Consider the following 57,671-nt stretch of genomic DNA (forward strand, 5'->3'; position numbering starts at 1 on the left):
AGCGATTTCTTGGCACTATAAAGAAAATTTCGGTTCAACTGGCCTTTGCCCTCCAGATTGAAAATCTGCTCTATATATTCCGGGTCGCAGACGAACAGAATTTTTCTGCCGAACAGCCGTCCCAACACCAGCTCGCCGTATTGCTTATGAATTCCGGCCAGCGTCGCCAGCGGCCGCCAGATCAACTGCATCATCGGTAAAAGCACCGAATGTTCCGGTGGCGATGGTTTTTTTTGTCGGTGTGTTGATGTCGCGTTTTCCATGGCATTGAATCAGTATTGAATGGGGGCTCAAGCGATGCCTCTATACTATCGATACGGCTTTGTGAAGTTTCGATATCCGTTCGTCTTGAGCGCAGCCGAAGCGCTCAACACAAACGGTTAAAACAGTTATGGGCCGGAGCTATAAGATATGATAACGGCGGGATCGGTAAGTATACGTCGATGTTTCAGGCGCCTTGCAACAAGCCAAACGTTACAGTAGAACCTTCAAACCCAGCACAGAAACCACTCTGCCGGAACAAAACTGGGGCAATGACCATAGCTACCGCATTCCATTTGCCTTTTCCGCTAATGGCCGCCCCTAACTTCGGCAACTGGCGACCAAAAGTGGCGTGTGGTTCTGCGACTTGCGTCTTGCCGATAATCTCAGCCATGCACTCGATGGTTGGTACACGCCGGACGGATTGAAAGAACTGATCAAACGCGACGAAGTTAAGGCCCACGAAAAACTGGCCAATACGCCGTTCAACTATGGTTTTGAATTACGCTACTACCAACAAGATGCCATTCTCGCCACCGAACAGACCATCGCTGGCGGTCAACGCGAAATGCTGCTCGCTATGGCGACCGGCACTGGCAAGACCAAAACCTGCATTGCCTTGATCTATCGCTTACTCAAGGCGCAGCGATTCAAGCGCATTCTGTTTTTGGTCGATCGCTCAGCGTTGGGAGAACAAGCCGCCAATGCCTTCAAAGACACCCGCATGGAAAATCTGCAAACCTTTGCAGACACCTTCGGCATCAAAGAATTGGAAGAGCAAACCCCGGATAGCGATACCGCTGTACATATCGCCACGATTCAGGGCATGGTGCAACGCTTGTTGTTCGCTGCCGAAAACGCCACATCGCCAGCAGTTGATCAATACGATTGCATCGTGGTCGATGAATGCCATCGCGGCTATTTGCTGGACCGCGAGCTGTCCGATACCGAAATGACCTTCCGTGGTTATGACGATTACATTTCCAAATATCGCCGGGTATTGGATTACTTCGATGCTTACAAAATCGGCCTGACCGCCACGCCGGCTTTGCACACCTCACAAATCTTCGGTGCGCCGATTTATACCTACAGCTATCGGGAAGCCGTGATCGACGGTTATCTGGTGGATTACGAACCACCGATTCAAATTCATACCGAGCTTTCTACCAACGGCATTGCCTGGAAAGTGGGCGAAGAACTCAAAGTCTACGATCCACGCCGCAACCAGATTGACTTATGCAAAGCCCCTGACGAAATCAAAGTCGATGTCGAAGACTTCAATCGCAAGGTCATTACTGAATCGTTTAATCGTGTGGTCTGTGAATATCTGGCCAAAGAACTCGACCCCGCCTCACGCCAGAAAACCTTGATCTTCTGCGTCAACGATGCCCACGCCGATCTGGTGGTCGATTTATTGAAAAAGGCCTTCGCCGCTGAATACGGTAGCGTCGAGGATGACGCCGTGATCAAAATCACCGGCGCCGCCGACAAACCCTTGCAACAAATCCGCCGTTATAAAAACGAGCGCCTGCCCAATGTCGCGGTCACGGTCGATTTACTGACGACAGGGGTCGATGTCCCGGAAATCTGCAATCTGGTGTTCCTGCGTCGGGTCAACAGCCGTATCTTGTTCGATCAAATGTTGGGCCGTGCCACGCGGCTTTGCGATGCCATTGGCAAAGAAGCCTTCCGTGTCTTCGATGCTGTGCAAATCTTCGATGCCATCCAAAACATGACTGCGATGCGGCCGGTGGTAGTCGATCCCAAAATCAGCTTCAGCCAATTGGCTGAAGAACTGGTGTCGGTCAGCGATGATGACGCTCGCAGTTTGGTACGCGATCAGTTCATTGCCAAGCTGCAACGCAAAAAACGCCATCTGTCGGAGCAATCGGCGCAAGACTTTGAAACCCGCTCCGGCATGACGCCCGATGCGTTCATCAAAAAACTGCGAGCCATGCCATTAACCGACGTTGCCACCTGGTTTACCCAAAATCCCGATCTGGGCGAAATTCTGGATCGCAAAAGCACAGGCTCCGCACCGCCGATCTTCGTCTCCGATCATGAAGACCAGCTCAAAAAGGTCGAGCGCGGCTACGGTAAAGCCCAAAAGCCGGAAGATTATCTGAATGAATTTCGAGCCTTTATCCAAAGCCACAGCAACGACATTCCGGCCTTGACCACGGTCTTGACCCGTCCGCGCGAGCTCACCCGCAAACAACTGCGCGAACTGCTACTGGAACTGGATAAAGCCGGTTTCAGCGAAACCCATCTGGATACCGCTTGGCGGGAAATGACTAATCAAGACATTGCCGCTCGTATCGTCGGCTACATTCGCCAAGCGGCGATTGGCGATGCCTTGTTACCGTATAGCGAACGTGTCGATCATGCTCTGCAAACCATCCTAGCCCAAAAAGCCTGGAGTACCCCGCAACGCGACTGGCTAAAGCGCATCGCCGCCCAAACCAAAGCCAATCTATTGGTCGATAGAGAAGCACTGGACGATCCCGATCTGGTGTTCAAACGCGAAGGTGGCGGTTTCAATCGACTCGATAAGCTATTCAACGGTGAATTGCAGCACGTTTTAGAAGCATTCAACGACTCGCTCTGGCAATCGGGCGCGGCTTGAAAAATCCTAGTCAAAAGCATAAAGTAAGGTTTCCTTACTTCAAGATTCGGTGATTGCCATGCTCGCCAAAATGACATCAAAAAACCAACTCACACTGCCGAAAAGCATTACCGCCGCCGTTGGTGCCCCAGAATACTTTGACGTGGAAACCCGCAACGGCCAGATCATCCTCACCCCGGTGCGTATTCAACGTGGCGATGCCGTGCGCGCTAAACTGGCAGAATTGAATCTTCAGGAATCCGACATCAATGATGCGCTTGCTTGGGCGAGACAGAAGGAATCATGAGCAAGCCTTCAGACGCGCCGCGCGTCGTCATCGACACCAATCTGGTGCTGTCGGCCCTGGTGTTTGCTCAAGGCCGTGTCACGCCATTACGACGGGCCTGGCAAAACCAGCAGATTCAGCCTTTGGTCTCCAAAACCACGGCAGCGGAATTGATTCGGGTATTGCAATATCCCAAATTCAAACTCAGTGCCGACGATCAGCAAGAACTGCTCGCCGATTACTTGCCGTATTGCCAAACCATCGTCATTCCGGAACCGCCACCGGTCACACCGGAATGCCGCGACAAGTTTGACGTGCCATTCCTGCAGTTGGCATTAGCAGGCGAGGCCCACGTCTTGATTACCGGCGACCAGGATTTACTCTGCCTGGCAACCAGCTTTACTTGCCCGATTCTCACCGCAGAACAATTTTTACAGACCCTTACTTCATGACAACCAACGACATCGTCGGCAAACTCTGGAACCTGTGCAACATCCTCAAGGATGACGGCGTCACCTACCACCAATACGTCACCGAGCTGACCTATCTGCTGTTTCTGAAAATGGCGATGGAAACCGGCAGCGAAGAGCAATTGCCGAAAGGCTATCGCTGGTCTGACCTAGAAAGCCGAGCGGCTCCAGACCGCTAAAATCCTGCTGATTCACTTGGGCACCCACGGTTCCAGCCTGGTTCAAGAGATATTCGCCAATGCCAGCAGCTTCATCAAAAAACCGGCCACCTTGTCCTCACTGGTCGCGGAAATCGACAAACTGGATTGGTACAGCGTACATCGCGAAGATTTGGGCGACTTGTACGAAGGCTTGCTGGAGAAAAACGCCAACGAGAAAAAGTCCGGTGCTGGTCAATACTTCACCCCCCGCGCTTTGATCAACAGCATGGTGCGGGTCATGCAACCCACGCTCACCGACATTATTCAAGACCCGGCTGCCGGCACCGGCGGCTTCCTGATTGCCGCCAATCATTATTTACGCACTCACAACGACTTTGACGCACTGACCGACAGCCAGCAACGCAAATACCGCAACAGCACCTTTTTCGGCATGGAGCACGTGCAGGATACCCACCGTCTGGCCTTGATGAACCTGATGCTGCACGGCATCGACGGTGGCATTCGTTACGGCGACACCCTCAGCCCGGAAGGCCAAGCCTTGCCCAAAGCCTCGCTGATCCTGACCAATCCACCGTTCGGTACCAAAAAAGGCGGTGGCTTGCCCAGCCGCGACGACTTTACTTATCCCACCAGCAACAAACAGTTCTGCTTTCTGCAGCATATCTATCGCGGCTTGCAACCGGGTGGCCGCGCGGCGGTGGTATTGCCCGATAACGTGCTGTTTGAATCCAACGTCGGTACCGAGATTCGCCGCGACCTGCTGGACAAATGCAACCTACACACCATCCTGCGCCTGCCCACCGGCATCTTTTACGCTCAGGGCGTCAAAACCAATGTGCTGTTCTTCAGTCGTGGCGACAACGACAAAGGTAATACTCAGGAAACCTGGATTTACGACCTGCGCGCCAACATGCCGCAATTCGGCAAACGCACCCAATTGACCGAACAGCATTTTGCCGAATTCGAAGCGGCGTTTGGCAACGACCCATCCGGCAGTTCCGCCAGTTTAGCCAATCGCATCGATCAGGGCGAAACCGGCCGTTTCCGCAAATTTACCCGCGAACAAATCGCCGAACGCGGCGACAGTCTGGACATCAGCTGGCTGAAAGACGACAACGCCACCGAAGCCCAAGACTTGCCGGAACCGGTGGAACTAGCTCAGGAGGCGATGAGCGAGCTGGATGCAGCGATGGAAGAGTTGCGGGGGATTTTGGAGCAGTTGGGTATGGAGGAAGCGCTTTGATCCTGCCGTATGAACAAGGTCTGAAAACCAACGCCCGCAAACTGCGCGGCGACATGACCGATGCCGAACAAAAGCTCTGGCAACGCCTGCGCCGCAAGCAAATCAACGGCTGGCAGTTTTACCGGCAAAAGCCGCTCGGCTCTTACATTGTCGATTTTTACTGTGCGGCGGCTGGTTTGGTGGTTGAACTTGATGGCAGTCAGCACTTTGAGGCTGAGCACCAAGCAGCCGATCAACAGCGCGACGTCTATTTACAAAGCTTGGGCTTGCGGGTGCTGCGGTTCGATAACCGGCAGGTGTTGTTGGAAACGGAGGCGGTGTTGGAGGTAATTAGACAAATCCCCCCCGGCCCCCCTTTTTCAAAGGGGGGGTTAACCCCGGCCCAGTCACTTCAGTTCCTCCCTTTGAAAATGGGAGCGTAGTCCCCGACACCGCCGTCCAAAATCCCTCCATGGAAAAAAGGAGCATTACCCCCGACGCAGCCACCCAAAATCTCACTTTTGAAAGAGGAAGAGATACCCCTGACAAATCCAACTCGATCTCCCCTTTTGAAAATGGGAGAGATGCCCCCGGCCAGCCCAACCCAGTTCCCCCCTTTGAAAAAGGGGGGCCAGGGGGGATTCATCCAAATAATACCGACAACGGCAAGGAGCCAACATGAGCAGGCTGCCGGAAACGTGGACAACCTGCGAAATAGGCGATATCGCCAAAGTCGTTGCTGGCGGAACGCCGCCTTCTAAAGACCACACAAATTTTTGCGGTTCGGATACTGGTTTGCCGTGGATCACACCCGCTGACCTAAGTGGTTATCGAAATCAGTACATTTCCCACGGCGCAAGAAATCTAACAGAGAAGGGCTTCTTAAATTGCTCTACTGTCAAAATGCCAGCTGGTAGCGTTCTTTTCTCAAGTCGAGCTCCAATTGGATATTTGGCAATCGCAGAAAATGAAATTTCAACGAACCAAGGCTTTAAAAGTTTCGTTTTGCCTGAGGGGGGTAAACAACCACTACATTTATCACTATCTACGTTTTATCAAGCCGATTGCCGAAGCAATGGCAACAGGAACAACTTTCAAGGAAATTTCGGGCAGCGTTGCGGCCAAGCTTCCGCTTATTCTTGCGCCAGCAAACGAACAAAAACGCATCGCCGACAAACTCGATGCGGTGCTGGCTCAGGTAGATGCCTGCCGCGACCGCCTCGACCGCATTCCCGCCATCATCAAGCGTTTTCGGCAATCGGTTTTGGTTGATGCCGTAACAGGTAAGCTGACCGCAGAATTTAGAAAAAGCTCTGAATATTCGGATACTGATTTAGGCTGGGAACTACCCGATTGCTGGGATTTATTAACAATAAGTGACGTTGCAGAAGTCAAGGGTGGAAAACGTCTTCCGAAAGGGAAATTACTAGTATCTAGGAATACCGGTTTCCCATATATCCGCGCCGGTCAATTAAAGGATGGCACTGTTATTCCAGATGAACAGCTCTATTTGGAGGCAGATGTTCAATCACAAATCGCGCGATACATCGTTAAGTGTGGTGATGTTTATATAACGATTGTTGGTGCCTGCATCGGTGACGCAGGCGTCATTCCTCCAAGTTATGATGGGGCAAATTTGACCGAGAATGCGGCAAAACTTTGTGATTTCAAAAAAGTAGTTTCCAGTCAATTTCTGGCTTTTTGGTTACGAAGCCAGCTACTACAGGATATTATTCAAAAGGAAATAAAATCCGGAGCCCAAGGCAAATTGGCATTGATGCGGATTAAAACGCTCCCGCTTCCGTATCCTCCATTTAATGAACAAACCGAAATCGTACGCCGCGTAGAATCCCTGTTCGCCTACGCCGACCGTCTGGAAGCCCGCTACCACGCCGCCCGTGCCCAAGTCGAAAAACTCATCCCGGCCCTGTTAGCCAAAGCCTTTCGCGGCGAACTGGTCCCGCAAGACCCCAACGACGAACCGGCCATTGAATTATTGGCTCGCATTGTTGCCACTAAAGCCGATGCGCCACCTAAAAAGCGTGCTGGAAAGCAGTTGAGTAACAATTCATAAGCGAGAATCGTGCGAACTTTATGCGTATCTATCGGTGGATTGAATGTTTGAGAGCTTATTAATGCTGGATCAGATTGAAGCTTTTTTCTCGCTCCGCGATCGATACCGAATGCCCGCTCGGGGAAACAAAACCCCGAATCCATTGCTAGCCGCTTTGTCTTGTTATTTGAGAGAAGTGGCCCCATCTGTTTGAACAGCAAATCCGGAATTTAAAGTGAAATCCCTGCCGTGGTTTAGGCGACCAACTTGAGGGTTGGCAACCCATCGTTATACGCCTGATGCGGCGTTTTGCTTTTCAGACTGGAATGTGGTCGTTCGTAGCTGTACCACTCAATAATCCAGGATTGAGGCGCGGGTTTGACCAACGGAATCGTAAGCATGCAGGTAAACCCGATCGTACTTGACGGATCGCCATAGCCGCTCGACAAAGACATTATCCCGCCAGGCGCCGCGACCGTCCATGCTTAACTGGCAGCCCTGGCCTTTCACGGCATCGACAAACGCCTTGGCGGTAAACTGGCTGCCTTGGTCGGTGTTGACGATGTCCGGCCTGCCGTAGCGTTTGAAAGCCTGCTCCAACACATCAACCGCATGACAAGCTTCCAGGGTGATCGCGACCTTGGTGGCCAGGACTTTGCGAGTGGCCCAGTCAACGACCGCCGTTAAATAAGCGAAGCCTTTGGCCAGCGGAATGTAGGTCGTATCCAGCGCCCAGACTTGATTGGCACGGTTGATGGTCATGCCGCGCAGCAAGTAGGGATGAATTTCGTGACCTGGCATCTTCTTACTGGTATTGGGCTTGCAGTACACCGCTTCGATGCCCATTTTCGTCATCAAGGTTTTCACCCGCTTGCGGCCAATGGGGATGCCTTGCAGATTGAGCTGATCCCGTCACTGGCGTGCGCCCATACCCGAGGGCACAAGTGAACGGGTGCTTCAGGTGCAGTTCGTCGAGTCGGCGCATGATGTCTAAATCGCGCTCCGAAACCGGCTTGGGCAGGTAGTACACACTGCCGCGACTGATGCCTAATAGCTTGGCCTGCCGACCAATCGGTAGTTTGGATTGACGGTCTATCATCGCTTTGCGCCTTGTGCCCCTTGGGTATCAGCAATCCCGCCTTGTTGAGCGCGCCCTCTACCCAAAGGGCACAAGTAAAAAATCGTTCTCCAATGTCAGTTGGCCGATTTTCGCGTGTAGGGCTTGAAGATCGATGGGGGTGATTCGGGCTGCCGAGGTTTCCCAAACACCTCGGCAGACTGCTCGCTTAGCTGTTTCTTCCAATCGACAATCTGGTTTTGATGAATCTCGAATTCCTGGGTCAATTGGGCCAAGGTTTTATCGCCAGCCAAGGTCGCCAGCACAACTTTGGCCTTGAAGGCCGGTGAATGTTTTCTTCTCGGTTTTTTGGACATCTTCAGCTCCATTGCTTTGTCCTTACGGACGATCAAAAGTAGCAGGGTTTTTCACTTAACCAAGTGTTCAATTTTTCGGCACCACCTCTCCCCCCAACCATCTACCTGCTGCCAGCATTTAATTCCACATAAAAAGTGGCTAAACCTTACGCTGTTTGGGCTAGCTGCTATGTTTAGTTGTATCGGATTTAGAGAATCCAAATGCGGGTTATGCGTTAGCTAACGGATACGGGGCGACGGTATGTCGTTCAAGTTCCCTAAATCGTGCAAATCACTATTACCGATCTTCCTGCCATGAATGACATTCTAAAGTTTCTGACCGACAATAATTTTATGCCGCATGGCTATTGCCTGAGCTGGTCGCCGGGTTTGTTGTGGACCTTTGTGATCAGCGATGGCTTGATATTTCTGTCTTACTTTTTGCTGCCGGTTGCCTTGGGTTATTTCGCGCGGCATCGGCAGGATTTTCCGTATGTCCGGGTGTTGTGGCTGTTTGTGGTGTTTATTCTGGCCTGCGGTACGACTCACCTGATGGATGTCGTGGTGATTTGGGAACCACTTTACGGACTAGATGCTTTTGCCAAAGTGGTGACGGCGATAGTCTCGGTGATAACGGTGGGGGTGCTGATACCGCTGATTCCCAAAGCGCTGCAATTGCCCAGCCCGGCGCAGTTACGCGAGGCCAACGCCCAGTTGCAGCAGGAAGTCGCCGAACGTGAGCGGGTCGAGCAGGCCCTGAAAGCGGCGAACGTATTGCTTGAGCAGGGCTTGGTGGCGGAACGTACCCAGTTGGCGGCGCTGGTCAATTCTTCCGACGATGCGATTATCGGCAAAAATTTGGACGGAATCGTTACCAGTTGGAACCCCGCGGCCGAACGTATCTTCGGTTACAGCGCTGTTGAAATTATTGGTCAGCCGATCACGCTGCTGTTTCCCGCCGAACTGGTGATCACGGAAGCCGAATTGCTCCAGCGGATTTTAAACGGCGAGCGGATCAGCAATTACGAAACGCAGCGGGTGCGTAAAGACGGCAGCCGGATCGAGGTCGCTTCGACGATTTCGGCGATCAAAGATGGCGACGGCAAGGTCATCGGCGCGTCGAAGATCGTCCGCGACATCACTGAGCGTAAGCGTATCAAGGCGGCGCTGCGGGAAAGCGAAGCTAATTTCCGTAAATTGTTCGATGTGGCACCGGTGCCGATGGCGCTGGTCGCCGCCGACGGTACGATGCTGGCTTTGAACCAGTCTATTGCCCGGACTTTTGGTTATACCTTGTCCGACATCCCAACCGTCGAGGATTGGTGGCAGCATGCGTATCCCGATCCGGTTTACCGGCAAACGGTTTTCGACACTTGGCAGAATTTGCAGCAGCGCGCGGCCGAGCAGCAGGCACCGATAGAATCTCACGAATATCAAGTGACCTGTAAAAACGGCGACGTGCGCACCGCCATCATCTCCGGGGTGACGATAGGCGACAATTTACTGGCAACGTTGATGGACATCACCGAGCGTAAGCGTGCGGAGGAGACGCTGCGTAAATTATCCCTGGTAGTCGAGCAAAGCCCGGAGAGCATCGTTATTACCGACCTGGATGCGCGCATCGAATACGTCAACGAAGCCGTGATCCAGACCACCGGCTACACGCGCTCCGAGCTGTTGGGCCAAAAAGCCAGTCTGTTTAAATCGGGCAAGACCAAGCCGGAGTATTTTGCGGTGCTTTGGGATAATTTGACGCACGGCCGGTCCTGGCAGGGCGAGTTTATCAATAAGCGCAAGGATGGCCGCGAGTTTGTGGAATCGGCTATCGTGGCGCCGATTCGCCAGCAAGACGGGCGGATTAGCCATTACATGGCGATCAAGGACGACATCAGCGAGAAGAAGCAGATGCTTCTAGAGTTGGAGAGCTATCGCGAGCATCTGGAAGAATTGGTGGTTGAGCGCACCGAACAATTGGCCGATGCGATGCAAGCGGCGGAAGTGGCCAATGTGTCGAAAAGTGCATTTTTGGCGAATATGAGCCACGAAATCCGCACGCCGATGAACGCGATTATTGGTTTGACGCATTTGCTGCAAAACACCACGCTGGATGCCAAGCAACGTGAACAGCTGGCGAAAATTTCGGTCGCTGCCCAGCATTTGCTGGGCATCATCAACGACATTCTGGATTTCTCCAAGATCGAAGCCGGCAAATTGGTGTTGGACATCGGCGATTTCGATCTTGACCAGGTTTTCAAAAGTTTGAACGACCTGATTTGCGACCGCGCCGCCGAGAAAGGTTTGGAAGTGATTAACCGTATCGACCCGGCGCTACCGGCGGTGTTGCGGGGCGATGCGCTGCGGCTGGGACAAATTTTGCTCAATTTTGCCAGTAATGCCGTCAAGTTTACCGACGCCGGACACATCGTGTTTCGGGCTAAATTGCTAGCCAAAAATCCGGTGGGGATTGTGGCTCGATTCGAAATCAGCGACACCGGCATCGGCATGAATGCCGAGCAATGCAGCCGTTTGTTTCAAGCCTTCGAACAAGCCGATTCCACCACGTCGCGGCGTTTCGGCGGCACAGGTTTAGGCCTAGCCATCAGTAAGCGTCTGATCGAAATGATGGGCGGCACGGTGGGTGTGCAGAGCAACTTGGGGCAGGGCAGTACGTTTTGGCTGGAATTGCCGTTCGAGTATGCCGTGGGTTCTGCGCTGCAATTACCTAAGCCGGATATTCGTAAAGGTTTAAAAGTATTGGTGGTAGACGATGTGGCAGAGGCCCGCGAAGCCATCGCCCACATGCTGACGCGGTTCGAGGCGCGGGTGAGCGTCGCCGATTCCGGTTTGGCGGCCGTGCAACAGGTTGTCGATGCCCGGCAAGCCGATGCACCGTTCGATCTGGTGCTGATGGACTGGATGATGCCGGGGGTGGACGGCATTCAAACCGCGCGCCGGATGGGCGAAATACTCGGCGAGGCCTTACCGAAAATTGTCTTGGTGACCGCCTATAGTTACGACGGCAGCGCCGAGGACTTGCACAGCGTCGGGATTGTGGGGCATCTTGCCAAACCGGTGACGCTGTCGGCCTTACACGATACGATTGCCGGCGTGCTGTCGGGATGGCGGCAAAAAGCGCCCGCGGATGCGCGGCATCCGGATTTATCCCGCCTAAAAGGCCGACGGGTGTTATTGGCCGAAGACAATCTGATCAATCAGGAAGTGGCGTTGGAGTTGTTGCAAGACGCCGGTTTGGTAGTCGATTTGGCCGAAAACGGCCGGATCGCTTGCGATATGGCCGCCAAACAGGCCTACGACCTGATTCTGCTGGACGTGCAAATGCCGGAGATGGATGGTATGGCCGCCAGTTTGGCGATCAGGCGTATGCCGGGGCGGGAAAAGACGCCGATATTGGCCATGACCGCCAATGCCTTCGACGAAGATCGGCGCGCCTGTCTGAGCGCTGGGATGAATGACCATATTCCCAAACCGGTGAATCCGGAGGTGCTGTACGACGTGATGTTACGCTGGATGCCGCCTTTGCCGCCCAGCCAGACCGCCCGCGTTCATAAAACCCCGGATGAGCAAAACGACGGCAACGCAGCGCTGCTCGAGCGTTTGGCGAACATTCCGGGCCTGGATTTGCAGGCCGGTTTACACAATCTGCAAAACAAACTGCCGTTTTATTTGCGCCAGTTACGCCATTTCGCGCAGCGGCATGCGGCCGAAGCCGACAATATCCGGCATTTATTGGCGGTGGGCGATGGGGAGTCCGCACAAAGAGCCGCGCATTCCTTAAAAAGCAGTGCCGCAACCTTGGGAATAACCCACATCCGGGAGACCGCCGAGGGTATTGAGATCACGTTAAAACAGCGCGCGGCCTTAGCGGCCGAGTCCTTGCAAATTCCGCTCAAACAATTGACGGAGCAACTCGCCTGGTTTATTGCGCAGATTCTCGATGTGTTGCCTGCTGAACCTGCGCTTCAAGACATTTCGCCACCCATCTATTCCGAGGAAGCGCTACGTGCGGTGGTCGAAGGCCTGCGGATATTACTGGAGGAGGGCAATATTCAATCGCAAGTTTATGTACAAAACCATCGGGAGCAATTACGGCAAGCTTTTGGCGACGAGGGTGTCGCATCGTTGCTGCGGCATGTCGAGGTGTTTGCTTTCGATCAAGCCTTGGACGTTTTGCAGCGCGATCCGCATCTTTAGCCGGCTGAGACGGGTTTACCCATTTTTACAATTTACCTGCGCCGCTTGATACCGCTGTCGGCGATAATGCCGCTCTCGAACCTGTCGCCGATTTTTTGCCGGAGTTGCAAAGTCATGTCCCAAGCTAATAAGTTTTTTATGAATCCGGCCCTGTTTATCACGGGTATGCCGTTCCGGCCGGATGCGTCCAAGCCCAGGCGGCGTCCTTCGATAAACTCCGTACCTTCAAGGGCATTAAGGCTAACGGGATTTGAGGGCTGGATTAGCCATAAAGCGTACCGATTGCTGTTGGCCTGTGCGCTCATGCTGTTAGCGGCTTGTTCCTCCAGGCCGCCGCTGCCCAGTCAGGAAGATCAGCAAGAAAAATTGAGTGAAATATTGAGCAATGGCGGCTACAAAACCGCGCGGAATTTTCCGGTGGATGTTACGCACGATGTCTGGATTTATCAGCAAACGGAACTGGAAGTAGAGCTGGTCGGGCCGAGTGCGCCGGGAAGCTATCCGTTGATTATTTATCTGCCCAGCTTGGGCGAAGATGCTAAAGCCGGGCGTTTGTGGCGGGAAACCTGGGCCAAGGCCGGCTACCTGGTGTTTAGCATGCAGCCGGTGCCGGTCAGCCAAGCCTTGAAGGCCTTGGAGGCGGAGCGGCGCTTCGATGACCCGGAGGAGATTCCGGACGACGAAAATGCGGAGCTGGCTGATGAAAATATGGCGTTGCGACCCGAGCCGGCTGATGGCGGTTGGTTTGGTGAAAAGCCGCGTCGGCAATCGCGGACGGCTAGGGAAAGCGAATTGCGTTATGTCGGTCATCAATACTTTGGCATGGAGAATCTGAAAACCCGCTTGGCGCAACTATTTTGGGCCTATGCGCAACTGCAAACGCGCGCCGGCTTAAGGCAACCTTTGTATGCGTCTGGCGATTTCAGCAAGGTGATACTGGCGGGCTACGACCTGGGTGCGCAAACCGTGACGGCAGCCTTGGGCGAGAATTTTGGTAGCGGTTTGCCGCGCGGGGAGCAACTCAAGCCGGTGGCGGCGATGGTGTTGAGTCCGTCGGTGGATTTGGCGGAAGGCAACGTGCGCAGCCGGTTTCAGGCTTTGCGTCTGCCGATGCTGACGATTACCGGCAGCGAAGATAACGATCCTTACGCCATCAGTTCCGCCGCCGTGCGTACGGCGGTTTGGGAACAGGCTCCGGCCGGCGGCAAATATCTATTGTTATTGCGCGGCGCAGGGCATCGTTTGCTGTCAGGTAATGAGTTGGGCGGGCGGTTTGGCTTGAGCGGGGTGCGGCGCGGCGACTTCGGCATGGATTCCGGCGGCGGTCCGGGCGGACACAGTGGCGGCGGGCGGCGCGGCATGAGTGGTGGTGCAGGCGGCTTATTCGGCAAAACGGAGCGCCGCGATCCTAACTTGGGTTATAAACAAGTGGCGGCCATCGCCAGCGTGTCCAGCGCATTTTTGGATATGCTGATTAAAAAAGACGAGTTTGCCCAAGCCTGGCTGAATGAAAAAGCCGGCAAATGGCTGGATAGGGCGGGTACATTACAAACGCGATAGCCGGCAAAACCTAGGCGTATCTCCTGTTGGCCTTGCCAGTGGACGCGGGCGAAAGCTTGCCCGACCGCTGTGTTTTGCGGGCTAGAGCCCGGTTCACTGTGGCAGTTACCGCGGGCGAATTAAGTCAGGCCAACCACTGGTTGCGTAATTGCTCACGATGAATATACAGCCATTGGATGGCAAGGATGGGGATGCCGGATTCGATCTTGCCGTCTTCCAGCATTTGAAATGCCTCGTCGAATTTGACGGCTGTGACGCGGATGTCTTCATCTTCCTCGGCCAGGCCGTGAATGCCTCCCACTTTGCTGCTATCGACTCGGCCGCAGAACAGGGTAATCCACTCCGATGAGCCGCCGGGCGTGGTGAAGAATTGTTTTATTTCGATGAGTTCTTCTATCTCGCAGCCGGCTTCCTCGCGGGCTTCGCGATAAGCGACTTCTTCAGCGGTTTCACCTTCTTCAATGGCGCCGGCCACAATTTCCAGCTGCCACGCCCGTTCCGGTTGCAGGACCGCGCCGACGCGGAATTGCTCTATCAACACCACTTCGTCGCGGTTCGGATCATACAGCAGCACGGCCACGCAATTGCCGCGGCGGAACAATTCCCGCTTTAAAGGGGGGCTCCAACCGCCGTTGAACAGCGTGTGTTTCAGGATGTATTGTTCTAGCCGGAAAAAGCCTTCATAAACAACCTGCGTATCCAGTATTTGAAATTGTTTGTCGTTCATCGGCCGTAGGTTACCCGGTAGATGACCCCCAGGCTGTCGTCGCTGATCAACAAGCTGCCGTCCGGCATTTGAATAATGTCGTTCGGCCGCCCTAGTACCTGACCTTCCGCTGTCAGCCAACCGCTGATGAAGGGTAGTTCGTTATAGGCTTGGCCTTCGCGGAATTTGACCACATTCACCTGGTAACCTTGCGGTACGGTGCGATTCCAAGAGCCATGTTGGGCGACGAACAACTGCCGGAAATAAGTGTCTGGAAATTGTTTGCCGGTATAAAAACGCATGCCGAGCGGGGCGATGTGGGCTTTATATTTCCAGGCCGGGGCCTTGAATTTATAGCATTGCTTGTCGCCTATATATTCCGGGTCTGGAATGGTCCCGGCATGGCAATACGGGAAGCCGAAATGCTCGCCTTTTTGATTCCATTCGTTCAATTCGTCGGGCGGTAAGTCGTCGCCTAAATAATCGCGGCCGTTATCATTGAAAAACAGATGGCCGCTGCGGGTTTCCCAATCGAACCCTACCGTGTTGCGAATGCCGCGCGCCAGGATTTCCATATCGCTGCCATCCGGGTCCATGCGAATCAGCGAGCCGTAAATCGGTTTGTCCGGGTCGCAGACGTTACAAGGCGCGCCGACGGCGGTGTATAACTTGCCGTCGGGTCCGAAGCGCAAATATTTCCAGCCATGGTGGCGGTCGGAGGGAAACTGGTCGAATACTGTGACCGCTTTGGGCGGGCTGGCCAAACGCTGGCCAACCTCGTCGAAACGAATGATGCGGTGAATTTCAGCGACATATAACGTGCCGTCTTTGTAAGCCACGCCATTGGGTAGATTGAGCTGTTGAATGATCAGATATTTTTGTTCGGCAACACCGTCGCCATCCTTATCCTGTACCGCATAGACGCTGCCTTGCCGGGAACCGACATAGACCACGCCATTGTCGCCCAGCGCCATTTGCCGGGCGTTGGGAACGTCGTCGGCGAATATTCTGATATTAAAACCCGGCGGCAGACGTAATTGTTTTAGCACGGCCTCTTGTTCGGGGGTGGCTGCCAGACATAGCTGTGTAGCGGCAAACAGCATCAATAGCGACTTTATAATTCTCATTTTTATGTCCCTCAAGTAAACTTTGGCAGATGTTAACACTCTATAGCCTTGAATTTAATCTTTGGGCTCCCCAGATTAAACCCACTTTATAACAACACAGGAAAGTTACGCCATGATGAGAATAGTGCTGTTTTTGGCCACTAACGTGGCCATTATGATTGCGATCAGCATCATATTTAGTGTATTTGGCTTACAAGGCGCACTCGATGCTCAGGGCGTCAACTTGAACATCGAAGGCCTGCTGGCTATGTCCGCAGTGATTGGGATGACCGGTTCGATTGTTTCCTTGTTCATGTCTAAATGGTCTGCGAAAAGCGCGATGGGCGTGCATGTCATCGAGCAGCCGCAAAATCAAACCGAGCAATGGTTGATCAGCGTGGTTGAACGCCAAGCCCGGCAAGCCGGTATCGGAATGCCGGAAGTGGGGATTTTCGATGCCCCGGAAGCCAACGCCTTCGCTACTGGCGCCAGCAGAGACAACGCCTTGGTGGCCGTCAGCACCGGTTTGCTGCGCAGCATGAGTGCCGATGAAGTGGAGGCGGTGGTCGGTCACGAGATCAGTCACGTTGCCAATGGTGACATGATTACCATGGCCTTGATGCAAGGGGTGGTGAATACCTTTGTCTACTTCTTCGCAACCATCATTGGCTATGTGGTGGATCGCGTGGTGTTCAAAACCGAACGTGGTTACGGTCCGGCCTACTATGTGACGCAAATGGTGGCGCAAATTGCCTTGTCGATTTTGGCGTCCATGCTGGTGATGTGGTTCTCGCGTTACCGCGAATTTCGCGCCGACGCCGGTGGTGCCAACTTGGCCGGCCGGCAAAAAATGATAGGTGCGTTGCGCGCCTTGCAGCGTGCGCATGAGCCCGCCGAATTGCCTGGCGAATTGGCGGCATTTGGCATCAATGGCGGTGGCGTGCAACGTTTGTTTATGAGCCACCCTCCTTTGGAAGAGCGCATCGCCGCTTTGCAAAACATGCGTTAGAACGCTCCCTTGCCGCGCCGGGTAAACCGGCGCGGCTTTTTTATGGCTAATCAATTCATTCGCTTCAAACTTGATTTAAGTTACGACCAATATCTGGCCGTATATCAAGGCGTCGCCAAAACCGTGGTGACGATTGCCGATGACGGCCGGCGCATCGTCTTTCCCGCGGGCAATATTCAGCGGTATCTAAGCAAAACCGGCATTCAGGGCCATTTTGAAATGGAGTTGGGGGCGGGCAATAAGTTTGTCGGCATCAAAAAGCTGGCGTGACGGCTTAAATCTTAGCCGTGTTTGCGTTAATCGTTGATGTCGTCGCGGCGGACTGGCGGGACCCGGAGACAACCGAGTGCGCTGGATTTCGGCAATCCATGCCAATGACGGCGTTGACGATCCTTCAATGGCTAACGCAAACATTGCTTAAATCTTTCCGCTATCCCCCCTCAAGTTAAGCATCATCCAAGTTCGCGCCGGCCAACATGCGTCCGGTTTGGTACAGCACCCGCTCGACCTGGCGCTCCGAGATCTGTAATTCGGCGGCAATGTGCTGATGGCGCTTGCCGTCTAGCCGACGCAAGCACCAGATTTGCCGATTGAGCGCGGGTAAGCCGCGCAGCCAACTTTCGGCCGCCAACCATTGCTGCTCGCCTTGCACCATCCGCTCAGGTAAAGGACAGGGACATTGCCAGTCCTGGTCCAGCGCCCCGCCGTCCCGCGCCTGTTGCCGGGCTTGGCTGCGCAGATAATCCAGAGCCAGATTGCCCGCCACCCGGTACAGAAATGCCCGGCAATTGGCGATGGCATCCTGCCCAGCATACTCGGCAATATGCAAAAAGGTATCTTGCAGCAAGTCGGCTGCCGCCTCCCGGCAATTGACCTGGCGCAGCAGAAATTGCTGCAGCTCGGCTTGGTGGCGTAAATATGCGGCGGTTAAGGGTGGGTAATGATCGTTCAACATTGGGCATGCCTAATTTTGCCGCATTTATAGCTGTACGTTGACGCTCGTGAGCACCGAGCGACTCTATTCGGTAGGTTAGCAAGCCACCGGCAACCTAACAGTGATTCAAAAATGATCCCTTCCTGATGGGCGATCAGTAGGGTGGATAAGCCGTGCGCATCCACCAAACTTTCCAGATGCGCTTCGCTTATCCAGGGCGTAAGTTGGGGTGAGGTAACGAACCCCAACACGACAACTACTGTCCTCAACGGTACACGGTCAGTATTCTAATTTTACAGACCCCATAACTGTGATTGGCTCACCCGGTAAATTCCAAGCACGATTTGCATAATAAGGTGCTCCGGTAAAATAATATCTTTTATCAAAAATATTATTTACATTAAGCTGCGTAGTTAGTTTTGTTGGGCCAATATTCGTTGTATAACCTGCAAAGGTATCTACCCTCACATATCCTGGTAATTTATAGCTATTTGCATTATCTCCTTCACGAGTTCCAGCAAGATAGCTACCAATACCCACACTTAAGCCTTTTAACGATGATTGTTGAAAAGCATATTTTAACCAAGCGCTTCCAGAATGTTCCGCAACATTAGGCAAACGCTTTCCAATATTATTTCCGGGCGCCCCACCGTCGGCTGTAATGCGTGCATCCGTGAAAGCATAACTGGCAATAAGGCTAAGTCCGTCTGATAAACGACCTGCGATGTCAACCTCAATTCCTTGACTACGAGCCGCACCAATTGTGTCGTAAATTCCGCCATCACTAACAAGTGTCAGTACATTCTTTTTATCAATATGGAAATAAGCAGTACTTGTTGTTAAGTTTCCATCAAACCATTCTGTTTTAAACCCAGCCTCATACTGTTCGGTAGTTTCTGGCTTTAATGGTTGTCCATTTCCAGACCTTCCATTATTTGTTCCAAATCCTTCTGTCCTATTACCGAATACAGATAGCCATGTCCATGGGCGATACAGAACACCTACACGCGGGCTAAAGAATCCCTCATTTTGCTTTGCCAATGCAATGATATTAAAGCTCGGTACGTAGCCATTGTAGTTGCCATTTATATCCTCTGAATTTGTATATGAATTAGATGATCCTGAGGCAAGATGTGCCCAATCATAACGACCACCTCCTAATATTTGTAATTTGTCATCAAATAAGGAAATTTGATCTTGGAAATAAAGGCCATACCAAGATGTTTGACTAACGAAGAAATTGTTTGGATGATTGATTCGCTGATTTTCATAAGCGTTGAAATCTAAATTTGGATAATTTGGGCTATAAAGATTAACTCGGGAGAATGCAAAGCTTCCTCCGCCAAAATCTCCTGGCATTTTATACGGGCTATCGAAAGGCGCATTTGTAGCGCTGAATCCAAAAAAACCACCCGATCTTGTTTCATCAGAATAATAATCACCTCCCAATAAAACGTTATGATTTACTTCGCCTGTTTTAAATTTACCGTTCAAATTAAAATAGGTAAGGTAGGTTTCTTGTGAGTCATCAGTAAATTGAGACCCCCGCCTTACCTGCATCGGATCAGTGCCTTGCTCTAATAAAGGCTGAAAAACTGCCACTAAGACTTTACGGTAATGCAAATTAGCCCAGTTGCCGACAAAGCCATTTTGTATCTTCCAGTTATCATTAAATGAATGAGACCAATTAAAATCTAATAAAGTGCTGTCACTTGGGTCTTCGTTAAATTTAAATCCTGGTTGCCCATAATTGGTATTAATTGGAACATTAGCTACCCTATTGCCAATTGCAGGAATACCTGTGTCATAAGGTAGTTTTCGATCCGTGTATTCAAGGCTTAAATTGAATTCGGTTTTGTCACTGGCTTGCCAATGCAATGCCGGTGCGACAAAAATCTGATTTTGACTAACAAAGTCACGAAAAGAATTCCTATCGGTATAGCCAAAATCCATACGATAGGTTAGTGACTTGTCACCAGTCAGGGGGCCAGTTGCCTCCGCAACAGTGCGGTAAAAATCATAAGAACCGAATTGCTGTTGCAATGAATAGTGAGCTTCATCCCGTGGCTTTTTAGTTACAACATTAACCATACCGCCGGGCTCAACCCTACCGTACAACATCGCCGCAGAACCTTTCAAAACCTCAACTTGTTCTACGTTGGCCATATCAGTATTGAAGTTTGAAATTCTTTGCCCGTTTCTAAATCTTGTATAACGTGTACCAAAGCCGCGAATCACGAAATCTTGCCCATTGGCTTCACCGTTCCACACACGCTGAACACCACTTACATTTTTGGTGGCGTCTTCAAGTATTGTCGCCTGTTGGTCACTTAATACTTGCTGAGGAACAACTTGGACGCTTACGGGAGTATCCATCAAGGGCTTATCGGTCTTTGTTGCAGTAATGGAATTTCCGACTAAATAGCTTTCAGTCGAATCATAAACCGCCTTCCCAGCAACCGTCACCGCCGGCAAAGTCGTCGTCGCATTGCTTCCTGTTTCTGCGGCCTTAACTGCCACCGCATCCTCCGCCGTAAAGGTATAGGTCAAGCCCGTGCCGGTCAGTAATTTCTGCAAGGCTTCCCGTGCGGTAAAGTCACCTTGAATGCCGCTGGTTTGCTTGCCTTTCAGCGCATCACCATCGCTGAATATTTGGATGTGGGTTTCCGCTGCCAGTGCTTTTAATGCATCACTCATGCTTTGCGGGGCAATGCTCAGGTGATGGGTTTGCTGTTCGGCAAGCGCTGTGCCGGTTGCAGACAGGATTGCCAGTGCCAGCAGGCTGCGACGCGGTTTCCATGTGAATTTTTTCATTCTTGATCCTCTGATTGCTGAAAGGTCTGTGCCGTTTATTCCGGCTCACTAAGTAAGACAGCTCAGCTTCGAAAATCTGGTCAGCTTGGCTTAGGAGTTTTGAAAAAATTTTGTTTGGTATTTGTAGTCAATGCGTGATTAATGGTTCGGCTTAGGAACGCCAACCAACGCAAGTCTTTCATCGTTACCAACAGTTTTATTTGCGTTGACCAATGAAGCCAGGCAACGGTTTATGGCTACACATGTTTTGATGGTTGTTTAGCGTTTTGACACACCATTTTATAAAGCTCATACTCATAACTGGTATCACTGGACAGGAGAGATAGATGCATACTTGGCAATTACAAGAGGCGAAGAGCCGATTCAGCGAGGTGGTGGAGCTCAGCCTGAAAGAAGGCCCACAACTGGTGACTCGACGCGGTGAAGAGGCTGTTGTCATCTTGGCCGTTGACGATTATCGGCGCTTAAGCGGTCAATTGCCGCGTTTGAAGGACTGCCTGCTCAATGCGCCACGCGGTGAGGCCTTAGTGTTGGAACGATCCACAGAAGTGATTCGGGATCTGGCTTTGTGAAATATATGTTGGATACTTGTGCGCTCTCTGAGCTAGTCAAGAGTAAGCCCGATGCCAAAGTCCTACAGTGGTTTGAAGCTAGCAAAGCGCACGAGCTTTGCATCAGTGCGATGACTTTGGCTGAATTGCAGCGTGGTGTGAACCGGTTGCCAGAATCAAAGCGCCGATCTGAGCTTACGCTATGGCTACAAGAGTTGGAGATCGGTTTTGAAGATCGAATTCTGGTATTTGACACTAGGGTTGCAAAGGTGTGGGCGCAAATGACGGTTGAGGCAGAGGCACAAGGGAAATCTCTAGCTGCCTTTGACTCGATCATTGCCGCGACTGCCCGAATGCATGGCTGTCGATTGGTTACTCGTAATGTTCGAGACTTCAGCAACGCAGGTATTGAAGCGCTTAATCCTTGGCTGTAAACATGATGGGCTAATCAGCCTCTTGGGACAAAGGGCTGGTTTGTATGCCTGTCAACCTCGGTTCGCAGAAACCACAATCTTGCCGCCTTGCAACTGCTGAGTTTTGATCGGCAGTGCCGCCTGCAGAGTATTCAGTATTTTTGGCAGGTTGTCGATTTCGAAGGTGGCCGATACCCGAATTTGTTTAAGTGCTTCGCCGCTGTATTGGAAGCTTATTTTGTGATAACGCTGGACTTGGCTTAAGACCGTTTCCAAAGGCGCCATCTCAAATACCAGCCGGCCACTGCGCCAGGCAATGATGTTGGTGGCATTGGTGGCAATCGGCGCATTGACTTGGCCTTGGTCGTCGTAGCTAATTTGCTGGCCTGCTAGCAATGCAGGGGTTTCGTCATTTTTCGGCGCGCTGTTCAGGTGCAGCCAAAATGCTGATCGGCTGATGACATGATCCAGCCAGCGAGCTCCGGTTATTTTGCTGTCCGGAATGATCTGTACTTGACCTTCGGCGACGGTGACTTGCGTTGTGTTGTTGGCCGAATAGACATTAAAGCGCGTACCAATATCATGAATGCGGCCATTGCCGGCTATCACATCGAAAGGACGGTCTATTTCATGGGCCACACTCACGTAAACCTCGCCTTTTTCCAGACCAATCACCCGGCGGTTGCCGGTCATTTTCACCGACAGTTGGGTATCGGTATTCAGGGTGATTTGCGAACCATCGGCCAAATCAATCGACTTGCGTTCGCCGACTGCGGTGGCATAGTAATCGGTTAGCCGATAGTCATTTAAACCAAAAGTCGTGGTCAAAACCAGCAATCCCATCAATCCGGTTGTTTGCGCTTTGCGGATGCGTTGTTTACGCTGGATGCGCTTTGCCCGAGTTTCCTGTGCCGCTTGCCGAGCCGGAAAAGTGGCTGGTTTTAGTTGATCCAGCTGTTGCCAAAGCTGGAGCGCGCGCTCGTATTCAAAGCGGTTGCTGTCATTTTCTGCCAGCCAAGCTTGTAGCTGCTGTTCTGCAGCCGTCGTCCACTCTTCCGAATGTTGAGTAAACACCCAAAATCCGGCTTGTTCCTGTGGCGTACCGCTGAGTTTGTAAGTTTTGGATTTCATCTGGCCAGTCTTGTTTGCGCTTTACCTAATAAGACAGTTGAGCCCTGCTTATCGGGTCAGATTATCGCCCAAAAAATCATGCCCCAGATGCTGAATAAGATGTTGCCAGGCTTTGAACACATAGCGTTGCGCCGATTTGCTGGAAATGCCCAGCGCTTCGGCAACCTCTGGGTAACTTAAACCATCCAGTTTGCTCAAGATGAAGGCGTGCTGTACGACTTCCGGCAGTTGCAGCAAAACCGATAGAAAACGCTCCAGTTGCTGCTGGATTGCGACCGTCGTTTCCGGCGCAGGCAGTGGGCAAACCAGTTGCTCCAGCTCTACCGGTTCGTCTGGCGTATACCGCAACCTGACCTGTTCGTGATCGTAGGCGTTTTTGCTGAGATTGGCGGCGGTTTTGAACAAATAGGCCCTGTGGTTTTCGATGGCCGTCAGATTGGGATGTTGCATTAATCGTAAAAAAGCTTCCTGGGTAATGTCTTCCGCGATTGTGACATTGCTTTGGCGTTCAGCGAATGCCAGAAGCTCCTTGCCGTGTCTGCGGAATAGTTTGTCCAGTAATGTATTCATGCATTTTTGATCGAGGCAGGCTTGATGCGGTCAATCGAGTTGGTTTTTTGGATAGAAAACCTGGTAGGGCAGCAAAAAATATTCCATTTAACTGGCTTCGGGTTTTTTCATGGCATGTGTTTTTCATAAAATCTCAATATATTCATTCGGTTAGATTATGGCTAAAACTCTAGTCAAGCCGATATTTTGACAACGCATCCAGTGCTGGTAAGCAATTGTTTAAGAAAAATCGTGGCATATGACTTATTTTCTTGTCGGAGTAAGTGAAATCTCATATCCGATAGATATCAACAATCGTCCAGGCGGACTCCTGCCAGCAATTTTCCGGTTCGGTACAAGATGTGTTCGACTTGACGTGCCGAGAGCTTTAATTCGGCGGCAATTTGTGGGTGACGTTTGCCGTCCAAGCGATGCAAGCACAAGATTTGTCGGTTGAGTGTGGGTAAACCGCAAAGCCAACTTTCGAGCGCCAACCATCGTTGCTCGCCCTGTAAAAAGCGCTCCGGCAGCGGCTTGGGGCACTGCCAGTCTTCATCCAAAGCGCCGCCGTCCCGCGCCTGTTGCCGAGCTTGGCGACGCAAATAATCCAAAGCCAGATTGCCGGCCACCCGGTACAAAAACGCCCGGCAATTGCTAATGGCATCTTGTGTTGGGTATTCGGCGATGTGCAAAAAGGTATCCTGCAACAAGTCTGCCGCCGCTTCCCGGCACTGGATCTGCCGCCACAGAAATTGCTGTAGCTCGGTTTGGTGCTGTAAAAACGTGGCAGTTAAGGGTGGGTGGTGGTTCGTCATCTAATATCAAAAAGATTGCCGCTTTTAAGCTGTGCCTCGGCGCTCAGGAGTGCCGAACAACTCTGAGTAATTCGTGTTTTACATCAGCGTATGGAATGCGAGTGGCATTTGGTTTGACCGGGTTTTTGGGTTCAATTTGAAAGTGGGCGGAAAATCGCCGAGAGCGTAGGTTGGGGTGAGGCACGAACCCCAACACGACAACCATAAAACCACCCGCAAACAACCGACAACGCGACATCAAAATTACCGATGATTCGAAGGCCACCAATGTTGGGGTTCGTGCCTCACCCCAACCTACGGTCCTAGCCAGCGCGAGTGGTAAACGAGCAAACAGATGATTTTGAAGCTAGTAATCCAATCGTAATGATCCGATAAATGAGATAGGTTCTCCCGGCAAGGCTCCAGTGCTATCCTGCACCCGTGAACCCCGGAAATAATCCTTATCCAATAAATTGTTGACATTGAATTGAGTGGTCAACTTCGAACCGCCGATTTTCCAGTTATAAGACACCATGGCATCCACGCGCACAAAGCCGGGCAATTCATAGGTATTATCATTGTTGCCGGCGCGCTGGCCTTGGGCAAACATACCGGCACCGATTTTAAAGCGCTCGTCAGGATGAAAGGTCAGCCACAAGCTGCCTGAGTGTTCTGGGACATTGGGTAAACGATTCCCTTGTTTGGATGTCATTCCCCAGGGTGCAAAGTCATTGTCTTTAGTAAAGATCGCATCGGTATAGGCATAATTGCCGAGCAGGCTCAAGTAATCGGTGAGCTCGCCGGTCAGGTCAAGCTCTATCCCCTGGCTTCTTGCCTCGCCAACAGGAATTCTATAGGGCAGGCCCGGCACGCCGGTCAACATGTTTTCCTTGGTTAAATGGTAGTAGGCGAGATTCGACGACAAACGGCCGTCGAAAAACTCGGTTTTAAATCCAATTTCATATTGAGTGCCAACTTCCGGCTTATTGACCGTTTTGGTGGGGGTTAAGCCGTTATTGGTACCGATGGATTCCACGTAATTGCCGAACACGGATAGCCATTCCCACGGTTGATAAACGATACCGAATCGGGGATTCAATCGGTTGTCTTCTCTATCATCAATACTGATTGGCTCCGAGCAACAACCGGTACCATAGTCCAGGATGTCGTAACGCGCGCCGACCAAGAAATGCAATTTATCCCATAGGGTGATTTGGTCCTGAGCGTAAACACCATACCATTGATCTTTTTCCTGCCACCAGAAGTCGTTTGGTACGGCGTTGATCGCATTGGCATCCAGCATGTGATTATTAGGATTAAAAATATCCAGCGCCGGTATCACACCATAGGTCCAATGGTTGTCATAGGTATCGGTGGTAAGCTTAAAGTAATCGCCCCCTATCAAGAGCTTATGCTTTAGGCCGAAGGTGTCGAATTCGCCGGAAATATCCAGATTGGTGGCAAAACTTTCCCTGTCTGTTGGCCCAGTCATCAAGGCTCGATTGATCGTTTGCTTGTCGGCATTGATGCTGCCCGCCGGGAAAATCGAGTTGAATTCGTGTGTCCATTCATGCCAATTGAATTTGTGTTCTATCTTCCAGTGGGCATTGAAGCGATGCGAAATGATGGTGGCGATTTGATTGCTATCCATGGAGCTATTGTTAACCGCCGCATCGCCGACAAAAAAACTTTTGGGAACCTGCGCAGGACGGTTGCCGACGGCAGGAATACCAAAATCCATCACATAGTCGTCATGTTGGTGTTCGAGCTGCACCGTCATCTCGGTTTGATCGGAAAGGCGCCAAGTCAAGGATGGGGCGACATAAATCCGCTCGTTCTCGTTGTAATTGCGGAATGAGTTGTTGCTCGAATAGGCAATATTTAAACGGTATAGCAATGATTTATCGTCGTCAATTGGGCCTGTCGCATCTGCCGTTGTGCGATACAAGTCGTAAGAACCGAACTGTTGTTGCAGAGAATAATGCGCTTTATCCAGTGGTTTCTTGGTAACGTAATTAACCAAACCTCCGGGCTGGGTACGACCATAAAGCATGGCCGCTGCTCCTTTCAGTACCTCAACCCGCTCCATGCCAGCAGGCTCGAAGTAGCCCGTGTTTTGCCTGAGACCATCGCGGTAAATGTTCGCCCCTAAACTAAAACCACGAACAATAAAGCCTTGGTACAAATCGCCGAAGTCGAAATTACGCTGTACGCCGCTTACATTTCGAATGACTGCGTCGTCAAATAAGACAATTTGCTGATCATCCATCACAGCTCTAGGTACAACCTTGATAGACATCGGCGTTTCCATGATCGGCGTATCTGTCTTGGTTGCCGTGGATGCGTGAGATCGGTTGTAATCAGGGTTGAAGGGATCGGTCGAGTCATAAACCGCCTTCCCCAAAACCGTCACCGCCGGCAAAGTCGATGCCGCATTACTCCCCGAATCCACCACCTTGATAGCCACCGAGTCCTCACCGGTAAAGCTGTACGTCAAACCGCTACCCGCCAGCAGTTTTCTAAAGCCTTCTTCGATGGTGTACTCGCCATCCAGCCCGCTAGTGGTTTTGCCGTCGGTCAACGTGGCTTCCGCTGAAAATAGTAAGCCGGAGCTAGTCGCAAACTGCCTTAAGGCCTGACTCAACGAGCCGCCGCCAATATGGTAGCTGCGCTTAATGCTGGCGTGGCCGTTACTGCTTTCCGCATGGATGGGAGCGGATACGGTTAATGCGGAGGCCAGTAGAATGCCTTGTATGGCTAAGTGCAATCGCGAGGGTGCCAAGCTCGATTTGCTGGTGTGTAGCGTCGATGACATCGGTTTTATCTCCTGTAAAAAATGCGGTTGTCATCACCTATGTCAATCGAGACTGAAAAAGCGGAACTGGAAATTGAAAAAATTTGAAATATTTTTTAAGTATTTGTTTTTTTTGTAAAAAAATTGAGTTTTTGGTGTAAATGCGTAGGGTGGAGTGCGCCTCGAACCCCAACACGACAACCGTTGAGCCACCCGCTAACCATGAAAGCGAGACACCGCGACCCATAAAGCCATCAGCAACCGATAAAAGCTAAACTGATCGAAAGTGTTGGGGTTCGTGCCTCACCCCAACATGCCCTTGAGCCACGCTACGTAAGCTTGATTTGCAGGAGGTGGGGCGATGCTGGGAGCGATTACCGAGACGATAGGATCATTTCGAAATGCGTGACAGGATGATGTAGCTGGCTTATCAGGGAACGGCCAAGTCGATTGAGGAGATGGGAAGTAACTCACTCATGAAACATCAAGATGAATTTTGTTAGACGTATATTGGTGCACCAAAATTTGAATAATATTTTGATACGGCACGCCATTTTCCAGTCCCTTTTTCTTTAACGCATAAAGATCGTTTTCAGAAAGTCTGATGGAAACTGATTTTTTCTTTTCGTGTTTCAAAAAATCTTGCAGTTCTACCAGGCGCTCCTGAATATTGCCTTTACTGCGCCATTCATCGTTTTCAACACTATCGAGAATGTCTTGTTCAAAAGCATCTAAATTTAGCTCAGTCATCATTTGCCGCCTTGTTGTAACGTTTATTCATTTTTCGGGAGGGGATAATCGTCTTTAAAAAAATGCTGTTCTCTTCTTCAACGTAAGGCACGATGTAAACATAATTTTTTATGGAGATTAAGATGATAAAAACCGATTGATTGGGATATTTTTCAGAATTTGGATGCGCCAAATCATCGAGTACATGTCCCATTTCAATGGCTAATAAGACATCCTCAAAACCAATCCCTCTTTCCGCTTTTAGCAAAGCGTTTTTTTCAGGAGAGAAATATACTTGTTTTTGCCTGTATGCCATACGATGTATGGTATTTTCTCAAGCAAGTTGCAGTCAACTAATACTCGGTGTATAGCGATGTTAAGTTGTCTGGCGCGCTTAGCGCGGCAGGACTTTAACCCAGAGCGGCAATGGGTTTGTTAACTTGACCGGCAAGTTGGTAGCCAACGAAGCCAGGATTTTGTCGGTATCCTTGAGCGGGAAGGAGCCGATGATGCGCATGTCGGCAATCTCCGGCGCACAGGTTATGTAGCCTTGCCGGTAACGATTCAGTTGTAGCAGAAACTCGCTGAGCGGGATGTCGTCGGCGACGATGACGCCTTGGGTCCAGGCGGGTTTGTCGAGTTTGTTTGGCTGTATGGGTTCGATGCGATCAGCTGCAAACCGGGTATTTTGTCCGGCATGTAGCTGCTGTTTTGGGCTGTTAGGATGGATTGGCTGAATCTCTACGCTGTCGGCAAACACCGTGACCTCGCTGCGGTCGGCTTGTTGGCTGACGCTAAAACGGGTGCCCAGCGCCCGAACTCGGCCATCCTGGGTATCGACCACAAAAGGCCGCTGCCAACCTGCGTTATCCTTGGCGGTCTCGATATAAATTTCCCCGGATACCAGTTGCAAGCGCCGCAAATCAGCGCCGAATGCCACGTTCAAGGCGCTGCCGCTATCCATAGCGACTGTCGAGCCGTCCGCCAAGGTGATTGTTTGGATTTGACCTTGGGCGACATGGTAATCCGCCGTCCAGGCTTGCCAGTAACCTGCACGGGAAAACTGCCAGCTCGCCAAGCCGACGCCACCGAGCAATACCAAATGTTTGATAGCGCGCCTGCGCTGCAAATCCGGCGCCGTCAAGGCGGCTAAAGCGGCTTTGGGTGGCAGCGCTTTAAAGCGCTCGATATGAAATTCCACTCTGGACCAAGCGGTTTGATGGTCAGGGTGTGCGGCTAACCAGGCTTGCCATTGCGCGGTTTCATTGGCTTGCACTCGTCCGGATCGGAATAACGCAAACCACTCGGCTGCTTCAGCCAGAATGCGCGGGTCGATTTCCAGGGGGCGTTTTTGTTGCATCTGGGATTAAAACCCGGCGCTCAGGCACTGAAACATGGCTTGTGCCATGTATTTTCTGACCATGCGGTCACTGACGCCCAATTGCCGACCGATTTCGGCATAAGTGAGGTCGTCCAGTTGCGCCAACAAAAAAGCCTTACGGACTTTTGCCGGTAGTTGATTGAGTAGTTCGTCGATTTCCCGCAAGACTTCGAGCACGATGGCGCTATCCTCCGCCGAAATGACCCGCTCCTCGGGATAGGCCGCGAGTCTCGCCAGGTAAGCCTGTTCGATGCTGTTGCGCCGCCAGTGATTGATCAGCAGGCGTTTGGCGATGGTGGTCAGGTAGGCGCGGGGTTCGTTGAGACTTGGTGTGTCTTTTGCGGCGATGACGCGCAGAAATGTATCTTGGGCATGATCTTCCGCCTGCAGGCGGTCCTGCACCCGTTTTTCCAACCATTGCAGCAGCCAGGGGTGGTGGTCCTGATAAAGGCGGGTGAGGTCTTGTTGGCCGTCGTCAATACACTCTGTGCTCATCGATTTAGTTTTACATGCCCAGTTTACAAAAGGTCTTACGCTTTGCCGTTAATGCTTTCGGCCTAGCGGCCCCGCTTTTTTTGCAAATTCAAAACTAAGCAAGAACTGCTCCGAAGTCGTTAATTTAGGCGGCTTGTCTGTTTAGGGTTTTAAAAAAGTAAATAAAATCATTTTCTTACAGTTGTTCACACTCAAACGCATTGTCGAGCCGGGGAGTGCGCTGCTTCGAAACCGGATGTCTAAAATGCGTGATTTGGCGTATTTTGTTTGGGAATGCGTGAAATCACCTAAATCCCCCAGGCCCCGCCGTTGAGGTATGGATCGGCCCTGTTACACGCGACCGAAATGGGTGTGGTTCAACGGGGGGCGTAAGTTAAGATGTGCAAAAACTCATCGGCTTAAACGACATGTCTCATTCCAATGACCCGTACTCGGAAACAAGGCGGCTGTTCAATATCTTCAGCGGCTCGGTTGGCAACCTGGTGGAATATTTTGATTGGGCCATTTACGCCGCGTTTGCCTTGTACTTTGCCCCGGCATTTTTCCCGGAAACCGATCAAACTGCTCAGTTGTTGAACAATGCGGCGATATTTGCGGTGGGCTTTATTTTTCGGCCTTTGGGCGGATGGTTGCTCGGCAGTCTTGCAGACCGCAAAGGCCGCAAAAGCGCTTTGCTGCTTTCGGTCAGCTTGATGTGTTTAGGATCGTTAATCATCGCTTGCACGCCGGGCTATGCGGTAATTGGTATGTGGGCGCCGGCTTTGTTGTTATTTGCCCGGATGTTGCAGGGGTTTAGTATCGGCGGCGAATACGGCAGCTCCGCGACATATCTGAGCGAGATGGCAGCACCCGAGCGGCGCGGCTATTACTCCAGTTTTCAATACGTCACTATCGTACTGGGGCAAATTCTGGCTTTGGGTTTATTGATGTTGCTGCAAAAATGCCTACTGAGCAGCGCAGAGCTGCATGATTGGGGCTGGCGTATCGGCTTTATTGTCGGCGGCTTGTTGGCGGTGGTGGCGATGGGCTTACGCGGCAACATGGCCGAGACCACGGCTTTTGTCGAACAACAGACTTTTACCGGCCAACGCGCCCAGCTACGGGAACTGCTGAACTATCCCAAACCGGTAATGACGGTGGTGGCGTTAACCGCTGGTGGGACCTTGTCGTATTACACCTTCACCGTCTACATGCAAAAGTATCTGGTCAACACCACCGGCTTTAGTAAGGACGATGCCACCACAATCTGCACGCTGGCCTTGATCGTGTTCATGTTGCTGCAGCCGTTGTTCGGATTAATTTCGGACTACCTCGGCCGTCGCACGATGCTGATTGCTTTTGGTGCCGGTGCCACATTGTTTACGACGCCATTGCTTGATCTATTAGGCCACGCGCAAACGATGGCTTCGGCGTTGGGCTGGTATGTTTGTGCATTGCTGATTGTCTCGGGCTATTCGTCAGTTAACGCCATCGTCAAAGCCGAGCTGTTTCCGGTGCATATTCGAGCTTTGGGGGTGGGGTTTCCCTATGCTTTGACCGTAGCAATATTCGGCGGCACCGCCGAGTATCTGGCTCTTTGGCTGAAAAGCCTGGGACACGCGGAATGGTTTGCATACTACGTTAGCGCATGCGCGGCCGTATCGATGCTGGTGGCCTTTACGATGAAAGAGCCTATGCGGCTGTCTCGCTTGGACGGATAGTTGGGCAAGTTTTGTCCAGTATGACCATGAATGCACTCGTTCGACACACAGCCACATGCGGAACTTTGGGGTGGATAAGTCGCGCGTATCCCCCCCATTTGTCGGACTGCAGAGCTAAAAAAGCGCGGAATTTATTAAAAAGTGCGCAGCCACGCTGCCCAAATACCCTAGGGCAATCACCGGCGTCCATTTCAGATGAGTCATGAAGGTGTAAATGCCCTTGGCTTGGCCCATAAGCGCCACGCCTGCTGCCGAGCCGACCGACAACAAACTGCCGCCAACACCCGCCGTCAGCGTGACCAGCAGCCATTGACCTTCCGACATCTCGGGGCGCATGGCTAAAATTGCAAACATTACCGGAATGTTGTCGATCAAGGCCGAGATCAGGCCAACTAGGACATTGGCAGGCGTTGCGCCAAGTTCGCCGTACAGAAACTCTGATAAATGGCGTAAATAGCCGAGAAAGTTCATACCACCCACACACAGCACCACGCCGTAGAAAAACAGCAAGGTATCCCATTCCATGCGCGCCAAATGATGAAAGACGTCGAAGCGCATACTGTCCTCGTCGGCAGCAGCGGGGTTTTCCTCGCCGGACATCGGGTCTAGGCCCAGTTCCGGTTCGTCGCGGTGGGTAATATGCAGAAAATAGCCGAACAATTGCAGATAGGTCAGACCAGCCATCATGCCCACCGCAGCCGGCATGTGCAGGCTATTCTGAAAGCCAACTGCCGTGAGCACCGTGAGCAGGAATAACACCACGATACGTTTGGCGCCGCGACGTGTGAAAACCTGGGCATGAAGAGGGCTTGGCTGAGTTTTCGGAATGGCAAAATGCATGATGGCAGCGGGAATCAGGAAGTTAAGCACCGATGGCACAAACAACGTGAAGAATGCCCAGAACTCGATGATGCCTTTTTGCCAGACCATCAAAGTGGTGATGTCGCCAAAGGGGCAAAACGCGCCGCCGGCATTGGCGGCTACCACAGTATTGACACAGGCAATGCCAACAAATTTGGGATTATCCTTGCCGACCGCCATGACCACTGCGCACATCAACATTGCAGTAGTCATATTATTGGATACCGAGGAGATCAGAAAAGCTAGGACTCCCGTTACCCAAAACAGTTGGCGATAACTCAAACCTTTGTTAACCAGCCAAGCCCGCAGGCTATCAAAAACCCGTCTCTCCTCCATGGCATTGATGTAAGCAATCGAGACGATCAGGAATAGCAACAACTCGCCATAATCCAACACATCGTGCCGAATCGCCGTTTCCGCGACCGACGACAAGCCTTGATCCTTATAAACCAGAGCAATTGCCACCCAAATCAATGCCGCCGCCAACATCATCGGCTTGGATTTGCGTAATTCCAAGACTTCTTCCAGCACTACAAGTAGATAAGCGACTGCAAACAGGCCCACACACAAATATCCGACCCAATGCCCGCTCAAATCCAGCGCTTGGGATAAGGTCTCAGCGATTGCCGGCGTGGGCAGGAAAAACAATGCGCTGCCAATCAAACCGAACAAACCCTTGTTTAACTCTTTCATATGATTATCCATCTGCATGGTTCCGATTTCACGGGTGATGTTTCTACATCACCGTTAGCCAAATGTACCAGGCGATTGGCGGATGTCAGCGGCGCCCCTGCTGTTGTGCTAAGCCGAGCGCGGGTGACGGTTTTTCAATCGCACGGGAGATAAAAGACTCAGCAGCAACTGCCAGAAAAACCGATGAACCGCTTATGCTTCCGCGGCCTTAAAATCCGTTACAGCTGTTGCCGGCTGTCGATCATCTCGTCGGTGGCGGTTTCTGGTAACAACGCCTCCACAGGCTGTAAAGCCTCGGTATCGGTTTCGTGTACTTGAACGACTAGGTCGGGCGTGACCTCTTCGCCGACATGTTGTGGATTGGTCAACACCGCAGGCAGCGCGGCCAAGCCGATCAAACAGGGCAGTGCCAAGACTTGGTTGCTCAAGCGATAATCGGGAGTCAATACTGCGGAATAGCGATTGCTATCGTTTTGCGCCAATCTTTCCGGGGAAGGCTTCCAGGGTTTGGTGTCCAGCCAAGCCATGAGTTGGCCGGCCAGCAACATTAGCCCGATGCCGCTCAGATTGACTAAGGCTGCTGCCGACCATTCGTCGCGCCCAAGTTGGTCCAGCCAGATGCCGCCGGCATAAGAAAGCACCATGGAACAAAGGAAAATCGGTAACGATTGCTGGCCCATGATGACAACGGCGCGCGGCAGCGTCCAATTTAGCCACTGAGATCGCCAGTCGCACAAGCGATACATGACATAAGCCAATGCCAGTAAATGCAGCCAACGCAACACTCCCAAGTGACTTTTGTCGAGCCAGGGCGCCAAGGTTGCACGCAGATTGCCCCAGAACTCAATTCGGGTGTACGTCGCTTCATGCTCCAAAGGAATCGAAACCAGGATGAACGCCAGACAAACCAACAACAGCCAACTGTATTTTAGGTTCACTCTGGCCCAGCCTGCGCCAAATGCGTAACCGGTAAAAAACATCAATTGCCAGTTGTAGGGGTTGAAATACCAGGCGCGACCGCTCGCCGGATCTGCGCTCAATTCCCAGCCGAAGTGAAAACTTGCCCAATACAGCGCTACCGAACTCGCTAGGGCCACGCCGACATGTAAACGAGACAGCGCCCAGAATATCGGCAGCCATAACATCATCACCAGATACATGGGCAGGATGTCGAAATAATTGGGTACATAAGCCAAGGTGAACAAGTCATACAGCGCTTGCTGGGTGGCGTCGAAAAAATAGGTAATGTTCAGACGTTGAATATCATCCATTTCCGGCACCCAGCGATTACCAACGACGCAAACCACAGCCAGCAGTACAAAAGAAGCCAGATGCGCACTGTAAATTTGTACGCAGCGATGCAAGATTCGAATCACTCCCAGCCACAACCCTGCGCGCTGGAAACAGCGGCCATAGGCTAGTGCGGAGGCAAAGCCGGATGAAAACACGAACACCTCTGCGGCATCGCTGAGGCCAAATCGCGAAGGGGTATACCAAAACCAGGGGTTGTCCGGCATGTGGTTGATAAAAATCACCATCAACGCCAAACCTCTAAAAAAATCCAACGGCAAATTCCTGCTTTGCAGCGACGGGTCCGGCAATGCCATATAGGTCCTTTTATCCAATAACATCGGTTGTGTGAATGACGCATTTCAGCTAAATCTTCCTGATTATAAGAATATTTCAAGTATGCCGTCATTCCAGAGAATGCTGGAGTCCCAAACCGGGAAGTCAATCCAGACTATTGGGATGTGCCTGACACTGGATTTTTTGAAGCTTTCGGATCTAGACAACCCTTGGCGAGGTGATAAGTTCTCATTTCAATGACAATACCAGTTTGGTCAGTTCGCAGATCGATAAATGCGCAGTTATCACACCCTGGACGTGGCCTCGCATTCGGACCATTTGGCTTGAATCGCTAATATCTCGGGTAGAACGGCAATAAAGACCTCGATCATCGCTGGTTGAAAATGGCTGCCGCTTTCCGCTTGAATGGTGGCTATTGCTTGCTCGTTAGGCCAAGCTTCTTTGTATGGACGTTTCATCGTCAGCGCGTCGAACACATCGACTAAGGCTGCGATACGCGCCGATTCGGGAATTAACTCGCCAGCCAGTCCATCGGGATAACCACTGCCATCCCAATGCTCATGATGGTGTAAGGCAATCTCCGCTGCCATCTTAAAGACCGGTGCATCGCTTTTGCTAAGGATGTCGTAGCCGATTCTGGGGTGGGTTTTCATGATGATCCATTCACTGGCATCCAATGCGCCGGATTTCTTCAGAATCGCATCCGGGATGCCTATTTTGCCGGTGTCGTGCATCGGGGCCGCCAATTCGATGAGCCGGCATTGTTCTTCTCCCCAGCCTAGGGCACGTGCCAAGGCGCCCGCATAATCCGCCATGCGCCAGATATGCACCCCGGTATCGTTGTCATTGTAATGGCCGGCTTCACCGAGCATGTAGATGGCGTCGCGATGACTTTTTTCCAGATGGATTGCGCGTACCAAGGACAGGTGGGTTTGTACGCGCGCCCTTACTGTCGGTGATGAAACCGGTTTAACGATGTAGTCCACCGCGCCGGCCTCAAAACCAGTGACTTCATCATCGGCATCCGCCAAACTCGTGATAAAGATCACCGGAATGCTTTCGGTAAGCGGATCAGCTTTTAACTTCCGACACACCGTATAACCGTCCATATCCGGCAGTTGAATATCCAATAAAATCAGAGACGGTCGAAATTTACGTGTAGCCGCCAGCGCCTCATGGCCATTGCGAGCAAACACCAACTTATATTTGCCTGCTAAGATTTGCTCCAGCACTCGCAGATTCTGCGGCTCGTCGTCAATAATTAAGATAGGACCGTTAGGCATGGCAATGCTCACAGAGTAATAGAATGTTCAGCTGCAAGTGTCCTGACTTCAGCTTCCGCAGTTCGAAAATCGTAGTTCTCGATGGCTCGGTTTAATGGTTCAAGGCTAGTAGGTCCGACCGTCTTATCAAGTTCAAGCAACAGCGGCCTAAATTCCACCATGTCATCGTTTGCCAATATAGCTAGCATCTGCGCAAGGAGTGCTGTCAGTTGTTGCCGGTCTATCGTTTTTGCTTGGATGTTGTCTACAACGTGGTTGTTGGGGGCATATTCAGCAATCGAATCCAGTGCTTTGTCTAAAGCAGACTTTAAAATTCGCAAGGGTCCAGTCATTTCCGCGCCCCTAACTAGCTGCTGTTCGACTTCTGCCGCTTGTTTGCCAAGTTCTAGTAGGGCCAGGGTGGTCGCAACACCCTTCAGCTTATGAAGAAACGCCCGTGCTTCAGCGGTGTCCGCGAATTTGATAGTGTGTATGCTGTCGGCGTAATCCCGGGCAAACTTACGTAAATATTGTTGGTAAGTACTTACATCCGGGAAAAGTTTTAGGCCGCGTTCGACGTCCAAACTCGGTAGCTCGAGATCTGAAGTATTGGGCTGTATGGCAAGATGGGGTTTATACATCGGCGCAATTTGACGAGTTCCGCCGGTCAACTTGATAATCAAGGCAATGGCGGCGTCCACATCAAACGGTTTGGCGATAAAGCTGGTCATGCCGGCGGCTTGCGCCAACTCTTGTTGTTCCATAAACGCGCCGGCGGTCAGCGCCACTATGGGGAGATCGGCTAAGGCCGGCATACGGCGGATGTGCTGGGTAGCTTCGTAGCCGTTCATAATCGGCATCTGCACATCCATCAGCACAATATCTATGGTGTTGTAATGCGTCTCCAGCCATTCAAGGGCCTGGCGACCGTGATGGGCCAATTCGACATGCGCGCCTTCACCTTCCAGAATACGTTGTGCCACCTCGCGATTGATGTCGCTGTCATCCACCACCAAGATGCGTAAGCCGGCAAGGCGCTGCTGGGCATGTTTAGGTCTAAGCGGCTCGCCGCCTTGGCGCACCCGTAATGCGCGTGCCACCGTGTTATACAGTGCCGAAGCGGTGACCGGCTTGGTCAGTAAGGCGTCTACGTGGCGCATGTCGCTGTGAGTCTGCAGGGCGTTACTAGCGTGAGCGGTGACCATAATGATAATTGGGTCGTGATGGTCCTTGAGTTCGTTGCGGATTTTATTGGCGACGGTGAAGCCGTCCATGCCCGGGGTTTTGTAGTCCAATAGCAGAACTTGATTGGGCTCTCGCGCCAGCAAGCGGCTTTGGATATGTTGAAGGGCGGCCGAGCCCGAACCGACCGCTGTTGCGTTCCAGCCCAATCCGGCCACAATATCTGCCAACACTTCGCGGGCGATTGGATTACCGTGCGCCACCAATACCGGGAGATTCGCCATGTCCGGTGCGGCCAGCCAAACGTCTTGGCCGCGTTTAAACGTCAAGTTAAACCAAAACTCGCTGCCGCTGCCCGGGATGCTGGTGACCTGCAATTCGCCGCCCATAGCCGCAATTAAACGTCGGCAGATACTCAAGCCCAAGCCGGTGCCGCCAAATCGACGGCTCGTCGAACTGTCGGCTTGAGAAAATGGCGAAAAAATGTCCTGCTGTATGTCCGCCGGAATGCCGATGCCGGTGTCGCGAACTGCAAATCTCAAGGTTATCTGCTGGTCGTCTTCGGCGGTCACTGCGATCGCTAGTTCCACATGACCTTGCTCGGTGAATTTAATCGCATTGCTGGTCAGGTTAATCAACACCTGTTCTAGCCGCAGCGCGTCACCGTAAAGTTGTTTGGTTTTGCTGGGTGGCTGGGCGATGATCAGTTCCAGTTCTTTTTCGCCGGCGTTCGTGGACATAATGGTCGATAAATTATCCAGCACATCTCCCAGGCGAAACGGTGCGTGTTCGATTTCCAGTTTGTCAGATTCAATTTTGGAAAAGTCCAGAATATCGTTGATGATGCCCAGTAGCGAACGTCCGGCCATGCGAATTTTGCTGACCAAATGGTTCGCATCGCCCGGCAATTCGCTTTTTTCCAGCAGATACGCCAAACCCAGTATGGCGTTCATCGGAGTGCGAATCTCGTGGCTCATGTTGGCCAGGAATGCGCTTTTGGCGCGGGTGGCGGCCTCGGCCGCGCTGCGAGCGGTTTCTAGTGATTGTTCGGCTAACCGGTGCGGGGTAATATCCGTGTAAGTCAGTAAGGTCCAGCCATTACTGATGGGCTGGCCGCAAATCTCCAGATAAATGCCATTGGCTTGCTGGCGTTCAAAACACACGGTTTCGCGCGCTGCCATCATATCGATGAAGCCGTTTAGGACGTCATCAAAAGTTCGATTCGGATAGTCGCCCCGGTCAAAATTGAAGCGAATGGCATCGGCAAAATACAGAGGTTCTTTTTTGCACAGCTCGGAGGGATAACTTAAAAGTTTGCCAAACAAGCTGGTACGGAAAACGGCTTTATACGACTCGTCGTAGACCACCACACCAAAGGGCAGCACTTCTAATACTTCGTTGAGAAATTTGTTCAGGTCCTGGAGCTTTTGTTCGCGGGCTTTACGTTCGCGGTCATCCACCAAGGTGCTGGTCGAGTACTGGGCCTCGCCTTGAGCATTCCGGATCAAATCGGCGTTAACCAGAAATGGCCTGATACTGCCGTCCTTGCAAAAAAATCGAACTCCAGATCACGCACGTGACCGGTACGCATAAACTCCGGAAAGTGACTTTCGAATAGCTTTCGGCTGTCGGGTGTCATGAACTCGGTGATCGGGTGGCCTAAATACTCATCGCTGGTATAGCCCAAAAGATCCAGCTCGGTTTGATTGACCCGTAAAATCGTTCCCTCGGGCGACAACGAGTGGTAACCGCAGGGCGCTTGGTTGTATAGATCGAAAAATTCTTTGGTCCTTGCTTCGACTTTATCTTCGAGTTCTTGCGTGAGTTGCTGTAGTACGTGTTCCGATTGTTTGCGGTCAGTGATGTCGATCACCACGCCGCGATAAAGCAGGAGTTCTCCGTGCTCGTCCAACAGCGGCTGGCCGCGCGACAGCAAATAGTGGGTGTGGCCGTCCAGCTTGGAATGCACTCGCCACTCTAACAGGACGTCGGCTTTTTGTTTGAGTGCTTGGTCCATTGCTTCGTGTGTTGTGGCTCTGTCTTCTTCGGCGATTGTGCTTAGCCAGTTGTCGTAGGAGGCCTGGCAACTATTGTTTTTAAGACCGTAGAGCCGCCATAAGCTCTCGCTCCAAAACACTTCGCCGCTGGGGACGTGCCATTCCCAGATGCCAGCGTCGGCGACACTGAGCGCTTGGTCCAGCCGCTGTGAATAGCTATTGACTTCAAAACTTGACAAACGTTTGACTGCTAGCAGAGAGCGATGCAGTTGCTCGAAGACAATGCTGAACAGTATGCCCATCGAGAAAAATATACACATCGAATAGATGCTGCGAGTTTCTGCAATGTAAAAGGTAAAGCTTGGTGGGATAAACAGAAAATCGGCTAATGCCACCGCTATCAGCGTAGCCAGCAAGCCGCCGACCAGACCACCCACGGCGGCGCTTAAAAATACAGAAGGGTACAGAAAAATCCAGATGGTCGGTTTTAGGATGTCCCACAGATGATATTGGAAGACTGCACCGCAAATCGGAATGACCATCGACAGCAGAATTCTGAGTGTGCGATGTTGGACGAACGGCGGCATGGGATAGCTCCTGATGCTAATGCAAAAGGGGCATCAGCGGTTTGGCTACGTTTATTGTTATTCCCATTTTAACCAGGCGATTCGAATAATTTCTATACGCAGAATAAGGGAAGGGCTTGTTTATTCTTGGCCGGTCGAAGTTTATGTAGCCAGACTAAATTTTAGTGCATCACTGGAATTTTTGAATCGATGCTTAACCCATTCGCCCTGAGTCTGCCGAGGTGGCTCAATTTAAGGGCACGCGAATAGTGTGGCGATAGGTTTGGTAGGTAGTCGGGCTAATAAAATTGGACAAGCTTGAATTGCAAGGTAAATTCTTTAACTTGAATCAGCTTATCCGCCTAAAGAGCTGACAATTAAGCAAAAATAGGGGAGAAATTATGGGTCCGTATTACAGAGGTACATCGCAAAGCACCGGTGCATTTTTTGACATGTTTTATCAACATCCGATCTTGATGTTAGTTTTAGTGGTAGCCACCATTGGCGCAGGTTTTTTACTGATGCGCGGAAAAAAGTCTGAATAAAACCGCTGTTTTGGGCAATTGACACGAAGATTACTGGAGCTGATTAAGCTCCAGCCTGCGTAGTTTAGGCGCGCATTTAGCCGTAACCGCCACCACCAACAACGTCATGCCACCGCCAAACACTACTGACGGCACCAAGCCCAGCAGCCGCGCGGCAACCCCGGATTCAAACGCGCCGAGTTCGTTAGACGAGCCGATGAATATGCCGTTGATCGCCGCGACTCTGCCGCGCATGTTATCCGGCGTGGCCAATTGCATGATGGTGGTACGCATCACCACCGATACTCCGTCGCAAATTCCGGACAATAGTAAAGCCAGGCCTGCCACCCAAAAATTGGTCGAAAGCGCAAAGCCGATCATACATAAGCCAAAGCCGGCTACGGCGATCAGCAACCAGCGTCCGGCGTGCTTGTTAAGTGGATACCGGGCCAGAAACAAGCCGGTCATCACCGCGCCAACGGCCGGTGCCGCACGTAAAATTCCCAGGCCTTCCGGGCCGTAATGAAATATGTCGTGAATGAACGCCGGCAGCATGGCTACCGCACCGCCAAACAACACGGCGAACATATCCAGCGACTGCGCGCCCAAGATGATCTGGTTATTGAATACAAAGCGCAGGCCTTCGGCGATGCTGGTAAAAATCGGCGCGCTTTCCGCTGCCGGCGGCTCCTTGATGCGTAAGGACAGCAAAGCCAGCGCGGCCAACACGCATAAACCACCGGAAATGCCGTAAGCCACAGTCTTGCCGGCCCAGCCGACCAGAATCCCGCCCAGTGCCGGGCCGGCAACTAAAGCAAACTGAAATACCGAACTTCCTAGGCCGGCAGCGCGCGCATATTGTTCACGTTGCAAAACCAGGGCGAACAGTGCGCTGTAAGATGGGCCGATAAAGGCCCGCGCTACGCCGGTGACGGCTATGGAGCCGTACATCAATACCAGCGGATTGTCGGGAATCCATTGCGCCGCGATGGCGGTCAAGGTCAAGGCGTTTAGGCATAACAGCAAACACGCTGAAATTGCGAACCAGCGCCGTGAGTAATGATCGACAGCGTAACCGGCGAACAGCGCGCTGCAAAAATACGGGACCACTTCGGCCAGGCCTATCAGGCCCAAGGCCAGTGGGTCGTGCGTCAGTTCGTAGATATGCCAACCCACCACAATCGCCACGATTTGATAGGCCAGCACGATCAGTACGCGAAACGTTAACAGTCTTAGAAAAGCGGGGTTTGCAGTGCCTAAAAAACGCATGAATCTCCAATATTCAAATACAGCCGGTTACAACTGCATGGACGAATTTATTATGTGACTGATTGACGTGGTTAAGCCAGTCAAAGTCTTAGCGTTGCCGAAAGCGAATGTCGCCAAATAAAGCCTTGTGTTCGCGCGGCTGACAGCGCCAGTATTGCGGCGGCGCTGCGACTTGGGCGCCCAGTTTGGCGGCGGCATGCCAGGGCCAGCGTGGATCGTAGAGTATGCCGCGCGCCAAGCCCACCATATCGGCCTGGCCGTCCGCGACGATGGCTTCGGCCTCTTCCGCTTCCGTGATCAGGCCGACAGCGATGGTGGGCAGGCCTGTTTCTGCGCGGATGCTCGCCGCCAGCGGCACTTGGTAATGGGGAGCGACGGGGATTTTTTGCAACGGCGACAGGCCCCCGCTGGAGACATGGATAAATCCGCATCCGCGGGCTTGCAAGGCTTTGGCAAAGATCATGCTTTGCGCCAAGTCCCAGCCACCGTCCACCCAATCGGTCGCGGAAATCCTTACGCCGATAGGCATTTGCATAGGCACGGCAGCCCGCATCGCCTCGAATACCGCCAACGGGAAACGCATCCGGTTTTCCAGCGAGCCGCCGTATTCGTCGTCACGCTGATTGGATAAGGGCGAAAGAAATTCGTGCAGCAAGTAGCCGTGGGCGGCGTGTATCTCGATGGCGTCTAGCCCCAGTTTATGCGTGCGCTTGGCGGCCGATACAAACGCCTGCACGATGCGTTGCAATCCGCTGGCATCGAGCGCAGTCGGCGCGGGGTCGTCCGGCATAAAAGGCAGTGCCGACGGTGCGACGGTCTGCCAGCCGCCTTGTTCGATATTGACCAGACCGCCACCGTCCCAGGGCGCGGCGGTGGAGGCCTTGCGGCCGGCGTGTGCCAGCTGAATCGCTATGGGTATCTGCGAATATTTTCGCACCGCAGTTAACACCCGGGCCAAAGCGGCTTCGGTGTCGTCCGACCAGAGGCCGAGATCGGCCGGCGAGATGCGGCCTTCCGGCTCCACGGCCGTGGCTTCGATAATCAACAAGCCGGCGCCGGACATCGCCAAATTGCCTAGATGCATTAAATGCCAATCGCTGGCTTCGCCGTTGACTGCCGAGTACTGACACATCGGCGCGATGACGATACGGTTGGGCAGCGTAACCGTGCCGAGGGAATAAGGCGAAAAAAGCTGACTCATTTCAGGGTACCTTTGAATAAAGTGGGTGTTAATCCAATGTTGCAGTCTACGAGCTCGGTTCTGGCTTGGCAATGGGAAGGGCTCTGTCGTGCAGTGCCGAATTTACGGCAGGAAAGGGCGTTGAGTTTGCCGCATTCGTTGTAACTTGGCCCGGCTTGCTATAATGCCGGCTTTTCCAATTCATCGGGTCGATAATTGTGGACGTTAAACAGTACATGCAGCAATTGGGGCAACAGGCCAGAGCGGCCGGCCGCGAGATCAGCAAGGCCGAGAGCGGGCGGAAAAATAGCGCTTTATTGAAAATTGCCGAGGCTATCGCCGCCGGTAGCGCCGAGATAGCCAGCGAAAATCGCAAAGACCTGGCGGCGGGCAAACAGAACGGTATGGATCCGGCGTCGCTGGACCGTCTGGAACTGACACCAGCCCGCATCCAAGCCATGATAGAAGGCCTGAAGCAGGTTGCCGCGCTGCCCGATCCGGTTGGGGAAATTACCAATCTTAACTATCAGCCCAGCGGGATTCAGGTGGGGCAAATGCGCGTGCCCTTGGGTGTGATCGGCATTATTTACGAATCGCGGCCTAACGTTACTGTCGATGCGGCGGCCTTGTGCTTGAAGTCGGGCAACGCCTGTATTTTGCGGGGCGGTTCCGAGTCGATTCATTCCAATCGAGCGATTGCGGTGTGCATTGCCAGCGGATTAGCCGCTGCCGGTTTGCCGCAGCAGGCTGTGCAAGTGGTGGAAACCACCGATAGGGCCGCAGTCGGTGAGCTGATTACGATGCAGGATTATGTTGACGTGATCGTGCCGCGTGGCGGCAAAAGCCTGATCGAACGGATCAGCGGCGAAGCGACTATCCCGGTGATCAAGCACCTGGACGGTATTTGCCATGTCTATATCGACGGCAAAGCCGACTTGGATAAAGCAGTGGCGATTGCGATGAACGCGAAAACCCATCGCTACGGCGTCTGTAATGCGATGGAGACCTTGCTGGTGGCGGAAAGTATCGCCGCGACGGTGTTGCCGATTTTGGCCGAACAATATGCGGCAAAAAACGTGGAACTGCGCGGTTGCTTGAAAACCTGTTCCTTGATCAAAAACGCTGTACGCGCGACTGAAGAAGATTGGCATACCGAATATTTGGCGCCGATTTTGTCCATCAAGATTGTCGCGGACATCGACGAGGCGATAGCGCATATCAATACCTACAGCTCGGCTCATACCGAGGCCATCGTCACCGAGGATTACACTTTGGCGCGGCGCTTTTTGCGGGAAGTGGATTCTAGTTCGGTGATGGTAAACGCCTCCACTCGCTTTGCCGACGGCTTTGAGTACGGTTTGGGGGCGGAGATTGGCATTAGTACCGACAAACTGCACGCGCGCGGGCCGGTCGGGTTACATGGTTTAACCTCATTGAAATTCATAGTGTTGGGCGACGGCCATATCCGCCAATAATGATCGGGGTATACGGCGGCACGTTTAATCCGGTCCATTACGGCCATTTGCGCACCGCGCTGGAAGTGAAAGAGCTGTTTGAATTGGAGCAGCTGCGCTTGATTCCCTGCCGTCTGCCGGCGCACCGAGACGAACCCGACGTGCCGGCGCACTTGCGTTTACAAATGCTGGAAGCCGCTGTCGCCGATACTCACGGCTTTAGCGTGGATAGACGCGAGTTGGATAGGGCGGGGCCCTCGTATATGGTGGATACGCTGCATTCCTTGCGTAACGAAATAGGCAATATACCGCTGTTGCTGTTTATCGGTGCCGATGCCTTTGCCGGTTTGGAGCGCTGGCACCAATGGCAGCGCTTATTCGATTATGCGCACATCGTGGTCATGACCCGGCCCGGCTATGCAGGATTGGAACTATCGGCGTTTTTAGCGCAGCGAATCGCCGAGGACCGGACGCAGTTTAGTCGGCAGACAGCCGGGCTTTTAACGTTCCAAGAAGTCACTGCGCTGGCGATTTCCGCCACCGCCATCCGCGAACTGGTGGCTACCGGACGCGATCCACAATTTTTACTGCCGGACCGGGTCATCGAATTGATTCGGCGGCATCGTTTATATCAACCCCCCATTCATCTCACAGGAAATTGAATGCAAACAGAAGCATTACTAAAGCTGGTCGAAACCGAGCTCGACGACCGTAAAGGCCTTAACATCAAGACTATCGACGTGCGCGGCAAAACCAGTATTACCGATTACATGGTCATTGCCACCGGTACCTCGTCCCGGCACGCCAAGTCGCTGTGCGATTATGTGATGGAAAAGGTCAAGGAGCAGGGGCAGCAACCGCTGGGGTTGGAAGGCGACCAAAGTTCGGATTGGATTTTGTTGGATTTGGGCGATGTGATCGTGCATGTGATGACCGGTCAGGCCCGCGAACTGTATCAGCTGGAAAAACTCTGGTCAGTGGCAGGAGACAAGACGCATAGTTAGTTTTCTCCGCGAATTGCCGAAAGAAATTTCCAGTGGACCAAGGGCAGAATTTGTCATCCGCCCTCAAGAAAAAGCCCAAGTAGTCGATGACTTAGGCGAGTAGGAGGAGGGGTCATGAAAGTGTTTTATACAATTTGCTGGGTGTTGATGGCGTTAGCCTTAAACGGTTGTGCTGCGGTGGGCGAGAAACATGCTGAGGTGCCGTCCGCCGGTAAAACACTGCGTGCTACCGGTTATAGCCGTTTTGACGATAGCGGTAAGCTGGCTGTCAATCAACGCTGGATGCAGGCGCAACAAGCGGCCAAACTAGATGCCTATCGCGGCTTGGCGGATTTGCTGTATCAAGAAAAATTGGGCAATCAAACTACGGTCGGCGCTCAAGTGATGCGTGACGAGGTCTACCGGGTTTATCTGGATAGTTACTTACGCGACGCGCGCGCCGCCGATTATCGGACTGTCAGAGACAGTTTAAAAACGACTCTGGAATTGCGTCTTAGCCCGCGTTTTTACCAGTGTATGTCTGGCGATACTGCTTTGGTAGGGCAGTGTTTACAGGAGGATAACAAACTGGCGTTTACGCGGTTGGGCTACAAAGCCGCCACGGTGACCTCCGCCAACCTGGCTTGCGGTGCTCGGGATTGTAGCGATCAATATTATGTGGCAGGCTTTTCCAAAAAGGCTAATGTCGTGGACGACACCTTGCTGGAAGCCGGCCTTTACGATGTGGAATGGATTGCCAACACTGGTTTGCGAACGATATTTCAGTATTTGTTGATCAACGGATTTTATAGTGCCTTATAGAAACTTGCTAACAGTGGTACTGATCGCCTTGCTGGCTGCATGCAGCAGCGGCAACAGCAAGCGGCGCGGCGATGAGAGTGGCGTTGCCGCGTCCGGTCAGCAGGTTAGCGTGCAAGGTAGTGCGGCTATCGTCGGCGGAGGTGTCGAAGCAGCTCGCCGAGCCGCTATCGACGACGCAGTGAGTAACGCGTCTCTGCAACTTAAACGTAACAATAATTCGGCGCTGCTGGTCAGCGACATCAAGGTGGTCGACGAATGGCAGGATGCCGATCTCTACCATGTGCAAGTGCTGGCCGTGTTATCCGATAAACAGCGTTGCGGTTCGCCGTATCGGAAGAAAATCGTCGCCACCGGCTTTCCGGTCATGAATGCCGATCAAATCAGCGGCACCGAAAGCCAGGATTTATACAGCGGCATCCCCAGGGAAATTAATAATCAGTTGATGGAAACCGGCGATTTTATCGGCCGCAATCTGACCAACACCTCTTTATACAGCCGGCCCGATATGGCGCCGGAGATTCGCTTTGCCGAGGGTACAGCCGAATCGGTGATTCTGAATATTGCCAAACAGCAGAATGCGCAGTTCGTGTTATCGGGCGTGATTCGCGATTTTCGGGTGGAGTCTACAGAATATGTGCGTGGTAGCGGCGCACTGGCGGATTTAAAATCCATGGTCCGGGATTTTGTCGCTCGCCGTAGTGTTGGGATTGACGTATTTGTTTACGACGGTTTTAGCGGTGCCTTGCTGTTTCAACATCGTTATACCGATTCCATCCTGGGCGACGTCTCGCTGCCGAGCGGCTATACGGTGGGTAGCGAGCGTTTCAACTCCACGTCGGCCGGTCACGCCATCAGCGAGATCATTCAGCAGGCCAGTGAAGATATTCACAAATTATTCGGCTGCTATCCCTTTACCACCCGGGTGATACAAGCCGGCAACAACCGGATCGTGATTGCCGCCGGCGCCCAGGATAAAATCAGAGTCGGTGATAAGCTGATGATTTATTCGGCGTCCGCCGGCGGTACGGCGGGAGCGGGTTTGGGCGAGTCGCAAGGCATCTTGACGATAACCGACGTTAGTGCTGCTACGGCGGCGGGTACCCTGGATTCAACGGCGGTTGCCGGTGCAGTAAGGCCGGGCGACTGGGTGAAAAGTTTTGCTACGCCTTAACGGGGGCGTCGCTCTTACTCAGTAAGCGCTCTATGTCTTTACTGATACCTGCCGGCGTGTCTATCGGCGCATAGCGTTTAAAAACCTTGCCATCTCGGCCGACCAGAAATTTACTGAAATTCCATTTAATGGCATTTAAACCCAGGATTCCCGGGGCTGCGGTTTTCAAATACTCGAACAGCGGATGTGCGTGGTTACCGTTAACGTCGATTTTTTCGAACATGGGGAAGCTAACGCCATAGTTCAGTTCGCAAAAACTGGCAATTTCTTGGCTATCGCCTGGTTCCTGCTGGCCGAATTGATTGCACGGAAACCCCAGGATCACTAAGCCGCGGCTTTTATAGGTCTGGTAAAGCGCTTCCAAGCCACGGAACTGCGGGGTAAAGCCGCATCGACTGGCGGTGTTGACGATTAGCAGTACTTTTCCGCGGTAATCTGCCAAAGCGACAGTTTCGCCGTTAATGTTAGTCGCCGAGAATTGGTATATGTCATTCATGCTGATGCCGGTCAGTTATCGAATTACTTGTGCTTGTCGTAAACGTTGGGATGGCGCTTCTTAAAGTCTATGTATCCCCATCAAGATGCATAGACAAAGATTTACCCAGCATACCGTCATTCATCGGATTGTCAAAAATCTGTAGCGCCAACATACCCATATGTCCATGGGAGCTTACCAGGAATTTTAATGGGCTTTGAAGGTATAGCGCCTAGGCAACTCTTTCGCGGGACGACCGCCCATAGCGTCCTGGCGTACGGGCGGCTGTTGAAACCTGCCGAGATTTCTCAGTGCCTATTGTGAGGCTAGCCGTTGTTGCAGTTTGGTTTGCAGTAAGCTGTCATAGTGACGTTTCAACACCGAGTCGGTAGGCGGTGTTGGCAATTCGGCTAAAATTTCGCGGCGTAATTGCTCAAGGTCCTGCGTCTGCACTGACGAATCTTCAGGCAGAACCGCTTCTACAGGGCTGGCTGGCTGCGCCGCAGCTTCCGGCTGGGAGGGCGCCGATTCGTCCACCGCTTGTGAATGCTGAGGCGATGCGATTTTGTGCAGCGTTTCGTAGTGACGGCGCAGCACGGAGTCGGTGGGATAGGGATTGCTGAGGGCCTCTTTCTCCACTTGCAATGCTGCCAGATAATGGCGTTTTAATACTGAATCTTCCGGTATTATGATTGCCGGCTCTTCTTTCGTCGGTGTTCTCGGCTCTTCGGTAACTGCTGTGACGATTGGCGCCTGTGGCGCGGGTTCGGCAATTGGTTCAGGCACTTGGATGGGAGACTCTACCGGGGGCTCGATTTCTTGCGCTATTGGAGTGGTTGGCGACGCGGTATTCGGTTGCGAAGGGGAATTGGCTGCACGGGAAGCTGCAGGTTGAGGTGGTGTCGCCTGTTTATTCTCCGGCGTCTTGCCGATGGGCTTGAGTTTTAGTTTGCCTTTCCAGACCAGCCAACCGACTACTGCCAGCCCTAAGATTACCAGAAGTTCTATCATGATTTGTCCCCCTCAATATTGTTATTAATCCAAAACTAACTAACACCTACAGCGTTACCGATTGGCTTTCTAGGCATAGCTTCCGCGGCTTGTATTCCAAAGCATGATGGAAGCGCTACGATTAAATCGCAGCGCTTTATACCATAGATCGTTGAAATAGTTGATTTGTCGAGTCGCAAGGCGCGCGCTTGGGCAGCACTAGCCACGGTGCATTCTCCCAGGTAGGTTTTCTGTATTAAAAAAACGAAGTTTCAATTTTTCGATTGGGTCAATTGATCATGACTGGCAAAACATTAAACAGCGTAAGTGTGTTGTCAGTTTTTTTTACAGGCAAAAATGCTGAATTTCCAAATGAAAATTGTGGTTCGGGGTAGTGTTAAATTTTTATGACAATGCGTCGGGATTTTTTCCTGAAATTGCTTTGCAAAAGCGTTCTGGCATTGAATTTGCAAAAAAAACTTAATGAAAATCCCTGGGGAAAAACCGATTAAGTTGATGCCACGACGCAGTTTTTCTTAGTTGATGCTCAGGTAGGTTTGAATTGTAATGCACGGTAATGTAAGCAAATACTGACGAAAAAATTTACAGGCTGTGTTGTTTTTTGGGGGGTGTTTGTTTTTAAGTATATGTTTTATAGCATAAATTTTTTATGGTCTACTATTTGCTTAGGTATTTTCAGGGTTTTGTGCCTTTTTCACGAAATCATAGTCAAAGAAATAGTTCGACGTTTTACAAATTTATTTGCGGGGGATCATCATGGAAACCAAAATTAAACACATGCTTTTGGCGGGATTATTGTCGTCAACGGCAATTTTCGGGGGCGGCGCTCAAGCGGCTTCATTTAGCGTAGCGGGTAGCCTAACAGGCGATCCCAGAACCAATAATCCGGACAATCTGTTCATCAACGTCGGCATTAATGTCGTAGACACAGTCGCTAGTTGGACAGTGGATATCGCTTCGCCTTTACATCCGAATGCAAAGCTTGACGAGTTCTATTTCAACTTGGGGTCGTTGGTCAACGTCGCGGATGTAACTTTTGGGGGATACAATCCAGTTGGCTGGGAGATTCAATCTCCTGCAACAGTTCAAGGTGGAGGGAGTTTCAATCCTTCGTTTTCATTTCAAGCACTCGATCCGGCAGGCCAACCCAATGCTGCGGACGTAACAAATACCGTGAATTTGTTATTTACAGCAACCTTAAACCGCAATTGGACTTTGGATGACTTTTATTCCGCAGCGGCACTACAGAGCTCGGAAGCTACGTTACCTGCCGGTCAATTGGGTGCGCATTTGCAATCACTAAGTACGGCGGGTTGTGCAGGTTGCTCGGATAGTGGCTTCCTGATCGGTAACTATACACGCGACGGCGGTGGCGGTGGTCAAGGCAGCGTGCCCGAGCCAAGCGTTGTAGCTTTGCTGGGCATGGGCTTGTTGGGCATGGGTTTGTCACGTAAAAGCAAAGTCTGATTGTCCGACTTGTTTACACACCTAAAAAACGCCGGTTAATCCGGCGTTTTTTTTTCCAGAAATTGTCTGGTAGCTTTAGCAATATGTGTTACCCCATTGTTGTTATGGTGATTCTGAAAGCAAAGTCACAGTAATGGCAGCCCAGTTTTTTTAGACTTCCTTCCAAGCAGAAAGCTAATTCAGAACATTCAAATTAGCTTACGTTCAGAAAGCCTCAAGGCAAAGAAGCCAAGGATGAGGTGTTTAAGATTTGGATATTCAAAACAAAAACGAGGGGAACAGTCATGAACAAAAAAAATTTATACATCACTTTAGGTGTCGCGCTACTGGCAGTGCCCGCAATCATTTATCTTGATAAATACTTGCTAGACCAGGAAATTTTGCAAATAAATCAGGATATGCAACAGTTGCCGGCGTCAGCTGGTAACGTCGCCAAAACCTGGAAACCAGGGCAAATTTTAGTTAAACCCAATGCGGGTTTGTCGGATGCGGAGTTTGAAAAAATTCTGCGGGGCAATCAAGGTAAAAGCAGCGAAAAGATCGGCAATTTGCCGGTTCATATCGTTAGCGTTCCTGAACAAGCGGAAGAAGCGGTGGTACGGGCATTATCAAAAAATCCCCATATCGAGTTCGCTGAGCTGGATATGGTTCAGCCCATGAGTACGACTACCCCGAATGATCCGAATTTTGCCGGTGCGTGGCATTTAGCAAAAATACAAACGCCTGGGGCTTGGGATGTTTCCAAAGCTGATGGCATTACTATAGCTGTATTGGATAGCGGCGTTGATGGTTCGCATCCGGATTTGGCTAATCATATGATTCCGGGCTGGAATGCCGTGGACGGCGGCTCTGATACCTCTGACATCAATGGTCATGGTACGGCTGTTGCCGGTACAGCGGCGGCTGTCACCGATAACGCTACTGGGGTTGCCGGCGTGGCCTGGAATGCTAAAGTGATGCCGGTGAGGATTACTAACGATTCTACGGGATACGCTTATTGGAGCGATATAGCTAGGGGTTTGAGTTGGGCGGCAGATAATGGTGCCGATGTCGCAAATATCAGTTATGGGGTGAGTGGTAGCTCGGCGGTGTCATCGGCGGCCCAGTATATGAATTCCAAAGGCGGAATAGTGGTTGTTGCAGGCGCCAACGACGGAGTGGATCCCGGTTATACCGATAACCCCTACATGATTTCTGTTTCAGCAACCGATTGGAATGATGTGAAGGCCAGTTGGTCCAACTATGGCGCCTTTATTGATGTCGCAGCTCCCGGCACTTCTATTGCCACGCTTCTGAGAGGTGGCGGATATGCCAATTGGAACGGGACCTCGTTTTCTAGCCCTGTGACAGCCGGTGTAGTCGCGTTGATTCAAGCCGCAAATCCCAACTTGGTGCCTGCGGATGTCGAAAAGGTACTAAAAGATTCTGCGGATAAAGTATCCGGTGTTAATTTTGATCCAAACTATGGCTATGGACGTATCAATGCTAACGCCGCTGTGCAATTAGCGCTCAATACAGTGGCTAGAGATACTCTAGCGCCGACCGCTGCCATTTCATCTCCAACTGCTGGTTCTGTGGTAAGTGGTTTGGCCGCTGTCGCCGTTAACGCTAACGATAATGTCGCCGTAAGCCAGGTTTCATTTTACGCAGGCGGTAAATTGGTCGGAACAGATGGCACTGCGCCTTACACATTCAGTTGGGATTCCACGACTGTGGCAAACGGCAATATCAATTTAACGGCGGTGGCGACTGACTCTTCCGGAAACCAAGGTTCATCAAGCGCCGTGACTGTGAACGTACAAAATCAAACCACGGTAAGCACCACGGATCAAGCGGCGCCAACCGTGACTATTTCTAACCCGATTAACGGTGCGAAACTGAGTGGTAGCGTGGTGAGTATCTCTGCTGCTGCTAATGACGACGTTGCCGTCGCTAAAGTGCAGCTTTATATCGATAACAAGCTGGTGTCGTCTACGACTAACAAAACCTTGAGCTATAGCTGGAATGTCAAGAAAGTGGCTGCCGGCAGCCATTCGATAAAAGCGGTTGCCACCGATACCGCCAATAAAACCGGTACCGTCAGTATTCTCGTCAGTAAGTAGCCTTCGTATTCGGAAAACTGCCAACTGTTTTGTTGGCGGTACTGTAAAGGCGATTAAAAACAGGGGTGTATTCCGCCCCTGTTTTTTTTTGCGGGATTCGTAGCGCTTACCCCGGCCCTATTGATCACGGGTATTCCGTGCGAGCTGAGCGCGTCGAAGCCCAGGTCGGATCACCTTTCGATTAATTCTGTGCCCTCAAGGACAAAAGGCGAGGGGTATTTAAGAGCAGGGTTAAGAATGATTGAAGGTGACACGATTACTGGAAAGTTTTGCGATGCAATCCAGATTATCCGCCGCTTCATCCGTTACAATACCGCTCACTTACCGTGACTCCGGATACCCCTAATTTCAATGAACGATTCGATTATTTATGCACTGGATTTTGATGGCGTTGTCTGCGACAGTGCAGTTGAAACCGCGATCACCGGCTGGAAAGCCGGCACTACTATTTGGAAAGACATGCCTGACGCGGTACCTCAGGCTATCGTTGAGCAGTTTCGCGAAGTGCGACCGATTATCGAGACGGGTTACGAAGCTATTCTGATCATCCGCCTCATGTATTTGGGCAAAAGCACTGCCGCTATTTACGCCAACTACGCCGCTAAAGTGCAACGGATGCTGGATGAAATCCATTTAAGCATCGACGATTTGAAAAAGCTGTTCGGTGATACTCGCGACAATTGGATTGCTAGTGATCGTGCCGATTGGATAGCCAAGAATCCTTTGTATCCGGGGGTTGCGGAAAAATTGCGGCGCTTGGGCCAGAGGCATTTGTGGTGTGTGATTACGACCAAGCAAGAACGCTTCGTCAAGGAAATCCTCAGAGCCAACAACATTGAATTGGCCGACGAGAAGATTTTCGGGATGGACCGCAAGCTCAGCAAACCTGACGTTCTGAAAGGATTGAAAGCTCAGCATCCGGGCCAGCCGATTTATTTCACTGAGGATCGCCTACCGGCACTCGATGGGGTGCAAAAACATCCGGAGTTGGCGGATGTGAAATTATTCCTCGCCCTCTGGGGTTATAACCTTGCCGCAGACCATGCCGTTGCAGCGGGGCAAGCAATCGCGCTACAACAGTTAGATACTTTTCTCAGCGACAGTTTGGGTGCCGTTTAAACCGCAGAATTCAGTAGCGGTATTCCAAAACACTGTGGGTGTCTACGCCAGCATTGTTCAAATAATAGTAGCCGTCGTCGTGGCTGACAATGCGTTGGTAGGGTAGGGTGTCCATCTCGGCCAGATAAACGATGGCGTGAGTTTTAATCAGGCAATACACCACGTCGCCTTCCCGCAACGCCATGCTCTGACAGGCGCCCGGCGTAATTTCCACCAATAAAGTCCCCCCGCAATCGACTTGCACGATCAGGCTTTCGCCGCTGGGAATGATCGCGCAGATCCGGCCTTTTAGTTGATTCTGAATGGAGATGCCATCAATGTAGGTCCGAGACAGAGCGATGTCGTTGGCGCGTATCGATACCTGGCTGTGGCTGCCGATTGCAACCTGGGGGCGTAGCGGCAATGCCAGCGGCAGACCGAAACTGTCCGCCATACTGCAACCCGCCTGTGCATCGTGACTGCGAATACTGATCGGCAAGATGTTGTCGATCTGGCGAATACCAAGGTAACGCAAGATACCTTGTTGTTTGGCCACTTCGCGCAAGGAGCCGCTGCGCAGCACCTGACCATGTTCCAGCACGATCAGCTGGTCGGTCAATTCCAGGATTTCGCCCAGCGACTGGCTGGCATACAGTGCCGGCAAGCCGAATTCGTCTTGCAAGCGTTTCAAAATCGGCAGTAGTTGCGAACGGTAACCATGGCCGATGGCGGCGAAGGTTTCGTCCAACAGTAATAGTTTTGGCGATTTCAGCAGGGAACGGGCTAGCGCCACCCGCTGGCGCTCACCAACCGAGAGCCGTTCGATAGGCTGGTCCAGGTTGGCGCCCAGTTCCAGTAAGTTGATTAGATAGTCCGGTTTGAATAGCCGGCGCTGTTTTAGGGTTCGGTAATAGGCGGCGCTTAAATTGTCGCGCACGGTTTCGCTGGCGTCGGCGCAATCGATTTGCAATACAGCGCCTATCGGCCGTTGTTCGCGCGGCATTACGATGCCTTTGCGGCTGTCGAACAAAATCTTGCCGTCCAATGCGATATGCCCGCTTTGCGGCTGGATAGTGCCGGCGATCAAGCCCAGTAAGGTGCTTTTTCCGGCGCCGGATTGCCCGAACAGGCCAACGCTGATGTCGCCCACCGAACATTGCGTGCTGAGGTCGAAATGACCGCGACGCAGTTTGACATTCATTTCCAGCAGCATGACCACCTCCGGTGGTTAAAGCCAACCCGGCTTGGTGGCCGGGTCGCGCATTTTATTAGCCTTGCACGCCAAGAATCACCGCGCCGGCCTTGAATATTGCCGTGGCCGTTTGGCCTTTACGCAGCCCCAGGGTTTCCACGCTATCGTTGGTAACGGTAGCCGCAATTTTGTCGCCGCCGGGCAGGGCAATATCCACTTCGGTGTTGACCGCGCCGGGCTTGACGTCAGTTATCGTGCCTTCCAGCTGGTTGCGCGCCGAAATCCGGTAACCGCCGAAATCGGTGACGACGATCACTTGTGGCGCTTTAACCAACGCGATGACTTTCTTGCCGGTTTCGATGGCCAAGTTTTCAACGGATTCTTTGGTGATCGAGGCGACGATGGTTTCGCCGCCTTTTAAGCCAACATGTACCTCGGCGTTGACGGCACCGATGATGACTTGATTAACGGTGCCGGAAAATTGGTTACGTGCGCTGGTTTTCATAGTAATTCCTCGTGAAGTGTGGGGGGGAGTCCGTCTCATAACGGTATTGCGTGGAAAATTAATTGACAGCCGGTAAGGCATAGCCGTATTTCTCGATGATTGCTAATGCCGGCGGTGATTTTAGAAACGCCAGCAAAGCCTGCGCTGCCGGATTTTCGGCGCCGGTTTTCAGCAGCACCGCATCTTGCAGAATGGGAGTATGCAGATGTTTCGGAACGATCCAGCCGGAGCCCGAGCCAATTTTGCCGTTTTCGATCACTTGCGATAAAGCCACAAAGCCCAGCTCGGCGTTGCCGGTACTGATGAATTGATGAGTTTGGGCGATGTTTTCGCCTTGCACGAATAAGGGTTGCAGTTTTTCCAATAAACCTTGGCTTTTCAGGACTTCCACTGCCGCTGCGCCGTAAGGTGCCAGTTTCGGATCAGCCAGAGCCAGATGTTTGAAGTCACCTTTGCTGAGAATTTGGCCTTGTTCGTCCACATAACTAGGGTTGCTGGACCACAGTACCAACTTACCGATGGCATAAGTAAAGCGGGTGCCGGCTACGGCCAAACCGGATTGCTCCAGTTTCAGCGGGCTTTTGTCATCAGCCGATAGAAACACCTCAAACGGCGCGCCGTTCTCAAATTGGGCGACGAATTTGCCGGACGATCCGAAGGAAAGCTTGGCACTGTGGCCGCTGGCTTTTTCAAACGCCTCGGCGATTTCCGTCATTGGCTTGGTAAAGTTAGCCGCCACCGCGACTAAAGTCGTTTCGGCTTGCGCTATCGCGCTTAGCGCGGCCAGCGATAGGGCCAGAATAATTCGGTTTAAAGCGATAAACGACATACTATTTCTCCTTAATGATAAAGCGTTTAAAACCGTAATTGGCTCTGCACGTAAACATAATCGACGTCGTCTTTAACAGTCGGTGCCGACGGTGCTTTTTTGGCGAATTCGCCCTTGAACAGATGTGCCCAGCCGGTTTCGAAATTTAGGCTGCTGTTGAAATCCCAACGGGCGGTCAATTCCAATTGTTGACCGACAAAATCGCCGCTACGACCGCTGCTATCTTGCAAACCGGCTGCCGTCCAACTGTCTCTGGCCGATGCCAGCCAATAGAAACGGTGACTCAGTCCAAGCTGCACATCGCTGCGCGGCGCGGCGGCGATTCTGTAACCAGGCGTGCTGATATTGCTGCGGGCGAATGCGCCATACATACCCGTCGCGCCGAACTCGAAGCGCCGTGCGCCGTACAAGGTGTCGAAGCGTTGGTCTTGATTGTCGTTTGGGTTTTCGTCACCGCTGGCATAGTCGTATTCCAACGCAAAACGCGGTGACCAAGGGGCATCGAAGGTATAGCCGAAATCGGCATGTTGGTACCAGGCCGCGTGCTCCAAATCGCGGCCATTGCTGGCGGCTGTACTGGAACGGACGGTGCCTAGCTGGCCGATGGTTTCGGTTTGAAAGTCGAAATTGGCCTTCTTGGGTTTCAGATAAAAGCGCACGCCGGGTGTGAAATAGCGGCGATTGCGGGTGGGATTGCGGATGCTGTCGCCTTCGTCGAGATGGTATAGATAAACTTCGCTGTTGACGCCCCAGGCCAGGTTGTACAGTTCCAAAAAGCCGCCGGAAAACCAGGTGTGGGTGTCTTCTTCGTCGAACTCGTGGACCTCGTTGAGAATATCAGCTGAAGCGGTCGGGTAGCGGTTGACCGGCATCGTTACAAAGCCGGTAAATTGCCATTGATCGTAATTCAGCAGCCGGAGTTTTACGCCGGTAAAACTGTTGATGTCGTTGCGCATCGCATTGCGGGCAATTAAGCGGCGACTGCCCAAGTTCAGCGTTTGCCGCCCCGCCACAATATCAGCGCCAATGCCGCTGTAAAACAGGTTTTGATCTGCCCAGGCCAGATAACCTTGAATAAAGTCCGCTGCATCCGCGTGGGTGTTATTCACGCCGGAACCACTATCGGCGCCCAAGGCGCGTGCATCGAGAAATTCCGCACCTATCCTGAATTTAGCGATGTGCGCTTGTAGCCATAGCGCAGTTTGCAAGGCGATTTGCTGATCTCCGCCCCGGCCGTTGGCCTTGAAGTTGCCGTCCATCGTTTCGTAACGGGTGCGTTGCTCTACAGACGCATCCAGCCATTTTGGCAGATTTAGCGAGTCGTGCAGATTCCAGACCGGCTTTTCGAATTTATCGTTGCCCAGCAGGGCGTCCTGCATCTGACTGGAAAATGCGGCCATGGGCGGCTTGCTGTAGGTTTTATTTTCCGCCGCTTCACTTACGTCAATATAGAGGCTGTTCGTTGTGATCACACTCATTGCCGTGAGAAAACAGACTTTGCGATAACGGTTTTTGGGGGCCATGGTTTACCTATTAAGCGGGTTAAATGCCTTGGGTTTATGATAATGTCCTGGCTTTTGTATGACTTTGCTATGGCGTTCATCACGGCCAAGGAATGTTGGCAGTCTACTTTTCGTTATGTACAAAAGTAAATAACGAAAAACAAAAATAACTTATTTCAATGTGGGAAATAGTGTTTGTTGCCAATCCGTTTTGTTCAAATCAGATAAATAATTGAATAATGTCTACACCAGAGAAAAATCCAAAGGCGCTAGAACTCCCTTGGCTTGAAGGTGAATTGCGTCTAGCCGGTATTTTGGATCGGCGCATGATCAGCTTGCTACGGGCAATAGAGCAAAGCGGATCTATCAATCAAGCCGCTAAACAGGCTGGATTAAGCTACAAAGGTGCGTGGCAGATGATAGAGCGTGCAAATAATCTGGCTCCGAAGGTTTTAGTAGCCACCGCGACGGGCGGCAGCAAGGGAGGCGGTACTAAGCTAACGGCGGCGGGTTTGTCCTTGCTCAAGCTATTTGCCCGCCTAGAGGATCAGCATCGCGCCCTTTTGCAGCAGCTCAATCAAAGTTTGATC

General features: G+C 51.9%; 50 protein-coding genes and 2 pseudogenes (2 of these 52 running past the window's edge). 24 read left to right on the top strand and 28 right to left on the bottom strand.

Translation table 11 applies throughout. The annotated features are described in order from the left end of the window. Positions 1–263 (bottom strand): annotated as a pseudogene (locus tag JWZ98_RS04905) (cytochrome P450) (it extends 1,102 nt beyond the left edge of the window). Positions 264–595: 332 nt separating this feature from the next. Here JWZ98_RS04905 and hsdR point away from each other — a divergent pair. The 7 genes from hsdR to JWZ98_RS04940 all read left to right on the top strand — a co-directional run bounded on the left by hsdR (position 596) and on the right by JWZ98_RS04940 (position 7,079). After that, positions 596–2,887: a type I restriction-modification system endonuclease gene (hsdR, locus tag JWZ98_RS04910; RefSeq protein WP_275899216.1), complete on the top strand. Its 2,292-nt coding sequence runs from the start codon at positions 596–598 to the stop codon at positions 2,885–2,887. A 58-nt stretch (positions 2,888–2,945) separates the two neighbouring features. After that, positions 2,946–3,173, top strand: coding sequence for an AbrB/MazE/SpoVT family DNA-binding domain-containing protein (locus JWZ98_RS04915; RefSeq protein ID WP_205453490.1), 228 nt, complete (start codon positions 2,946–2,948; stop codon positions 3,171–3,173). Next, on the top strand, positions 3,170–3,604 hold the full coding sequence (locus tag JWZ98_RS04920; protein WP_205453491.1) for a putative toxin-antitoxin system toxin component, PIN family: 435 nt from the start codon (positions 3,170–3,172) through the stop codon (positions 3,602–3,604). The genes JWZ98_RS04915 and JWZ98_RS04920 overlap by 4 nt, the downstream gene beginning before the upstream one ends. Then, complete coding sequence (locus tag JWZ98_RS04925; RefSeq protein WP_205453492.1) at positions 3,601–3,801, top strand: type I restriction-modification system subunit M N-terminal domain-containing protein; 201 nt, start codon at positions 3,601–3,603, stop codon at positions 3,799–3,801. The genes JWZ98_RS04920 and JWZ98_RS04925 overlap by 4 nt, the downstream gene beginning before the upstream one ends. Before the next feature lie 16 nt (positions 3,802–3,817). Then, positions 3,818–5,026 carry an N-6 DNA methylase gene (locus JWZ98_RS04930; RefSeq protein WP_205453493.1) on the top strand — a complete coding sequence of 403 codons (1,209 nt, stop codon included), beginning with the start codon at positions 3,818–3,820 and terminating at the stop codon, positions 5,024–5,026. Beyond that, positions 5,023–5,448 (top strand): endonuclease domain-containing protein, encoded by a 426-nt coding sequence (locus JWZ98_RS04935; RefSeq protein WP_240348213.1) that lies wholly within the window; start codon positions 5,023–5,025, stop codon positions 5,446–5,448. Before JWZ98_RS04930 ends, JWZ98_RS04935 begins: the two co-directional genes overlap by 4 nt. Before the next feature lie 500 nt (positions 5,449–5,948). After that, positions 5,949–7,079 carry a restriction endonuclease subunit S gene (locus JWZ98_RS04940; protein WP_240348214.1) on the top strand — a complete coding sequence of 377 codons (1,131 nt, stop codon included), beginning with the start codon at positions 5,949–5,951 and terminating at the stop codon, positions 7,077–7,079. Between the two features lie 233 nt (positions 7,080–7,312). Here the strand turns inward: JWZ98_RS04940 and JWZ98_RS04945 are convergent. After that, positions 7,313–8,492: pseudogene (locus tag JWZ98_RS04945) on the bottom strand (IS3 family transposase). Between the two features lie 294 nt (positions 8,493–8,786). Between JWZ98_RS04945 and JWZ98_RS04950 the strand changes: the two are divergent. Beyond that, entirely contained in the window at positions 8,787–12,683 is a 3,897-nt protein-coding gene (locus tag JWZ98_RS04950) for a PAS domain S-box protein (protein ID WP_205453495.1), read from the top strand. Between the two features lie 32 nt (positions 12,684–12,715). Here JWZ98_RS04950 and JWZ98_RS04955 read toward each other — a convergent pair whose 3' ends face one another. Continuing rightward, complete coding sequence (locus JWZ98_RS04955) at positions 12,716–12,988, bottom strand: hypothetical protein (RefSeq protein ID WP_205453496.1); 273 nt, start codon at positions 12,986–12,988, stop codon at positions 12,716–12,718. Between JWZ98_RS04955 and JWZ98_RS04960 the strand changes: the two genes are divergently transcribed. After that, a complete protein-coding gene (locus JWZ98_RS04960) occupies positions 12,987–14,243 on the top strand; it encodes a hypothetical protein (protein ID WP_205453497.1) in 1,257 nt (418 codons plus the stop codon). The genes JWZ98_RS04955 and JWZ98_RS04960 overlap by 2 nt on opposite strands. Before the next feature lie 124 nt (positions 14,244–14,367). Here JWZ98_RS04960 and JWZ98_RS04965 read toward each other — a convergent pair whose 3' ends face one another. Continuing rightward, positions 14,368–14,970, bottom strand: a complete 603-nt coding sequence (locus tag JWZ98_RS04965) for an NUDIX domain-containing protein (protein ID WP_205453498.1) — start codon at positions 14,968–14,970, stop codon at positions 14,368–14,370. Beyond that, entirely contained in the window at positions 14,967–16,076 is a 1,110-nt protein-coding gene (locus JWZ98_RS04970; protein ID WP_205453499.1) for a PQQ-dependent sugar dehydrogenase, read from the bottom strand. Before JWZ98_RS04970 ends, JWZ98_RS04965 begins: the two co-directional genes overlap by 4 nt. A gap of 112 nt (positions 16,077–16,188) precedes the next feature. On the opposite strand from JWZ98_RS04970, the gene htpX reads away from it, so the two are divergent. Beyond that, positions 16,189–17,064, top strand: coding sequence for a protease HtpX (gene htpX / locus JWZ98_RS04975; RefSeq protein ID WP_205453500.1), 876 nt, complete (start codon positions 16,189–16,191; stop codon positions 17,062–17,064). Positions 17,065–17,106: 42 nt separating this feature from the next. After that, complete coding sequence (locus tag JWZ98_RS04980) at positions 17,107–17,334, top strand: DUF2835 domain-containing protein (RefSeq protein WP_205453501.1); 228 nt, start codon at positions 17,107–17,109, stop codon at positions 17,332–17,334. A gap of 175 nt (positions 17,335–17,509) precedes the next feature. Here JWZ98_RS04980 and JWZ98_RS04985 read toward each other — a convergent pair whose 3' ends face one another. Further along, positions 17,510–18,019 (bottom strand): sigma-70 family RNA polymerase sigma factor, encoded by a 510-nt coding sequence (locus JWZ98_RS04985; RefSeq protein WP_205453502.1) that lies wholly within the window; start codon positions 18,017–18,019, stop codon positions 17,510–17,512. A 258-nt stretch (positions 18,020–18,277) separates the two neighbouring features. Next, positions 18,278–20,812 carry a TonB-dependent receptor gene (locus JWZ98_RS04990; RefSeq protein ID WP_205453503.1) on the bottom strand — a complete coding sequence of 845 codons (2,535 nt, stop codon included), beginning with the start codon at positions 20,810–20,812 and terminating at the stop codon, positions 18,278–18,280. 326 nt (positions 20,813–21,138) lie between these two features. On the opposite strand from JWZ98_RS04990, the gene JWZ98_RS04995 reads away from it, so the two are divergent. Together JWZ98_RS04995 and JWZ98_RS05000 are read left to right on the top strand one after the other, a co-directional pair. Further along, positions 21,139–21,384 (top strand): type II toxin-antitoxin system Phd/YefM family antitoxin, encoded by a 246-nt coding sequence (locus JWZ98_RS04995; protein WP_033157050.1) that lies wholly within the window; start codon positions 21,139–21,141, stop codon positions 21,382–21,384. A 5-nt stretch (positions 21,385–21,389) separates the two neighbouring features. Then, complete coding sequence (locus tag JWZ98_RS05000; RefSeq protein ID WP_240348339.1) at positions 21,390–21,797, top strand: type II toxin-antitoxin system VapC family toxin; 408 nt, start codon at positions 21,390–21,392, stop codon at positions 21,795–21,797. A 51-nt stretch (positions 21,798–21,848) separates the two neighbouring features. On the opposite strand, the gene JWZ98_RS05005 is transcribed toward JWZ98_RS05000, so the two are convergent. The 8 genes from JWZ98_RS05005 to JWZ98_RS05040 form a co-directional block, all read right to left on the bottom strand. Next, positions 21,849–22,907 carry a FecR domain-containing protein gene (locus JWZ98_RS05005; protein ID WP_205453505.1) on the bottom strand — a complete coding sequence of 353 codons (1,059 nt, stop codon included), beginning with the start codon at positions 22,905–22,907 and terminating at the stop codon, positions 21,849–21,851. A 48-nt stretch (positions 22,908–22,955) separates the two neighbouring features. Continuing rightward, positions 22,956–23,477: an RNA polymerase sigma factor gene (locus tag JWZ98_RS05010; protein ID WP_205453506.1), complete on the bottom strand. Its 522-nt coding sequence runs from the start codon at positions 23,475–23,477 to the stop codon at positions 22,956–22,958. A 287-nt stretch (positions 23,478–23,764) separates the two neighbouring features. After that, positions 23,765–24,271: a sigma-70 family RNA polymerase sigma factor gene (locus JWZ98_RS05015; protein ID WP_205453507.1), complete on the bottom strand. Its 507-nt coding sequence runs from the start codon at positions 24,269–24,271 to the stop codon at positions 23,765–23,767. A 346-nt stretch (positions 24,272–24,617) separates the two neighbouring features. After that, positions 24,618–27,065: a TonB-dependent receptor gene (locus JWZ98_RS05020; RefSeq protein ID WP_205453508.1), complete on the bottom strand. Its 2,448-nt coding sequence runs from the start codon at positions 27,063–27,065 to the stop codon at positions 24,618–24,620. A gap of 453 nt (positions 27,066–27,518) precedes the next feature. Continuing rightward, positions 27,519–27,797, bottom strand: coding sequence for a hypothetical protein (locus JWZ98_RS05025; protein ID WP_205453509.1), 279 nt, complete (start codon positions 27,795–27,797; stop codon positions 27,519–27,521). Further along, positions 27,787–28,089 (bottom strand): BrnT family toxin, encoded by a 303-nt coding sequence (locus tag JWZ98_RS05030; protein ID WP_205453510.1) that lies wholly within the window; start codon positions 28,087–28,089, stop codon positions 27,787–27,789. The genes JWZ98_RS05025 and JWZ98_RS05030 overlap by 11 nt, the downstream gene beginning before the upstream one ends. 78 nt (positions 28,090–28,167) lie before the next feature. Next, entirely contained in the window at positions 28,168–29,133 is a 966-nt protein-coding gene (locus JWZ98_RS05035) for a FecR domain-containing protein (RefSeq protein WP_205453511.1), read from the bottom strand. Between the two features lie 6 nt (positions 29,134–29,139). After that, entirely contained in the window at positions 29,140–29,649 is a 510-nt protein-coding gene (locus JWZ98_RS05040; protein WP_205453512.1) for a sigma-70 family RNA polymerase sigma factor, read from the bottom strand. Between the two features lie 407 nt (positions 29,650–30,056). Here JWZ98_RS05040 and JWZ98_RS05045 point away from each other — a divergent pair, with 407 nt between their 5' ends. Continuing rightward, positions 30,057–31,349 carry an MFS transporter gene (locus tag JWZ98_RS05045; protein WP_205453513.1) on the top strand — a complete coding sequence of 431 codons (1,293 nt, stop codon included), beginning with the start codon at positions 30,057–30,059 and terminating at the stop codon, positions 31,347–31,349. 114 nt (positions 31,350–31,463) lie between these two features. Here JWZ98_RS05045 and nhaD read toward each other — a convergent pair whose 3' ends face one another. The 5 genes from nhaD to JWZ98_RS05070 all read right to left on the bottom strand — a co-directional run bounded on the left by nhaD (position 31,464) and on the right by JWZ98_RS05070 (position 39,518). After that, a complete protein-coding gene (gene nhaD / locus JWZ98_RS05050) occupies positions 31,464–32,903 on the bottom strand; it encodes a sodium:proton antiporter NhaD (protein ID WP_205453514.1) in 1,440 nt (479 codons plus the stop codon). Between the two features lie 218 nt (positions 32,904–33,121). Next, positions 33,122–34,534: an OpgC domain-containing protein gene (locus tag JWZ98_RS05055; protein ID WP_240348216.1), complete on the bottom strand. Its 1,413-nt coding sequence runs from the start codon at positions 34,532–34,534 to the stop codon at positions 33,122–33,124. A 240-nt stretch (positions 34,535–34,774) separates the two neighbouring features. Continuing rightward, the gene (locus tag JWZ98_RS05060) at positions 34,775–35,773 is read right to left on the bottom strand and encodes an HD domain-containing phosphohydrolase (RefSeq protein WP_205453515.1); all 999 of its coding nucleotides are present in this window, start codon (positions 35,771–35,773) and stop codon (positions 34,775–34,777) included. 8 nt (positions 35,774–35,781) lie between these two features. Next, positions 35,782–38,442, bottom strand: a complete 2,661-nt coding sequence (locus JWZ98_RS05065) for a response regulator (RefSeq protein WP_205453516.1) — start codon at positions 38,440–38,442, stop codon at positions 35,782–35,784. Continuing rightward, positions 38,439–39,518, bottom strand: a complete 1,080-nt coding sequence (locus JWZ98_RS05070; RefSeq protein ID WP_205453517.1) for a PAS domain-containing protein — start codon at positions 39,516–39,518, stop codon at positions 38,439–38,441. Before JWZ98_RS05070 ends, JWZ98_RS05065 begins: the two co-directional genes overlap by 4 nt. Before the next feature lie 380 nt (positions 39,519–39,898). On the opposite strand from JWZ98_RS05070, the gene JWZ98_RS05075 reads away from it, so the two are divergent. Continuing rightward, complete coding sequence (locus tag JWZ98_RS05075) at positions 39,899–40,042, top strand: hypothetical protein (RefSeq protein WP_197026947.1); 144 nt, start codon at positions 39,899–39,901, stop codon at positions 40,040–40,042. 30 nt (positions 40,043–40,072) lie between these two features. Here the strand turns inward: JWZ98_RS05075 and JWZ98_RS05080 are convergent, their stop codons facing one another. Together JWZ98_RS05080 and JWZ98_RS05085 are read right to left on the bottom strand one after the other, a co-directional pair. After that, complete coding sequence (locus tag JWZ98_RS05080; RefSeq protein WP_205453518.1) at positions 40,073–41,290, bottom strand: MFS transporter; 1,218 nt, start codon at positions 41,288–41,290, stop codon at positions 40,073–40,075. Positions 41,291–41,378: 88 nt separating this feature from the next. Then, positions 41,379–42,491 (bottom strand): NADH:flavin oxidoreductase/NADH oxidase, encoded by a 1,113-nt coding sequence (locus JWZ98_RS05085; protein WP_205453519.1) that lies wholly within the window; start codon positions 42,489–42,491, stop codon positions 41,379–41,381. Positions 42,492–42,706: 215 nt separating this feature from the next. Between JWZ98_RS05085 and JWZ98_RS05090 the strand changes: the two genes are divergently transcribed. The 5 genes from JWZ98_RS05090 to JWZ98_RS05110 all read left to right on the top strand — a co-directional run bounded on the left by JWZ98_RS05090 (position 42,707) and on the right by JWZ98_RS05110 (position 46,900). Beyond that, positions 42,707–43,945, top strand: coding sequence for a glutamate-5-semialdehyde dehydrogenase (locus JWZ98_RS05090; protein WP_346015197.1), 1,239 nt, complete (start codon positions 42,707–42,709; stop codon positions 43,943–43,945). Next, positions 43,945–44,586 carry a nicotinate-nucleotide adenylyltransferase gene (gene nadD, locus JWZ98_RS05095; RefSeq protein WP_205453520.1) on the top strand — a complete coding sequence of 214 codons (642 nt, stop codon included), beginning with the start codon at positions 43,945–43,947 and terminating at the stop codon, positions 44,584–44,586. Before JWZ98_RS05090 ends, nadD begins: the two co-directional genes overlap by 1 nt. Continuing rightward, positions 44,587–44,928 (top strand): ribosome silencing factor, encoded by a 342-nt coding sequence (gene rsfS, locus JWZ98_RS05100; protein WP_026601961.1) that lies wholly within the window; start codon positions 44,587–44,589, stop codon positions 44,926–44,928. 114 nt (positions 44,929–45,042) lie between these two features. Next, positions 45,043–45,729, top strand: coding sequence for a hypothetical protein (locus JWZ98_RS05105; protein ID WP_205453521.1), 687 nt, complete (start codon positions 45,043–45,045; stop codon positions 45,727–45,729). Then, a complete protein-coding gene (locus JWZ98_RS05110) occupies positions 45,719–46,900 on the top strand; it encodes a flagella assembly protein FlgT middle domain-containing protein (protein ID WP_205453522.1) in 1,182 nt (393 codons plus the stop codon). Before JWZ98_RS05105 ends, JWZ98_RS05110 begins: the two co-directional genes overlap by 11 nt. Here the strand turns inward: JWZ98_RS05110 and JWZ98_RS05115 are convergent. Together JWZ98_RS05115 and JWZ98_RS05120 are read right to left on the bottom strand one after the other, a co-directional pair. After that, positions 46,890–47,396 (bottom strand): glutathione peroxidase, encoded by a 507-nt coding sequence (locus JWZ98_RS05115; protein ID WP_205453523.1) that lies wholly within the window; start codon positions 47,394–47,396, stop codon positions 46,890–46,892. The two genes, JWZ98_RS05110 and JWZ98_RS05115, sit on opposite strands and share 11 nt — an antisense overlap. Before the next feature lie 294 nt (positions 47,397–47,690). Then, positions 47,691–48,386 carry a hypothetical protein gene (locus JWZ98_RS05120; protein WP_205453524.1) on the bottom strand — a complete coding sequence of 232 codons (696 nt, stop codon included), beginning with the start codon at positions 48,384–48,386 and terminating at the stop codon, positions 47,691–47,693. Positions 48,387–49,142: 756 nt separating this feature from the next. Here JWZ98_RS05120 and JWZ98_RS05125 point away from each other — a divergent pair. The 3 genes from JWZ98_RS05125 (at position 49,143) to JWZ98_RS05135 (ending at position 53,074) form a co-directional block, all read left to right on the top strand. Further along, positions 49,143–49,853, top strand: a complete 711-nt coding sequence (locus JWZ98_RS05125) for a PEP-CTERM sorting domain-containing protein (RefSeq protein ID WP_171696344.1) — start codon at positions 49,143–49,145, stop codon at positions 49,851–49,853. Between the two features lie 284 nt (positions 49,854–50,137). Further along, positions 50,138–51,955 (top strand): S8 family serine peptidase, encoded by a 1,818-nt coding sequence (locus JWZ98_RS05130; RefSeq protein WP_240348218.1) that lies wholly within the window; start codon positions 50,138–50,140, stop codon positions 51,953–51,955. Positions 51,956–52,306: 351 nt separating this feature from the next. Then, on the top strand, positions 52,307–53,074 hold the full coding sequence (locus JWZ98_RS05135; RefSeq protein ID WP_205453525.1) for an HAD family hydrolase: 768 nt from the start codon (positions 52,307–52,309) through the stop codon (positions 53,072–53,074). 10 nt (positions 53,075–53,084) lie between these two features. Here the strand turns inward: JWZ98_RS05135 and JWZ98_RS05140 are convergent, their stop codons facing one another. From JWZ98_RS05140 to JWZ98_RS05155, 4 genes are read right to left on the bottom strand one after another with little or no spacing between them, the layout of a single operon-like run. Then, on the bottom strand, positions 53,085–54,266 hold the full coding sequence (locus JWZ98_RS05140) for an ATP-binding cassette domain-containing protein (RefSeq protein ID WP_205453526.1): 1,182 nt from the start codon (positions 54,264–54,266) through the stop codon (positions 53,085–53,087). A gap of 55 nt (positions 54,267–54,321) precedes the next feature. Further along, entirely contained in the window at positions 54,322–54,750 is a 429-nt protein-coding gene (locus JWZ98_RS05145; protein ID WP_033157025.1) for a TOBE domain-containing protein, read from the bottom strand. 58 nt (positions 54,751–54,808) lie between these two features. Then, positions 54,809–55,579, bottom strand: a complete 771-nt coding sequence (modA, locus tag JWZ98_RS05150) for a molybdate ABC transporter substrate-binding protein (protein ID WP_101051840.1) — start codon at positions 55,577–55,579, stop codon at positions 54,809–54,811. A gap of 26 nt (positions 55,580–55,605) precedes the next feature. Continuing rightward, positions 55,606–57,102: an alginate export family protein gene (locus JWZ98_RS05155; RefSeq protein ID WP_205453527.1), complete on the bottom strand. Its 1,497-nt coding sequence runs from the start codon at positions 57,100–57,102 to the stop codon at positions 55,606–55,608. A 218-nt stretch (positions 57,103–57,320) separates the two neighbouring features. On the opposite strand from JWZ98_RS05155, the gene JWZ98_RS05160 reads away from it, so the two are divergent. Next, on the top strand, positions 57,321–57,671 hold the 5' portion of the coding sequence (locus tag JWZ98_RS05160; protein WP_033157022.1) for a TOBE domain-containing protein. 489 nt of this gene lie beyond the right edge of the window; 351 of the gene's 840 nt are visible here — the first part of the coding sequence; it begins with the start codon at positions 57,321–57,323; its stop codon lies off the right edge, out of view.

The organism is Methylomonas sp. EFPC1 (genome assembly GCF_016925515.1).
GTDB lineage: Bacteria > Pseudomonadota > Gammaproteobacteria > Methylococcales > Methylomonadaceae > Methylomonas > Methylomonas defluvii.

What these genes read in the sequence shown, in the direction of transcription:
- JWZ98_RS05025 (WP_205453509.1), bottom strand. Translation starts at nt 27,797, where the DNA reads ATGATGACTGAGCTAAATTTAGATGCTTTTGAACAAGACATTCTCGAT.
- JWZ98_RS04970 (WP_205453499.1), bottom strand. Translation starts at nt 16,076, where the DNA reads ATGAGAATTATAAAGTCGCTATTGATGCTGTTTGCCGCTACACAGCTA.
- JWZ98_RS05155 (WP_205453527.1), bottom strand. Translation starts at nt 57,102, where the DNA reads ATGGCCCCCAAAAACCGTTATCGCAAAGTCTGTTTTCTCACGGCAATG.
- JWZ98_RS04920 (WP_205453491.1), top strand. Translation starts at nt 3,170, where the DNA reads ATGAGCAAGCCTTCAGACGCGCCGCGCGTCGTCATCGACACCAATCTG.
- JWZ98_RS05080 (WP_205453518.1), bottom strand. Translation starts at nt 41,290, where the DNA reads ATGCGTTTTTTAGGCACTGCAAACCCCGCTTTTCTAAGACTGTTAACG.
- JWZ98_RS05015 (WP_205453507.1), bottom strand. Translation starts at nt 24,271, where the DNA reads ATGACGAACCACCACCCACCCTTAACTGCCACGTTTTTACAGCACCAA.
- JWZ98_RS05125 (WP_171696344.1), top strand. Translation starts at nt 49,143, where the DNA reads ATGGAAACCAAAATTAAACACATGCTTTTGGCGGGATTATTGTCGTCA.
- JWZ98_RS04995 (WP_033157050.1), top strand. Translation starts at nt 21,139, where the DNA reads ATGCATACTTGGCAATTACAAGAGGCGAAGAGCCGATTCAGCGAGGTG.
- JWZ98_RS05030 (WP_205453510.1), bottom strand. Translation starts at nt 28,089, where the DNA reads ATGGCATACAGGCAAAAACAAGTATATTTCTCTCCTGAAAAAAACGCT.
- nhaD (WP_205453514.1), bottom strand. Translation starts at nt 32,903, where the DNA reads ATGAAAGAGTTAAACAAGGGTTTGTTCGGTTTGATTGGCAGCGCATTG.
- JWZ98_RS05085 (WP_205453519.1), bottom strand. Translation starts at nt 42,491, where the DNA reads ATGAGTCAGCTTTTTTCGCCTTATTCCCTCGGCACGGTTACGCTGCCC.
- JWZ98_RS04985 (WP_205453502.1), bottom strand. Translation starts at nt 18,019, where the DNA reads ATGTTGAACGATCATTACCCACCCTTAACCGCCGCATATTTACGCCAC.
- JWZ98_RS05040 (WP_205453512.1), bottom strand. Translation starts at nt 29,649, where the DNA reads ATGAGCACAGAGTGTATTGACGACGGCCAACAAGACCTCACCCGCCTT.
- JWZ98_RS05005 (WP_205453505.1), bottom strand. Translation starts at nt 22,907, where the DNA reads ATGAAATCCAAAACTTACAAACTCAGCGGTACGCCACAGGAACAAGCC.
- JWZ98_RS04955 (WP_205453496.1), bottom strand. Translation starts at nt 12,988, where the DNA reads ATGAGCGCACAGGCCAACAGCAATCGGTACGCTTTATGGCTAATCCAG.
- JWZ98_RS04915 (WP_205453490.1), top strand. Translation starts at nt 2,946, where the DNA reads ATGCTCGCCAAAATGACATCAAAAAACCAACTCACACTGCCGAAAAGC.
- JWZ98_RS05115 (WP_205453523.1), bottom strand. Translation starts at nt 47,396, where the DNA reads ATGAATGACATATACCAATTCTCGGCGACTAACATTAACGGCGAAACT.
- JWZ98_RS05045 (WP_205453513.1), top strand. Translation starts at nt 30,057, where the DNA reads ATGTCTCATTCCAATGACCCGTACTCGGAAACAAGGCGGCTGTTCAAT.
- modA (WP_101051840.1), bottom strand. Translation starts at nt 55,579, where the DNA reads ATGTCGTTTATCGCTTTAAACCGAATTATTCTGGCCCTATCGCTGGCC.
- JWZ98_RS04960 (WP_205453497.1), top strand. Translation starts at nt 12,987, where the DNA reads ATGCTGTTAGCGGCTTGTTCCTCCAGGCCGCCGCTGCCCAGTCAGGAA.
- JWZ98_RS04965 (WP_205453498.1), bottom strand. Translation starts at nt 14,970, where the DNA reads ATGAACGACAAACAATTTCAAATACTGGATACGCAGGTTGTTTATGAA.
- JWZ98_RS05075 (WP_197026947.1), top strand. Translation starts at nt 39,899, where the DNA reads ATGGGTCCGTATTACAGAGGTACATCGCAAAGCACCGGTGCATTTTTT.
- JWZ98_RS05120 (WP_205453524.1), bottom strand. Translation starts at nt 48,386, where the DNA reads ATGATAGAACTTCTGGTAATCTTAGGGCTGGCAGTAGTCGGTTGGCTG.
- JWZ98_RS05020 (WP_205453508.1), bottom strand. Translation starts at nt 27,065, where the DNA reads ATGTCATCGACGCTACACACCAGCAAATCGAGCTTGGCACCCTCGCGA.
- JWZ98_RS05105 (WP_205453521.1), top strand. Translation starts at nt 45,043, where the DNA reads ATGAAAGTGTTTTATACAATTTGCTGGGTGTTGATGGCGTTAGCCTTA.
- JWZ98_RS05130 (WP_240348218.1), top strand. Translation starts at nt 50,138, where the DNA reads ATGAACAAAAAAAATTTATACATCACTTTAGGTGTCGCGCTACTGGCA.
- JWZ98_RS05090 (WP_346015197.1), top strand. Translation starts at nt 42,707, where the DNA reads ATGCAGCAATTGGGGCAACAGGCCAGAGCGGCCGGCCGCGAGATCAGC.
- JWZ98_RS05145 (WP_033157025.1), bottom strand. Translation starts at nt 54,750, where the DNA reads ATGAAAACCAGCGCACGTAACCAATTTTCCGGCACCGTTAATCAAGTC.
- JWZ98_RS05070 (WP_205453517.1), bottom strand. Translation starts at nt 39,518, where the DNA reads ATGCCGCCGTTCGTCCAACATCGCACACTCAGAATTCTGCTGTCGATG.
- htpX (WP_205453500.1), top strand. Translation starts at nt 16,189, where the DNA reads ATGATGAGAATAGTGCTGTTTTTGGCCACTAACGTGGCCATTATGATT.
- JWZ98_RS05135 (WP_205453525.1), top strand. Translation starts at nt 52,307, where the DNA reads ATGAACGATTCGATTATTTATGCACTGGATTTTGATGGCGTTGTCTGC.
- nadD (WP_205453520.1), top strand. Translation starts at nt 43,945, where the DNA reads ATGATCGGGGTATACGGCGGCACGTTTAATCCGGTCCATTACGGCCAT.
- JWZ98_RS05140 (WP_205453526.1), bottom strand. Translation starts at nt 54,266, where the DNA reads ATGCTGCTGGAAATGAATGTCAAACTGCGTCGCGGTCATTTCGACCTC.
- JWZ98_RS04950 (WP_205453495.1), top strand. Translation starts at nt 8,787, where the DNA reads ATGAATGACATTCTAAAGTTTCTGACCGACAATAATTTTATGCCGCAT.
- JWZ98_RS05000 (WP_240348339.1), top strand. Translation starts at nt 21,390, where the DNA reads ATGTTGGATACTTGTGCGCTCTCTGAGCTAGTCAAGAGTAAGCCCGAT.
- JWZ98_RS05035 (WP_205453511.1), bottom strand. Translation starts at nt 29,133, where the DNA reads ATGCAACAAAAACGCCCCCTGGAAATCGACCCGCGCATTCTGGCTGAA.
- JWZ98_RS05060 (WP_205453515.1), bottom strand. Translation starts at nt 35,773, where the DNA reads ATGCCTAACGGTCCTATCTTAATTATTGACGACGAGCCGCAGAATCTG.
- JWZ98_RS04990 (WP_205453503.1), bottom strand. Translation starts at nt 20,812, where the DNA reads ATGAAAAAATTCACATGGAAACCGCGTCGCAGCCTGCTGGCACTGGCA.
- JWZ98_RS04980 (WP_205453501.1), top strand. Translation starts at nt 17,107, where the DNA reads ATGGCTAATCAATTCATTCGCTTCAAACTTGATTTAAGTTACGACCAA.
- rsfS (WP_026601961.1), top strand. Translation starts at nt 44,587, where the DNA reads ATGCAAACAGAAGCATTACTAAAGCTGGTCGAAACCGAGCTCGACGAC.
- JWZ98_RS04925 (WP_205453492.1), top strand. Translation starts at nt 3,601, where the DNA reads ATGACAACCAACGACATCGTCGGCAAACTCTGGAACCTGTGCAACATC.
- JWZ98_RS05055 (WP_240348216.1), bottom strand. Translation starts at nt 34,534, where the DNA reads ATGTTATTGGATAAAAGGACCTATATGGCATTGCCGGACCCGTCGCTG.
- JWZ98_RS05010 (WP_205453506.1), bottom strand. Translation starts at nt 23,477, where the DNA reads ATGAATACATTACTGGACAAACTATTCCGCAGACACGGCAAGGAGCTT.